We start from the raw sequence: 57,671 nt of genomic DNA, 5'->3' as shown, positions 1-57,671 counted from the left end.
AATATCAAAGAAACTGAGCATAAAATTTTGTTTCTACACTATGCTAAAAAATTGGTGCTTCAGACCGAACGGCCTGTTGACCAAAAACATTATGAAGCTTTTCAATTTGAGTATGACCAAGATCGCCGAAGGTTTAACCCAGCCTCGTGGATAAATGCAGAGCTAGAATTCTTAAAAGTTTTGCACGAGTTTAATAGTTCAAAGAATCAATCAACAAGCTATGATAAACAACAAAATGTTAATGCGCCAATGCCGTTGTTGAGGCATGAAGACATGGAAAAGATGTACCGCTGGAGCAGGTCGACACTGAACAGAAGAATCGCTTTGGGCCTACCTTATCATTTAGATCCGGCTGGCGCAAAATTCTTTGATGTTAATGAGGTCAACGAATGGATCAAGGAAAACGCCAATTTAATGAATTAATAACCCCAAAAAACTTAGCCTGATTCTGAAATAAAGAATTAGGCTTTTTTGATGCTTTTCCTTGCCTTAGGCAAAAGAAGCCAGCGACTAATGGTTATCGAGCTGACTAAAAATAAAAAATAGCTCTCGGACAAAATTTTCATGTTAAAACCACCCGACTAAAGAATGAATAGAAAAAAAGAATACCCAAAACAACAACACTGTCCGGCCTGCAATAGATATGTTAAACATTCAACCCGCTATCCAGATTATGCTTGTGATAAATGTGTTTTAAAAGCGGTTGACAGCAAAGGAAGAGCATTGCACTTTATCAATACTACGTCCACTAGTCATGGTTGCCAACCAGTTTTAAAAGAAACAAATGAACTGACAAAACCAAAAATCTGCTTTATCAAAGGAATTAAGTTTAAAGCTCAAGAGGCTTACTTTGGAGGGGTCATTCTTTTGCCCAAGGCTAAATAATTTGAAGACAGCTTTACCAAAAAAGAGATTATTTTAACCCCAGTTAGAGAGGAAAGAGGGGTGAGGGGGTGAAAGGAGTTGGATGTTGGTGTATGATGAACTGATATCTCTCCTCGTGTTTCGCTTCCTTGTGTTCAATTAAACATCAGGTTATCTGAATAAGGATAATTGCTGTATCTTGCTCAAAACATCTTATGAGCGAGAAGAAAACAACCCCCGAATACCAAAGCTTCAAAGAATTCTATCTTCAACAGGTAATTCCTTACAAGAAAGCTTTCCCAACTCATATAAGACTAGACGGTAAGATCAATGAATCATCACAACGCATAAGCGCTTACTTTTGGTATCTGGGCCAGAAGTGGAAAATAGATTTTGATACGCACATTGATCGACTAAAAACTGCCTTTGATGAATTCGAGAAGTCTGAGACTCCGTTCATTATCAGACCAACAAAGAATAATAAAAACAAATGTTTGATCATCAGAGATCAACCTTTGAGGAACAAGAAATTTTATGTTTATCAGGTTGGGAAATAACTTGATTATCCCAAAGAAGTTTGTTTTCATCAAATGCATTTTTGCTTAATCAAAGTAATTCCTGCTTGCCCAAAGAAAACTTTTTTCTGTACGAATAAAAATATTTTTCTCTTGGGGTTTGATGAAAAAGTTCAAGTTATGTAGAATTTATTTTCAGATTATACAAGCAGTGTTCGAATTTTAAGACCAAAGTTACTGTACTTTACCCGCCGGAGGGTAAAGAACTAATATTAATTGGAATAAGGAAAGTAATAACCTCTGAGTGACGAATGAGAACAGAGTAGTCAATGATCAACAGTAAAGTTTAGGATAAGGGGTTAGCTGATATATATGTAACCTGTCCAAAAGCAATAGGTAAAGCATATTGTTGCTCAAAGCAATAAAGGCTGACCTCAAGAGGTGATTTGATAACGGAGATTGTTCTCTGCAATGATAATCAGTTGTGATTGCCAATAGACATCATCAAGCCAAATTAGAAGACATTTTCTCGGATTTAACCATTAAGTTCCTCGTTTCGAAAATTAGATTGTCGTTTAACTGACTTTTTCGTGCCTTAGTTTGTCGCTAATGGCTCGGGCCAGGGTAAGCTTCAAGTTTAAAATTATCGTTGCGCTCGGGCAATAATTTTGTTTGATCATTTACTTTGAGATAATTTCAGGTAAAAAAACATTAGTTAACAACGCATTATACTCATAAATGAGTAATTATATTGTTGCTTCTTATTTTTAAACGTTTTATTGTTAAGTTCGCCTTGAATCATTAGTTAAATGCTGCGACCTCCACTCGAATAATCAGGGGGACTATTGTTTGTTAAGATATGGTTCTTTGATTTACTATAAATGAACCAAGAAATTCAAATTTTTGAGGAAATATTAAAAGAGTTTGGCAAACAACCCAAATTTATTCCTGAGCCAACATATCTTGAGCTCTGTCGATATCCAACGAGCCGTTTCGAAGAAATTTGTACGCGTTTATTATGTTTTTATTTTGATCCAAATAATGAACATTGTTTTCATGACCTTTTCCTGGAGTCGCTATTGCAGCTAATATCCCCCTTGACTACGATTTCTTATAGAAATGACCAAGTTCAAGTGATTAATGAGCTAAATTCTGAGGGTAAAAGGCTCGACATGTTAATCAAAAGTCCTGATATGGTCATAGGTGTTGAAAATAAGATTTATGCATCAGTTTATAATCCATTACCTATTTATAGTAATCAAATTGCACTTTATGGAAAGAAAAATGTTTTTAAAGTCATCCTGACTGTTAGAAACATCAACGATATTGCAGAAAAAACATTCATTTCAGACAACGGTTTTATTGTAATTACATATTCTGAATTATTAAACCGTGTAAAATTGAATATCGGCAGTTACATTCCAAGAGCAAATCAGAAGTATCTGGTTTTTATTTACGATTTTATTCAAACCATTGAAAATATGACAGGTGAAACCTATGACAATAATAAACTTTCGCATTTCTTTTCCAATAATTCTGAGAAAATAGATAATTTGATTGCACTTTACTCAAAGTATAATGAACGAGTACTTAAGGTGCAAATTGAAGCTATAAGAGAATTAATGAAACTTGTTCAGGTTCGCACAAATGATGACCGCTGGTGGGCTTGGGAAGGTTGGGATTTAGGATATGATGCTTTTAATAAAGATTTAGGTAGTGCTCCAAGAATTGGAATTGAAGCTTCTTATGAGGTGTTGCATAATAATCCACTTGGACGCTTTAGAATCTATATTACCACTTGGAATATTAAGCACTTTGCGCCCTATGAAGATAGATTAGTTGGACTATTTCCTGATAATTATCTCGATAAAACAAACGACAATCGAGTTTATTTACACTTAGATATTATTGAGGACAACGATATAGACTTAATTCTAGATAAGTTAATTTATTATTACCAGATTATGCATAATATAGTTAAGGAGATAGCTATAGATTAAGTATCACTTTTTGAAAACTTAGCTTAGTTGTCGGTTCAGCAAAACTAGTTTCACTTTATTTCTTAATTCTAATACATTAAAGAAAATATCAAATAAATTAAGCTTTCAAATCAATATTGTAAGTAAAATCCTATTACCATTCTAAAATAAATAAATGTCAACTAACCAACCAGTAACACTAAACGAAGAGAATAGAAATAAAATATTTGGAACATTTGATGGAGAAGGTGAAAATATTGATAGACTTAAAGAATATTATTTCAAAAATGACATCTACGAATCACTTATCTCAGATCAACCGCTTAAGATTTTAGTTGGTAATAAAGGGGTAGGTAAATCAGCTCTATTTCGTGTTGCATACGCTGAAGCGAGAGAAAATAATGTCATGGCTGTAAATTTAGAGCCGGATGATGTAGCCGAAATTTGGGAAAAGCAGGAAGAAATAGATATAATTAAAGTTAGAAAATGGAAACATGCACTAACGGAAAATATTGCAAATAAAGTTCTTCAGGAACTTGAGCTTTTCGATCCAAATATTGGTTCCACAATAATTCCTTTGGGGCACAAAATTTTCACCATTTTGTCTCAATCCTTAACAGCAATAAAAAAATTAACATCAACATCAACAGAACAGATAAGCAAAATTGATAATTTCTTACGGGCAAAAAAAATAGTCGTTTTCTTAGATGATATTGATAGGAATTGGCAAAATAGGAAAGAGAGTATTAAAATAATAGTTACTCTTATAGCCGCAATGAGAAGTCTCTCCTTCGACAATCCTGGGCTAAGCTTTAAATTGGCACTTAGATTAGATGTATATCGGGCGGTTAGGACTAATGATGAGTCTGCAGATAAATGGGAAGGGGCAAAAATTAATTTATCCTACAAAGTACATGACATATTTGTTTTTCTAATCAAGAGAATATTAACTTTTTATGGACACAAAATAGATGACAAGCGAATATTAGAAACTCCTCAAGGCATATTGGCGAAAAATTTAGCTCCAATTTTCGAAGAGGTATTTAGAGGCAAGGGTAAGTGGAAGAATGTTGATATGAAAACTGTATTGACATCTCTGATTAGAAATAGACCAAGAGACTTGGTTAAACTGTGTATTGCAGCAGCAAAAGAGGCCTACCAAAATGGAGATAATACAATTCGGACAGAACATATATTAACTATACTCCCTAATTATTCAGAGAGCATAATTGATGATACTATTGGAGAATACGGTTCGGAGCTTCCGCAACTTGACAAGTTACTTTATGGAATGAAGCCAACTAAGAGAGGGAAATCTGCTGAGGATTCATTTAAGTATACCACAAAACAATTACATGATAAGTTGTTTCAAATAATGCAAAATACAAATTTTAAGTTTGCGTCAGGCGGCCCCATGACAGCTAAAGCCCTTAAGGATTTCCTTTATAAAATAAACTTTATAACAGCAAGGAAATATGCTGAGGATGGCAGAATAGAAAGATTTAACTATGAGGAAAATCAAAAGCTTTCACTTGCATTTTTGGAGGATAGTTTTGAATGGGAAGTGCATTTAGCATATAGATGGGTATTACAACCTGATTCAATCGACGATATATTTGAGAAAATATCAATCCAATAATAATTATGAGCTCTAAACTTATCATTCTTACTATCGCGTTCCTTTTGATGTTTACACATTTACAGTGTTCCGCATCTCAAAAGGTGTCTAAGGTCAAATCAGATAGCTCTAGTCTGTCATCCATCCCGCCCCATGAAAACGAATCTCAAGAGACCAATAAAGATCTATCATCAATGCCTTGGATAATCGCCCTTGTAATAGGATGTTTAACAGTTATCACAAACATTTTTGTAAGCTATAACGCCAGAAAAACAAGTTTGGAAATTAATAAAAGAGATTTCAACAAAACTGTTCTTTCAGGGAATAGGCAAGTATGGATCACTGAATTTCGTTCTTTAATGAGTGAAATAATTTCAAAGCTTTCCTATTATATTTCTAAAGATAATTTGTCAGAAGAAGAGTACATTGCGTTAAATCTATTGCTAACAAAGGCTGAGCTAATGATATCAAATGGTACAACTACTACATTGATAGATACAATCTCTAAAATCCAAGACACATGTTCAGAAGTATTGCGTAGTAATGAAGCAACCTACGATTGGACTATGCTTTTGAAGCAAATCAAATCAGAAACTATACTCGCAATCCAAAATGAATGGGAATTGGTTAAAAAGGGAGAATAAGTATCCGTCCGATTTATGTTTAATAATTTTGAGCACGATGATGTTAACGGTAAATTAAAGGGAAAGTAATTTGACTAAAATTACTTTTATGATTAGCCATAATTTATTTTAAATATGCAACCCCAAGATTTTCACCTTAGGAGTCTCTAAATCTTGTTCTATATGATTTTTAAAAAGCCTGCACTTAGAAATACCTCATCAAATCAAAATTCTTCACCAAAAGTAACGAAGAACCCTTAAAACGAAACAGGGTATCAGCTTAAACGTGGAACGCTCGGCGAGCTTCGCCGAAATTCCAATAATAGTTATAATTAAAGATATTCGGATTTCGGCAAACCTCTATTATTCTGTTTCGAACAAACGCAGTTGATTGATGTCTTCGAAAAATCTAATCCCTCCTTTGGTGTCTGCAATCATGGTGTGGACGGTATCGTAGCGGTCAGAATTTTGGTTCTTTTCCATTCTTTCGATCACGCAGTTTTTAAAAGTATAATCTCCCCAGTTCCCTTTCATGTCTGAAACTGCATATTCTGTGAAACTGCAGTCCTCAAAAAGGAAGTCTACGCCATTATCTGATACAAGGGCCATGCGGTCGGTGAAATGGCATTTGTGAAAGTGGATCTGGTTTCCTTCGTTTGCATAAATGTTACAGTAGATAAACTCACAGCCCTCAAAGCTGATTGTCCCATCGCTATCGCTGATGATTAGATTCGAGAACTGAGAATTACGAAAGCTTACATTGGTCATCGTGGTCTCTGCAATCGTGATATGGCCGCTGTAGCACTCAAGGAATTTCGTATTGTCTAAGATATCGCTATGGATCCGTAGATATGATAGCTGGACATCTTCGATGGTTTGGTTGGAAAGGCCTTTTGGACTGTAAAGGTTTATTTCCAGGCTTTGCATGGCCAAATGTGTGGCAAAGAATTTATTCACCCATGGTTTCGAACGCATGTAATCGATGAGTGGGTTGCAAGTGGTCAAGAAACGCCAGTAAAAGTTTAGCGTAAGGATGATCTTGGCCTGGGTATTTATGTCACCTATCTGAACCTCGCTTATGAAATCTTTTTCGAAAAAATAGTCAATGTGCAGTACGAGTCTCTTTGCGAGCTCTAGCTTGGCCTCGAACCCCTTTTTTTTGATAAGGTCACTTATGAAATCCCAGATTTCCGAGGTAATTTCCTGTTCTCCCAATATGCTATTTAGATAGCTGAGCATGAGTGGGCCTTTCTTGAGGATGTATTGCTTATTCTGATCTTTGTTCAGAAAGGTGTGGAACATATTCTCGGTGATGCGCTCTGCGGTAAGGTATTCTTGAAGTGACTTGTGGAAGAATTCGATACCGGCTGCTTGGTTAGACGCAGGGTCCCTGACTTCCTTGAAATAAAAAGAAATCAAGATTCCCTTTAAGCTATTGGAAAGATGACTATCTCCTATTTTCTTCAAGATGTCCTCCAACGCTTCGGCTTTTAATACCTCATCGCTGGTCAGATAACCTTTACCAGATTTGAAAATCAGATAAGCAATCTCCTGTAACATGAACCTGAGGTCTTCACGGCTTAGTTGTTTTAGGTTTTCGATCTGTCCATCCTTGCTGTATTTACGGTCAATGATCTGATCGAAAAGCAGGTTATAGATTTCCGTACGGTTGGCGGATGCGTCTACTGGTTTTTCCAGTGAGGCAATAATGTAAAGCAAAAGGGGTTGGTTAACTAATTCGGAGAGGAAGTGCTTACCATATGAGTAGGTATTGTAGCTATTAATGCCCTTTAAAAATTCTTTGTCGAGCCATGATTCGGGGTGAAACTTGCGGTACTTTTCATTCCATTCAAGCTGTTTACCAACATTAAGTGGCTTTAAAGTGAGTGCAATATAATTTTCACGGAAAAGTTTTTGAAAATTAATGTACCCATGCCTAGTGGTGATCAATACTTCCCATTGTGTATATTTCGAGGTTTCGGTGATCAAGCCTTTAACAAAGGTCTCAATATGTTCTGCATTCAGGTCATCTTTCATATAAAGCTCATCGAGGCCATCAAGTATGACGATGCTGTTTTTGAGCATTTCCTTGGTGAAGTTCTCGTCCAGCTCGGTTTCAAGCTCTGAAAGAATGACGTTGAATGGATTATCGATGAGTGAACGGGTGTCGGTGATGTTCCGAAGTTTCAAGTAAAAAACGTTCTTCTCAAAAGGTGAAGTCAGGATATCAAAAAGGAGTTTATTGCACATGGAGGTCTTTCCCTGACCTGGATAGCCCATCACTATGGTTACCCGTGCATTGGGGTGACTGAACATTTGGTTGTGTTCGGTTTGGCCGGAGAATCGTTTGTTGAGTAGTTCGTGAATGTTAAGATCAATTTTTGGGCTATGTTGTTGCTCACGGCTTGCAGACAACAGTTCGGAAGACTTGTTGGCACTTTGAGAGAGGATACTAAAATGCGGTTCGACATAAATGCTGTTTAGTGTCATTCCAGTCTGGTCATCCATGACGGTCTGGAAAAACTGTTCTTTCAGCTTGTCGTAATATTTTGTGAGTTGTTTCTGACCTACATATTCATCAAAATAACGCCTCATTAAACTAGCGACCTTAATGGTTTGCTCGATATCGAGCTGGTTACAGATTAGTCCATACAGGCCACTTAGGTCAATTAGGTCGTTTGACGTATCGAAATTAAAGTTTTTAGAAAGTGCTTTATAAATCGTTTTAAGCTTGTTTGCTAACTTTGTTTTGTCATATTTCTTATTGGCGAGTATGACAATGATCAACCTGTCGTAATCCTTTTCCAGATCGTTTTTTAGAAAGGTATCCAAGGTATGTGTAACCTTATCTGCTCCATCACTACTACTGACTTGAATCGCCAAGCGGCTGGTTTCAGAATGCAGGTCGATGGCCGGAAAGTTGGCGATCTTTAGATTGGTGTTGGTTATTTGGGTTTGGTAGAGCTGGGAAAAAATTTCGCTGACTAGGTTTTCTGCGACTTTTGTCAAGGTGAACTGTCCGTTGGAATTGGACATGATGACCATATCGTTCAATCTGGTCAAGTATCCGAGTATTTTATTTTGAGCGTTAATAAGTTCTGTCATTACGTTATTTGATCCAGGGAAAATGCGTACCTGAAAGGCGTTTCGAAATTAGTCTTTTTGATGAATTTTGTATAAAAAATCGATTGATATCTTTGGTTTATCGTAGTGATATTTGTCAAACTGTTACTAGGCCCCGTTTTGGCTGTATATTCATTGAAAGTGGTTCTTCGTCACTTTCCATGAAACTCCGGGATTTATCACCGTAGGAGTTTCTAAATCTTGTTCTATATAGTTTTTAGAAAAGCCTGCACTTAGAAATACCTCATCAAAACCATAATTCTTCACCAAAAGTGATGAAAACCGTTATATTCGTTACTACATTTCGCTTGAAGGTGACCAATCATCTCATTTTAAGTGGTTTTAAGCTTCTGAAAAGTAGGGTTGGGCTCATTCACTCTTCCAGAGAAATCGAGATGAAAGTGTTCTAATAGCCTTAAAATCAAAAATTAATTTCTTATTCTTATGTGTTTTATAGAGTAAGCTGATTTGTTTGTAAATCGTACCCTGAAGGCCGTTTTTCTTGCAAAACCATCTTCTGCGGAGGGTTGACAAATCAATATAGGAAATTGCGTAGAACAAGGTTTTGCTTCTTTGCGCTATCTGCAAGAAATAATAATTACAAAATGGTTCCAGAGTTTTTTTGCATAACATAAGTTCATGCTATTTCATTCTAATAATAAGGGTAAATAAAAGGGAAATTAATTTGATTCAGAATAATCAATTTTGAATAGAATTGATTCACTTTAAAGATGCTATACGGACGATTTTTTTATCGTCGGGACCACTAAATAAAATCGTGCGCCCTTGTCAGCTAGCCGCTTGCAAGGGTTTTATATTTCGTGACTTACAGTTTTACTTACACTTTTTTAGAACTATATATCGTTAAAGACTATACAAATTTCTAAAAGCTGTATTAAATAAATTATAATCAGATCATATTATTTGTCGCTATACCGCTCCATTGTACTTTAATTGTTTTACTTAATAAAGATCCTGCCTGCTTTTGCCTAATGTCAAGTTTCCTAAAATAAAGTCGAACATATAATTTTCTGCTTCTTCCTCTTTGCATGCTATATTTGGTGCTAGTTCGGGGTGCAACAAACTGATTTCATAGGAAGTCAATATTTTGTCGTCTTGTATTATTGCCCACTTCCAAAGCGGTGTATCATTAAATATCAATCGAAATTCGCGATTTTGGTATTTAAATTTCTGGTTAAAACCAAGTTTTATATCTACAATCGTTTCGCCGCGATCATCCGATATCAGGTTACTATTTTTACGGAATAGCCCGGAACGATTTTCAATTTTGTAATGTTCTGAATATATATTAAAAGTTGTGGGTTGCTTAGCCCAATCGTCTCCTCTAATTAAAGTTCCAATTTTCTTTTCGTTGTGGTAGAGTGCGAAAGAAATTTTGTCAAGTTGTATCCATATTTTGTTCATAAGGGCATCGATTATTTATACAATTTATGAATTCTCTTTACTTAATGTCTGTTCAAATGTAGCAACTCCATTCTGCCAATTATTAGGATCCGTTATTGGATGAATTTCTCGATATAAGTTGCATAGATTTCATCATCTTTAATTTTTCTATTATCTAAGATAAGGGTTTTCTTTCACCCAACTTTCATGCTTTTTTTCAGATTCATGCAGTCTTTCAACGGAATATTCATGTCCCTGATCATCAATATTTTTATAATAAATGCTACATAGTAAAATTAGATTATCGTATTTATCTCGCTTGTCAATAAATAAAATACTTTTTGTAGCTGCGCCTTACACCCAGCCCTGTTCTACTCCGACTGGTATCTGGAAAGCTTTCTGATCTGGTAAAAAAAACGCTCAATTAACCGTAAGTCCTGTGTTACAATTTCGGCATTTCCCTTCAACTCATTATCGAAAGGAAGTGTTTTCTGATAAGAAGTTTTCAGGCCCCTGGGAAGCACAACATCTACATAATAATTGCCTTTTTCGTCGGGCGTGAAAGATATGTTTTGCACCCTCCCTTCTATAATGCCATATTCCTGGTAGCGGTAATTGTCGAGTTTGATTAAAACTTTTTCTCCCCTGGCAATTTTTCCCGAATTGGTTGCAGCCACAAACATTCTACCGATAAGCGCCTTTTTCTGGTTGGGTAAAATAGATAAAACAGCATCGCCACGTTTTACAAATTGATTCTCGCCCCAAAACTGCTGAAAACTGATTATACCATCTGTAGAAGAAACCACGAGGTAGTTTTGTTCCCATGCCCTTAGCGAACGCCTTAACTGCTCTAGCAGCTGTAAGGTTTGCGAGGCGAAATTGATTTTATCTTTCTCTGCATTTATGGTTGCACCGCTTTTTGTTTTATTGAGGTTAAAAATGGCTTCATCTGTTTGCGATAAAGAGATATCGAGGTTTTCTAAGTTCTGTTGCGCCTGTAAAAATTTAATTTTTTCGTTTTCAAATTCCAAAGCCGAAATTACCTTTTGGTTTAGCAGCAGCTGTGCGCGCTGGTAATTTTTCTTTACCAGTTCAAATTTTAAACCTTCAATTTTTTTTTGCCTTTTTAATGCAATTATCCTGCTTTTATTGGTCTGAATATTTTGAGCTGTCGCTACATTTTCTGGCGCATAAGGTTTAAGCCTGGCAAACAGCTGCTCATCCTGAAATGCTTTGGCAAAATTATTATAATCGCCCTGTAGCTCACCTAATTTAAACCGCGAAACTTTATCAACCGGAAACGAAAACAGCCGATCGGGAGAAATGGAATCTATAATGCTTTTAAGCTGTAAAATGTCTTTATAATTTGCAGTAGATTGTAGAACCATTAATATTTCGTCTTTTTTTATCTTTTGATGATCGCTGATGAATATTTTTTCAATTTTAGAATCGGTTCTGATCTGTAATTTTTCTGGTGGATTCTGCGACGTAACCACAATTGTTGCGGGTACAAACTCCGGATATTTAATGAAATAACTCATTAGCAAAATCATTAAAAGGATGGCCAGGATAACCATACTCCCCCAGCGGAACATCCAGTGTGGCGGTTCTGATAAAATATCCTGCACACCTTCCGAGCGCAGTTGTACCTCGTCCAGTTTATCTTTTTTAGTTTCCAAGTTCGAGCTGGTTTTTTATTAATCTGTAATATTCTCCTTTTTTTGCCACCAGTTGGTTGTGGTTGCCTTCTTCTACAACCATTCCCTTATCCAGCACAATAATTTTATCTGCATGTTTAACAGTAGACAACCTGTGGGCAATTACAATGGCCGTTTTACCCTTAAAAAACTGGTTCAGGTTTTCGATAATTATCTTTTCGTTATTGGCATCTAAGGCACTTGTGGCCTCATCAAAAAAGATGTATTCGGGCGATTTATACACCGCCCGGGCAATAAACAGCCTTTGCTTCTGTCCGCCGCTAACACCCATACCTTCGTTACCAATTTTGGTGTTGTAACTTAAAGGCAGGCTTTCTATAAAATCCTGTATGTTGGCAATTTCTATTGCTTTTCTTAGTTTTTGTTTATCAATCGCATCTTCGCCAATGGCGATATTATTGGCAATGGTGTCATTAAACACATAACTTTCCTGCATCACTACACCACAATGGTCGCGCCAGTACCTGGGTGAAATATTTTTCATATCGGTGCTGCCAATTTTTATTTCGCCTCGATCGGGTTCGTAAAATTTGGTCAACAGCTTTAAAAGCGTTGTTTTTCCGCTACCACTGGCCCCAACTATAGCCGTGGTTTTTTGAAAGGGGATAACAAGGTTTAAATCCTCAAAAACAGGCGAATCGGCTCCTGTATACCTGAACGATACAGACTTTAGTTCGATGTCTTTCTGCGCAATTTCGGTGGCATATTGTTCTTCGCTGCCTTCTTCGTTGTCTTTATCATGAATTTCCTGTAACCTTTCGAGCGAAATTCTGGCATCCTGTGTTTGTTTGATAAATTCTATGAGCTGCATTAGGGGGCTGTTTAGCTGACCGATGATATATTGTACCGAAAGCATCATGCCCAGGGTGAGGTTGCCACTCAAAACCAGTTTTGCGGCAAGGAAGCTAACCAGAATATCTTTTATCTGATTAATAAAACCACCCCCTACCGATTGCCACTGCTCTAGCGAGAGTGCCTTTATCTTTATCTTAAACAACTTTACCTGTAAAAATTCCCAGCCCCAGCGTTTCTGTTTTTCGGCATTATGCATTTTTATTTCCTGCATACCATTAATCAGTTCTATCACCGTGCTCTGCTCTTGCGCAACCTGAGCAAACATTTTATAATCGAGTTCTTTTCTTCTTTTAAGGAAAAAAACAATCCACCCTACGTACAAAATCGCGCCGAGCAGGTATACGATAAATAACCGGTAATCGTAAATGAAGAGTATAATGCTAAAAATAAGCAGGTTTACCATCGAGAAGAGGGTATTGAGCGAGGAGCTGGTTAGCAATTGTTCTATCCTGTGGTGATCGTTTATCCGCTGCATAATATCACCTGTCATCCGCGTATCAAAGAAACTGATCGGAAGTTTCATCAGCTTGATAAAAAAGTCGGAAATGATCGAAATGTTAATTCGGGTAGAAAGGTGTAGCAAGATCCAGCTCCTAATTATTTCGATGCCCATTTTACCCATAAAAAGCATTACCTGGGCCAGCAAAACCAGGTAAATAAAGTTAATGTCCTGGTTTTGTATGCCTACATCAACAATACTTTGGGTAAGGAAAGGAAAAATAAGCGATAATAAACTTCCGGCTAGTAAACCAATGGCCAGCTGGATAACGAGCGATTTATATTTTAGTAAATACCTGGAGAGGAAAGAGAAGCTTGTTTTCTTTTCTGTGTCTTCGAAATCGCTGGTGTAAAATGCAGGGCTTGTTTCTAAAATAAGGGCAATGCCTTCTTCTGTATTTTCGTGGGCATTTTCACCGATCCAGTATTTTATAAATTCTGCTTTAGTATAGGTAATTAAACCATAACCTGGATCTGAAACATAAACCTTACCGGCCTTATCAATTTTATAAACTACAACATAGTGGTTTTTGTTCCAGTGTACAATGCAAGGCAATGGTGCATCGGCCAACAGGGTATTAAAATTTATTTTAACACCTAGTGTTCTAAAGCCCAAAGCCTCTGCTGCATTACTAAGGCCAAGTAAACCACTTCCTTCCCTGGTGGTTTCGGCGAGGGTTCTGATTTGCTGCAACGCAATGCTCTTCTTATAGTGTTTAGCTACAATACGCAGGCACGTTGGTCCGCAATCCTTATTGTCGGGTTGTTTATAAAAGGGGAAAGATTTCATGCTAAACAGACCAGGCTATATTAAAATGATTTGATAATTTTTGCTGATCTATAACGCATCCCGTTGCGGAGATGGCCACACCAGAATCCTTTAGGTTAATATAATTTTCTTCATCATCCCATTTTGATAAATAAGGATTGTAAGCACATTCAGCTTGATGATACCATTTTTCATCACCTTTAACAGGTACCCGGCTATCAACACACATGTACCTAAATTCACAATCGCTGCAAACAAGTGTGTTGTTTTTATTGATATTTCCTAATTCGCGAAATTTATCCGAACGGATGGTATTTAAAAACAGTTCTTTGGTTAACAGTTTTACATTGCCAAAGCTATCCGTATTATTTAAACCATTTTTAACGTTCCCTTCCCGATCTATATATACCTTTCCATAGTAATAAGAATGAACGTTGTAGGCCTCTAAAAAATGTTCGTTATTTAACGACAGTTTATCTGTTGTTAGCTTGGTTTTATAGGTCGCAAATTCTTCTTCAAAAAAATTGAAATAAATATTTTGATAGCGTTGTGTAGTTTTTGTTTGGCTGGTTGTATTGAAGAAATTAACCGAAAAAATTAAGCGGTGATTACAGATCAGCTGACGTGTTGTTTCATAACTTTCCTGATCAAAGTTTTCAATGTACAGGTAAACACTATCTATTTCGAGGGTATCTATTTTTGCTAAAAGCGCGAACAGATGATCATCTATCTGAGGCGCTATAACTGATACGTTTAAAATGTATTCATCTTTTATGAAATCAAAAAAAACAGGGTCTGTATCCGAATGCACAATTGCATTAGTGAGCAGGTTTGGTTGCTCAAAATTTCTGTTGAAGCTTTTGAAACGGTTTTTCTGATTACGGTCAGCTATTTCGAATATGATTTCTTCCTTAAGTAAAAAATCTACCAACTCCTCTTTTTCCTCCTGGTTGGTGATTTTATTAAAATTAATCACATCGTTGGTATCCAAAATAGCATAATGCGCGTTCGGGATAAAAAAATAATCTTTCCGGATAATATCATAAATAATGGCCCTATTGTAACCCATAACAGGAATACACAATTGATTTCTTAAAAATAATTTATTCATATCGGAGATTTATAAAGTAGGTCTAACTGTAAACTTTTGGTGCAGAATAGTTTAGATTCTCTGGTTTTGATTAAATACTTCGGTTTTTCTTTTTTAACCAAAGATTTTAAATGAATGGGCGCGTTTCCACTTTGAATTTCCAGGCTGATTTTTTTCATGTGATTATAGATTTAAAGCAATTTCCTTTTCCAGGTTGTAGTTGCAAGGGCTGGAAACCATTCCGAACTGACCAATAGGATTGAGGTCTAAAAAGTAATACTGCTGATCTTCTTTGGATAAAACGACATCAAAAGAAGCGCAATTCAAACCCATGTTATCCAACAAGCCTTTAATTTTCCGCTCGTAATATTCTGGAAACTGGTAAGGTGTTATTCTATTGGGTTTCGATCTGTCGTAATTTCTAAAGTCGACCTTGGTTTTACTATTACTTTGAGAAAAAATTGCCATGGCGTAAAAATTACCATTGAGGTAGAAACACCTTATTTCATAGCTTTTTAAAATGTTTTTCTGGAAAAATGTAGGGACAAATTCATTTGGCAATGCTTCAATATCAGCTGCTGTTATTTCGGTTGTATAGGTTAGATGAATAAAATCATCGGTATCAAAAATAGAAAGAGGTGCGTTTAAGGGTTTAGAAATGATATTTTTTTCCCGCTTATAAAATTCAAGTAAGGCTTCTTTATTTCCGGTAACAATAAAGTTTGGCGCCGGTAGTTTAAGTTTACTGCATAAATCCAACAAATGAAGTTTGTTTATATCTCTTGTTTTAAAATTATTTATGCCGTCTTTTTTATCGAAAGTGAAATGAATGTATTCCATTAAACTTGCATTTTCTGCCGATAGGTAATTACTGATATGTTGACTGTTAAAGTTTTTTACAAAGTCTATATCCCCTCGCCTGTACCATATTTTGGTTATTTCGTTACTATGAATTGTTTTTCCATTAATGTTGATTATAAAATCCTTTTCTGAAATCGAAATCAGTTTTGCATCTGTATCCTCATTAATGCGGATAAATTTCTTTTTCAGATGTAATAACCAGTTAATAACCATAGCGGTAGAGTAATCATCAGTAATGGAGAAAATCAGGATCATGCTTAATTGGAGTTAACTTTATGGGTTGTTTAATTTGGTAAAAAAATGGAGGCTGTTAATCCTCCATTTTTTAATCAGAGCAGCTTTAATCAGTAGAGCTGGAAAGGCCTTGTACCGTTCTTACGCTTCTCACACTTCCATCGTCATTGTAATAGGTATACTGGCCATCAGGCGAATTGGTTGTGCCGGTTCTTACCCAACATTCACTCATGCAGCCTGCGAGTTTGCCGCCATTGATTTGACTATTTTTTAAATCAATTCGTTTTTCAAATAAACTTTTCATGTTATTTATTTTATTGGTTAACGGATATTGTAATTTTTGTTTTTGGTATGATTAGCAATTGTAATCAGTACAAACCTGTATGGTTTTATAACTATCGTCTTTAACTGTGTATCTTACATCTGAACAGCCGCCCGAGCAAGTTTCGGTACGGATAGTCGCTTGCGATTCAGCTAACCTTCCTCCATTGATCTGACTATTTTTTAAATCAATTCGTTTTTCAAATAAACCTTTCATATTATTTATTTTATTGGTTAACAGCTATTGTAATTTTTGTTTTTGGGGTTATTAGCAATTGTACTCAGTACAAACCTGTATGGTTGTTTTATTGTCGTCTTTAACGGTATAACGTACATCGGAACAGCCTTGCGTACAGGTTTCTGTGCGAACTGTAGTGTTAGATTCGGCTAATCTTCCTCCATTGATTTGACAGCTTTTTAAGTCAATCCTTTTCTCGAATAACTTGTTGTTTGTTTTCATAATAAAATAATTTAGTGTAATAGATAAACTTCGCCATCTTAACCCTGGCGTTTGGGGTTTTGCTGATCAGCTATTCATGATCACATTTCTTGCACGTCTACAAAAAACATCGTGATATAAATTTTAATAGGCAGTTTATATTGGCTATTTAGTGATTGCAGCTGGTTAATTAATTTTAAAATTGGAAAGAAACTAAAGGCAATGCAAGGAGTAGTTGATATGTGACAGGGTTGAGCCAATATTCGTAAAAGTTTGATGTTTATGCGTTAAACGCCTGCTACCGCTTAGCACTTAATCGTTAGTTTTACCATATATTATAAATACAGCTTTGATGGATAGAATGGGCTTTTTAGCTTAGATAGGCTGATATTTTAGACCATTAAGCAAGTTTTTAGTTGCTGAGGTTGAGCTTTAAACAGAAAAATTTGATTAGCTGTTCCCCAGATAATTGTTTAATTGATACAAATATGGAGCGAAAGCCTGCATATATTTACCAGTAGTTTTTTTTGAAACCGACTATTCATAAATTTAACCATTAAATAATTCACGCTTAAAGGGAATAAAATACATATAATTCAATTTCTATTAATGAATACTATTGCGAAAACCCTGATTACCCTTTGTACCATTTGCTTTCTTATTATTCCCGCTTGCAGAAATAAGGAAAATCCCACTAAGGCTGAGCCTCAGTCTGTTAAAAAAACTGCTTTCTCGGATAATTTGCCGCTTATCTTGTCTTTCGATACCTTATCAGTTGCGGCGATAAAAAAAATTGTTTACCAGCAAGACAGCCTGTTGGGCAAGGACCCTAATAAAGAATCAAACCCCTATTATCATTATTTCCATGCCAGAAAATATGTTTTTCAAAAGCAAAGGGACAGTGGCCTAATGGCTTACCAGAAAATGAAAGGGCTAAACCCGAATGATGATATTGAGCTATTGAAAACCAGTCGTATTTTAACCCATAAAATGGTCGACGGATCGATGGTAGAGCCTGCTTTAATGGGGCAGATTTTTGCGGCTTTGAAAATTTCTGAACAGCGGCATAGCCGGTTAACCCATTATTTTTATGATCTGCTGGCACGGGCCTATTTTCAGAACGGTAACGAAAAAAAATCAATTGAGTACGCTGCTATTTACTTTAAGCATAATCCGTTTAACACGCACCTGGCGGTTAAACAGCGTTATTTTGATATTTCATTCCTGCTGGCATCACGTTTGGGCGATTTTAAAAAAATGGCACATTATAACGTCCAGGCCCGGCGTTTGGCAGAACAGGTTGGCGATAGCCTGGCCATGGCCCGCACTTACGATAACGAAGCACAGATTTACAGCCTGCAACAGCAAAGTGCCAAAGCCCTGGCCTGCAGTAAAATTTATTTCAACTACCTTAAAAAAAATAATGACCTGAATGGTATTGCCTACAACAACCTGGCTACCGCATTTTCTCAAAATAAACAGCCCGATTCGGCCATTAAGTATTATAAAGCAGGTATAGCTTTCGAAAAACGCGACACATCAGTCAGGCAAAAGGAAATCTATTACAACGGCCTCATCGAAGCCTATAAAATGAAGGGCGATTTTGCCCATGCACTTCAGGCTGCAGATTCTGCCTATTCTATCGAACTGCGTAACTATAAAGCCATCGAAGCTGTTAAGGTTGCCGAAATTCATGAAAAATATCAGACAGAAAAAAAAGACCAGAATATAGCAGCGTTAAATAGCCGCAATAAACTGAACGAAACCATTATTAAACAGCAGCGCTGGACACTTTTTTTAGCCCTGATCATCTTTATCAGTGTAGTTTCTTTCTTTTATAGTTTCTACCGCCAGCAGCGTTTAAGAGAAAAGAATAAATTATTAAAGTCAGAAAACCAGCGCTTAAGTGTAGAACAGAAAATGTTACAGGCGCAACTAAACCCACATTTTATCTTCAATGCCATCGCCAATTTACAAAGCCTGATTGCTTCGGGGCATGCTGACGAGTCTGTGTGCTACCTCAGGTCTTTTTCGGAGTTATTGCGCAGTACGCTGGAGCAGAACAGAAAAGATTTTATCGAAATTGAAGAAGAAATTGCTTCGCTAAACAATTATCTCCGGTTGCAGCAAATGCGTTATGCCGATGTTTTCGATTATAAAATTATAGTTGATGATCAATTGAACCTAAACGAAACGTTAATTCCCCCCATGCTTGTTCAGCCTTTTGTAGAAAATGCAATTGAACATGGTTTTAGAAATATAGGGTATAAGGGTTTGCTAGCCATATCTTTCAAAATTAAAGATGGTTTGCTGGCAATCGAAATAGATGATAACGGAAGTGGACTAGGCCCAAAGCCTATCGAAAACCCAAAGAAACAATCGCTTGCCCAGGTGATTTTAAAAGAAAGAATCGATTTGCTTTTTACTGCCAACGGGCAGCAGGCTCAATTTAAAGTAAGCAATAAGCAGACAAGTGCTGTAACAGGCGTATTTGTTGAAATACTGATCCCAATAGTTAATGATTAAATAAGATGTTATGAAAATTTATATTTTAGAAGATGAGATCCGGATTTTACAGCACATCTTACAAATTGTTAAAAAAATCGACTACCTCGACGTTGTAGGCTTTGCCGGAGAAATTGCAATCGCAAAACAAGAAATTCTGACATTAAAACCTGATATTATTCTGGCCGATATACGTTTAAAGGACGGCGATAGTTTCCACCTGTTTGATGAAATCGGTGTTACCGATTTTCAGGTTATTTTTCTCACCGCCTACGATCAGTATGCCATACAGGCACTTAATTTAGGTGCCTTTGGGTATTTACTTAAACCGATTGATGAGGTAACATTAACCATGCATTTAAACAAATGTTATCATCACCGTGAGCAGGAAACTTTAGGGCAGCAACAGCTTGCCATTGCTAAAGAACATTACCTTGCCCAGGGCGTAGCTGCCGCTAAACGAATTGCCTTAAAAAGCCTTGAATATATCGAGGTAGTAGCTATTGAAGATATTATGTACTGTAAAAGTGATAAGGGTTACACCACATTTTATTTAAATGGCGGCAGCGAAATACTGGTTTCGAAGGGCCTAAAGGAATATGAAAGTTTACTAACACCCTTTGGTTTTTTAAGGTGCCACCAATCGTTTCTGGTTAATTTTAAATACGTTAAAAAATATTACCGCGAAGGGTATTTACAAATGGAAAACAAAGAAAACATATTGGTTTCGAGCAGAAAAAAAGAAGAGGTATTACGGTACCTTGAAAATATTGCATAGTACTTAATGCGGCCGTAAGCAATGGGCATATAACCCCTAATTAAATTCTTGGATTGTTAATGTTATTGGATGGTAATGTTAATTTCTCCACTTAGAACATTTCCTGAAACTTTTGTTGTCTTATTTCTTTCAATTGGAATGAAAACGGGGATTGGAAGTGACCCTGGTGGATTAATATCTATAAAAAGCGTTCTTCCGGTTGTTAGCAGCTTAAGTTTAAATGGCCCATCGGCTGATGTATTGACCTGAAAAGTAGGCCTTCTGGTTATGCCATTAAAAGGATTATAAGTATCAAAACTTATAGCGGTAGATTCAAGGAATAGCTCTGCATTAAAAGTATGAACATCAGCAAAAGAAATTTCGACTTCGCCGATTACACGCTGCATCATCAGATCAACAGTTTTATTTCCCGTAATGTTAACGGTGTCTTTTGCCAGAAATGTATCAGTGGTTTTATATTTTTTTTCGCCCTCGAAAGGATCTGGATAAAGATACTGCATATAAGCCTGTGCAATTTGTAGTTTTACTGGCGTTGTAGCAGGCGTTTGATAAAAAAGATTAATGCCAAAAGGTGTATTTGATCCTGCTGCAACAAAAATGTAATTTGTTGATGGTAGGTTAAAGGCAATTTGTCCAAAATTTAAATCAGTTGAGCTTTGCGTTTGCCTTGCTACTTCTTCACCGCTAGAAGCATCGTAAGCAATAATGCTGAGTTGCGTAATATAGTTTTTTATCGGTTCGTTTTGGAATCCAACATTAGGCTCCCCAATAGTGTGATTTAGCCCACCAATACGAAAATTGACAGTATATTTTTTTTGATTTGAACCATTACCTATTAAATCAATAAGATCCATTTTACAGCTCATTAGTAAAATCAACTGTAACAAAGCCCATAACAAAAATAACTTTCTCATACTACGAATTTAATATTATTTAAATGTATCTCGTTGTAAAACAGATTTTTGTAAAAGTTATTTACAGGTGTAAATAAACTGTTAGAAAGGATAATTGGTTGGTTTCCTACATGATTTTGATCTTCCTGTTGGGTTAAAAATGGTCAATAAGTGTGTAACACTGTACACCTCCCCAAATTCACACCAATTAAATTAGAATTTTAAAATGTTGGTGCTGGATTATTATCGATTATACCCTATAGGGTAAGTTTAATCTACTTACGCTAAATTGTACCTTATCGGGTATACTATTTTGGTGCGTTCAAAAAATCATCCTGTTCATAATACATGAACACACAAATAAACATCAACTTCTTTCCCAATAAAGGCAAAAATAAGAAGCAGCAAACACTGGGTTTGGCAAATCTGGCTATAGAATTCGCAACGGTTCGTCTATAAATTATAGGCGTTGGTCTAGTGCTTACCAACGCTGGTATAATACCGGGTTTTTGCCTGCAACGTTTGGGGGGCAGCTGCGTCTTAATAACAAACAACAGCAAAAACCTAAAATATAAACGATATGAAAACTTTAGCAAAAACAATATTCGCAGCAGCATTAACAGCCGTATTATTTACTTCATCAGCCATGGCAACTTTTGCCGCTGAGCCAGTTAAATCAGAAACAAAAACTTCTTCTTTATCAAAGTTTGATCGGATCTGGGTAAGTGGTAACGTGAAGCTTATTTTAACGCAAGGCGATAAACAGAACGTAGCAGGTATGAGCAACTATGATGCTTCAAAAACCTCGGTATCTACTGATGGAAAAACCTTGTTCATCAATTCAATGGAAACCAGTCAGGTTACACTGAACATTACCGTAAAAGATTTGGAAAGAATCGAAGCTTATGGCCAATCGGTTGTGGTTACCAGCAATAATTTCGATGTAAAAAACCTTCAGTTATTTTTGAGCCAAAGCGCTACCGCTAAAATCAAAACCACAGCAAGCAGTTTATATACGATCGTTAAAGATGATGCGGTATTAAAATTAAATGGCACTGCTGGTGAAAGTACTATGATTGCAGGCAACATGAAAAATGTAAAATTAGCTGATTTTGCCAGTCTTAAATCTGCCTCGTATGCTTCTGAAGCGATTATGGATGCGGAACAAAATGCAATGAATTTAGCAAAATAATAAATAACGATCAGATAAGTTAAAGCTGCCCATTGGGCGGCTTTTTTGTTTAAGGGGGGATGCTATTAAATTATATTTTCAAGATTTGCCTTCGACTTTTTTTAACATAGAAATTAAAATGAAAAGGCCAATTCCAAGTGAAAATACAGGAAGCACCAATACTAAGACTTGAATAGAAGGTTTAAGTTCGATAAGAACCCAAAGACTGCACGCAATCAATATGCCTATGATCCATTTTCCGAATCTTTCCTGCTTACGATATTTTTTACTGTAACTCAGCTTATAGCTTGTAAGTACTGCATTTGTCAGTCTAAGAGAAAATCCTGCTGAAGGTCTTGCTATACCATGTTCCTTTAGTAATTCCTTTATTTGATCAAAGTCCTTATTTTCTATTTTCATAGCTCATTAATTTCATTATTTAACAACCTCGCCAACTCTCTTTCTAATTTTTCCCGGCTTCGGAGTAACCGCATTTTAATCGCAGAAGATTTCATTTTCATGATTTCAGTGATTTCGCTAATGCTTTTGCCTGCAATATAATGAAGGGTAATGATCAGTTGGTCCTGCTGTTTTAGTTTAGAGATGGCTAATGTTATATATTTTTTTCGGTCAGCTTCAGCCAGGCTATTTAGTCCGTCATTCTCATCGCTTACAAATTCACCGTATTCATCATCATCCTCCCATCGCTGGGTTAAAGGATTCTTCGATCCTCTTTTTGTCAGTGCGGTATTATAAACTATCCGGTATAACCATGTTGAAAATTTAGAGGCACGTTTGAACTGATCCAGGTACTTAAAGGCTTTGAGAAAACTATCCTGAACAACTTCCTCGGCGTCTTCTGCATTAGAGACAATCCTGATCGCTATGGTATAAGCCATATCCCGATAAGCGTTTACCATATACTCCAGCCCGGCCCGCTCTCCCCGAAGGGCGCTGTCTAGGTAATAATCGTCTGGGTTTCGGTCCTTTTTAAATAGCATCTGTTTCTTAGACCAATATACATCCCATCAGGTCACAAAATATTTTCCAAGGCCGTATTAAAAAAAATAAATGTGACCAGAAGCAGCTAACCAAAGTCTTATGGGCAAATAAAAAAGATAAACATGGAAGTTACATCAGCTGCACTATTTATTTCTATATCGCTCGTCGTGTTTGGGATCGCATATTACTTTTTTACTACGCGCCATAAAGAGCGGATGGCAATTATTGAAACTGGTCAATCTCCTGATCTTTTTAAAAAACAAGGGCAATGGCTGTATTTCCTGCTAACCCTGGGAATTATCAGCATAGGTATTGCGCTTGGTATACTTACCGGCGCCGTATTGGAACATTTGTTTAACCTGCATGGCTTTTGGATCATGTCAATCAGCATATTTTTGTTTTTAGGTCTCAGTCTGATATGTTGCTATTTCATTTTAAAATCAAAATTCAGAAAAGAAGATAATTAAATAGCCTAATAATTCTTTCAACTTATCTAACCCATCAATCGAATAATGAAAACATTATTAAGGATATTGCTATGCCTGTTTTTTAGTGCGGCAATACAATCTACAACTTACGGTCAAGCTAAGGAAGCAACATACGACTCAATAATGAATATTGTTTTCCCAGAACACGGGCCTGGTGGAGTAGTACTGGTATCGAAAGCGGGAAAGATAAGTTATCAAAAAGCTTATGGAATGGCAAATCTAGAGCTGAATGTTCCCATGACTACCAATAAGATCTTCAGGCTGGGTTCGCTCACCAAACAATTTACAGCGGTCTGTATTTTAAAACTTGCCGAAGAAGGAAAGTTAACACTTCAGGATAACCTCACTAAATTTATCCCTGATTATCCGCTAAACGGCAGGATAATAACAATCGCCAACCTGCTTAACCATAGCTCCGGGATAAAAAACTATACAAGTCTGTCAAAGTTTAATGAATCTTTGAAACGCCAGGATCTCTCTCCAAAAGAACTCATTACCTTATTTAAGGATTTACCATTGGATTTTGAGCCTGGTAGTGATTATCGGTACAGCAATTCAGGCTATATTCTTTTGGGCTATATAATAGAAGTTTTAAGTGGGAAAGCTTATAGAGAGTATGTGAGGGATAATATTTTTTTACCGTTAAAAATGGATGATTCCTATTATGACCAAGCCGCCACGCTTATCCCTGGAAGAACCTCCGGGTACCGTAAAAAAAATAATGGTTACGAAAATTCAGATTTCCTGAGCATGACTCTACCTTATGCGGCTGGCTCGCTGATGTCAACTTCCGGAGATCTTTTAAAATGGTACAACGGACTCACAACAGGTAAACTGATCAGTCAGGCCAGTCTTGAACTGGCCTTTACTTCAGGTCGTCTCAATAGCGGAAAAGAAACAGCCTATGGTTTTGGTTGGGAGATTGGAAATGTACAGGGAAGCAAAGCCGTTAAGCATAATGGCGTGGTAAACGGTTATTTTACCGACATCGTTTACTTACCTCGTGAAAAAATCCTGGTAACGATATTATCCAACTATGAAAATATAGGAAACCTGGATATTCCTGCGTCGAAATTAGCTGCAATGGCCTTAGGAAAACCTTATGCTTTCAAGGAAATAACACTTGCTCCTAAAGTATTGCAAAAGTATCAGGCCGTATACAGTAATCCCAACGATGAAGAGCACTACATAACAAATCAAAAAGGCGTGTTGATGTACTATTATAGAGGCGGTGGAAAGACGCGCCTGATCCCTTATGATCATGATATTTTCTTATTGGAAAATACACTCAACTCCATGCATTTTCAACAGGACATCAATGGGCTCGTCAAGGGGTATAGCATAAAAGGTACTGGTATAACTTCGGTTTGGACAAAAAGCAAGGAAATACCCGAGATAAGAAAAATCCGCTTGTCGGAAAAAAAATTAAAGGCTTTCACGGGCAAATATCTTTTTGCAGCTAATATGTTGTTCGAGGTCATTTTGAAAAGTGGTAAACTCTTTGGCCTGGTTGGCAAAGATCAAAAAGAGCTCATTCCGTATGAAGAGAATAGTTTTTATGCAGATGATATTGATGCGAAGATTATTTTTAAAATGAACCACCATGGTAAGGTTACCGGCCTGACTAAAATACAGAATAGTGAAATGGAAGCCAGAAAAATCGAGTGATATATAACCGCATGGTAGTTTGACAAGGCCTTTAACAGGGCGCAAAAATTATTGGTTTCTTTTCTGGGCAAAAAGCCAGTCCCATAAACCTTGAGTTTACCTACGATGTGCCAAATGCTATATGCTTAATGTATTCGTAATCAAAATTAGCCATTGTATGGCTCCCATCCACCTAGTACGATAGTGATTGAAGTAAAATGGTGGCAATTATAACAGACATATCGGGTAGTAAAATTCAGGAGAGATTGGAATGCTTACATGAAGTAATATTCAACCAATATCTCCATAATAATTATCTTTTAAAGTATCTTGGTTTAAAACGCTCAGTAAAACAAGTGAATTTCTCTTTGAGTTTATTAAGATTTAGATTACCGCGCCACTGTAAAGCTAAATTGGACTTTTATCTTTTGAATACTTTTGGTGCTCACAGAAATTTTAATCTGAAGGCTTTTCTTTTTTTATGACCTGCTATCTCTTCGTTTTTTGCAAGGCCAGTAGAATAGATATTGTTTTTAGTGCCATAGGTTGTCACCATGGCTGGAAACAACGCTTTATAGATATTTCTGAAACCTTCCCAACAACAGGTACTCCATTGTGGTGATCTCCATATGGTCTGCCTTTTCAATAGAATGGCTCATGTTTTGGTTTTTATTACTGATAATCAACTGTTTGTGGTCTATGTAGGCGATCTTATTTCGAGAGATGCTGATTTCTCTTTTACCAGAGAAAAGTTTAATGTATGAGATTTTCGATATACTGTTTTTACTAGGTATGCTACCCTGAGTTGTTATACGGTAGTTTTGTCCGGCGATATTAACTTTGCAGGCTATTTGGATTTTCCTCTGTGTCCTTAAGCTGAAGATTACGGCGAATATCAATATTATCGCCAAAATTATCGAGAGAACGGTAAGCAGGTAGACTCGGGTTGGCGTTTTGCCTAAAACTTCGATCATTTCCAGACTATGGATATTTTGATTTTTCATTTATGCAATTCTTTCGATTTCTAATTGGTTGTATACAAGCGTATGGTAAAACCCTTGTTGGCTGATGAGGGACTCATGTGTGCCGCGTTCTACAATTTCGCCTTTGTCTATGACCAATATTTGGTCTGCATGCCGAACTGTACTGAGTCTGTGGGCGACTATAATAACTGTTTTGTGTTCAAAAAGCTTTGAAAGGTTTTCGGTGATCTGGCTTTCGTTGTTTGCGTCAAGCGAATTGGTGGCCTCATCCAGAAATATGTACTCGGGGTTTTTATAGGCTGCCCTGGCAATCAGTATCCTTTGTTTCTGTCCCTGGCTAAGCCCCATACCATCTCCCCCTATTCTGGTTTCGTATGCTAAGGGGAGCGACTCAACAAATTCACTGATATTGGCCGTTATAGCTGCTTTTTTTAGTCTTTCCTTATCAACTTCATCTGTGCTTATACTAATGTTTCTGGCGATAGTGTCTGAGAAAATAAAGCCATCCTGCAGCACTGTGCCGCAGTTGTCCCTCCAGAAGGAGTGGTCCAGGTCTTTAATATTGGTATTGCCAACATAGATGTTCCCTCCATAATCTTCGTAAAACTTAAGCAGGAGTTTAAGAAGAGTGGTTTTTCCGCTTCCGCTTGATCCAACGATAGCGGTTACCTTACCCTGAGGGATCTCCAGGTTAATATTTTTAAGTATTTGACCATAGGTTGCCGGATAGCTGAAAGTCAAACCTTTAATATGTATAGACCTGGAAACGTTAAAAGTATCTTTGTAGTGTTTTTCCGATTGAATCTCCTCGGTAATTTTATGAATCTCGTTTAATCTTTCGATACTTAACTTGGTATCGTAAAAGTTTTGAAAAAGGTTTATAAGTGTAGATATTGGTGAATTTAGCTGACCGATAATAGCTTGTATAGCTAGCATAACCCCGAGTGTAAAATGCCCATGGATTACACTTGTGGCGGCTAGGTAAGTAATCATGATGTTTTTTCCCTCATTAATCAGAAATGAGCCAGATTGCTGTGTCTGTGCTACTTTTAACGAAGAAATGTTAATTCCAAAGAGTTTGGCCTGAATTTTCTCCCATGAAAGCCTTTTTCGGGTTTCAGCGTTATTGAGCTTAACCTCTTGTATTCCAGAAATAAGCTGAAGAATTGCATTGTGGTTTTGTCCGCTGTATTCAAACCGTTTGTAATCCAGCACCCGCCTGGATTTTAGCAACAGCAAGGACCAGCTTATGTAAAGCAGGGTGGAAACCAAAAACACCGAAAAAATTTTGGGGCTGTAAAAAAAGAGTGTTGTAGAAAGTACCATTATAGTCACCGTCGAAAAAAGGAGATCAAGTGCAGGTCCGGTCAAAAAGTCCTGGATCCGTCGTTGATCGTTCAGACGCTGCAGAATGTCGCCTGACATCTTAGTGTCGAAAAAAGAGATAGGTAGCTTTAGCAGTTTTATCAAAAACTCTGATAGAATGGTAACATTGATTTTACTGCCAATATACAGCAGCATCCAGCTGCGCATATACTCAATGAAAAGTCTTCCTACCAGGAGGGAAAACTGGGCAAAGAGTACCATGCCTACTATCCCAATATCTTTAGTTGAGATTCCCCTGTCTACAATAAGCTGGGTAAGAAACGGGAACATGAACTGAAGTCCACTGCTCAGGCCTATTGCAGCGAGCACGAAATAAATGTCCTTTTTGTATTGCGCATACAATGATACCAGATGCATGATACCCATTGAATTGCCAAACTCACGTTCATTTGTTAGTTGGTAGAAACGCTCGGTGGGCTCAAAAGTAAGCACTACCCCCTGTGGTACTCCATCAAGGTTATAGCTCGACCACGACCGGATGAATTCTTCCCTTGTGTAAATTCGATTACCTTTGGCCGGGTCGGAAACATAGACTTTGTTCTTTTTGATTTTGTAAACGACAAGGAAGTGGTTTTGTTGCCAGTGTGCCATAACCGGGAGCATGGTTTCCTCAAGCTGGTCCAGGGAAAGCGATAGGCCCTCTGTTTCCAATCCCAAAGATATTGCAACCTCTTTTACCCCAAATAACGACACTCCGTGTTTGCTAACTTTGATTTTTTCCCTAAGCGTATCCAGTGAAATGCTCCTACCATGGAACCTGGCAATCATTTTCAAGCACGTTGGCCCGCAATCCATGATGTAATGTTGAATATAGTTCTTGAATGCCATAAGGATGTAGCGTGTAAGTGATCTAATTTTTGGCTATGTGACTAAACTGTCTGTTTACTCATGCCTGTAATTCTCAAGACTTTGATTAAAAAATCGATCATTTCAATCTCATAGAGTTCGGCGAGTGTGCTCAGTTGCTTTAAATTAAGATTCACCCCGTCTTTCTCCCATTTCATATAAGCATTCCTGGTAATGCCCAGGTAAAAAGCGACATATTCCTGTGAATAGTGATTTTGTACACGGAGCTTGCGTATTTCTATTCCTATACCCATAATTTTGATTGCTGTTAACTTAAATAACTATGGTTAAGGTTAAGGGAAAATTTTGGCTTTATGTATTTTGATATACTAAATGGTGGGTTTGAAGGATAGAAATGTTTCAAGTGAGGATTTAGGGCTTAAATGCCTGTGAAACGAGACGAGTTTTTAGGCATTAACTTGAAAAAATTGTAAAAATGCCAATTTCTAGTTGGCAGTCGCCACCGATCGATCACTTAATTTCGATCTGTATTCACTTGGATTCAACAGCTTCGGATTTAATAAAATCACAATAATTCACAACCTTAATCAATTAAATGTTATGGAAAACAAAACAACTCCAAAACTTTCTCTAAAGAAAGAAACCATTACCAGGTTAAATGACGACCAACTTGCAAAGTTTGTAGGTGGAACTGCTGCTGAAGGCGACCGTTCATGTGAAAACGCTTCTTGTAATTCACAGGCAAATTCAGGATCATGTTCAACTGAATCATGCAACTGTGAAACTAAAACTGAAGAAGTTGGTTTAGCTTAATTTTTTGAAGACCGGCCAACCTATAAATTGGCCGGTCTATTATTTTGTTTTTATGGTTAAGGAAGATTTGTTCCCGATTGTGATGGACCTGCTTGAAGCGGTCGAAAAAAATAAGCATCACTTCTCAACGATCGGAGTATCCAATGGGATATCCGGAATAGCCTTACTTTATATTTGCCTTTACCATTCTACGGGTGAGGTATCTTATGCTGATAAAGCACGCGAAATAATTTTTGATTCTATTGAGAAGCTAAACAACGACTATGGCTCCAGGATTATTTTTCGCGAAATCGCTGAGATGGGAATCATGCTGGAACTATCGCGGAATGTGGCTTTGATCGGCGAAGACCTTGATGGCCTTCTTGCTGATTTCGATGATGTCCTTTTTAACGAGATGAAAGAGCAAATTCATCAGGGGAACTACGATCCTGTAACAGGTGCTATGGCCCAGGGTAATTATTTTTTATCCCGTAAAAATTCTGCAATTGCCACAGCGGCATTGGCACTCTTAGATGAATTTCTAATGCACTCTGCAATATGGGAGGGAAATATGGCATACTGGAAATCTAAGCTCAAAGAGAAAGAAACAGTTTATCTTGGCCTTTCTCACGGGTCTGCAGCTATCATCAATTATTTGATTACCAGATCAAAGAACGGATTTTTTAGTAAGGATAAAGAACAACTGATCTCAGCTGCTACTAATTATATTCTATCTAAAGAAATTAAGAATAATCCTGTTTTTTTTCCTGTACAAGTTGGCGAACGTTATAAGGATGACCAAGTCTATTCAAATAACCTTTGTTATGGCGACCCAGGAACGCTTTATGGGCTTTTGACTGCTTTACAATTTTTGAATCGTGCCGATGAGATGGAAATGTTGAGCAAAATGACTTGTCTTGCGGCAAAAAGAGACCTTAGCTTTCCTTACCTTTCCTCTGGCTATTCCCTTTTGTATGGTAAGGCCGGTTTATATTCGCTATATGCACATCTTTCTGAAAAGTTAGACTCTCCTGAACTCGGTAGATCTGCAGCGCGGATTTTTGCAGATTTGGTAGCTGCTTATGATGCGAAAGACGATTTCCGCGGTTACCGCGGTCACTGGAACCAACAAATCGAAACGACTAACTTTTCTTTTATTGAAGGTATTGCCGGTATTGCCGTTACACTATTATCTGGTATATCACCTATCATCGGGCAATATCACAGGGCCTATTTCAATTTGAATTAGCTCATGAAAGAGGATATCAAAAAACTCGCGTCAGCGATGATTTCCGCCCTTGAGTGGGATAAGGAAAACAATGGTTTGGGCAGTGGGCGCATGGGTATAGCATATGCTAGAATGTATTTTGGGCAATGTTTTGACGATCCGTACCAAAAGCAACTTTCTCTAACTTTACTTGAAGAGATTTTTAATGACCTTACCCGCCCAAACTATCGGATAACCGATATGAGTTTGCTCGATGGTCTGGTAGGGATACTATCTGCTACAGCTGACCTGGTTAATCATGACTTGCTCGATTTTGAACTCGAATATTTTGCGGAAATGGATAAACTTGTTTATGAGCATGCCCTTAACCAGATCATTGAAAATAATATTGATTTTCTATACGGCCCAATGGGTGCTTTAAGTTATTTTCTTTCCAGAAGCTGTAATAAAAAGGTGGCTGAATATGCTACACATATAGGCGAGCGGGTTTGTGAGCGATTGGTTTCCCCGGGTGCTCAGGGTTATCTGCTCAACAACAGTTATAACTTAAGAGATAAACGCTCAGAAAAGGAAATCAATTATACAATGGCCCATGGCATGACGGCAGTATGGCTGAACCTTTTGCAGTTATATAAACACAACGGAGATCAAAAGCTGGGATCGGCGATAAAGGAAAGTATCAATTTATTTATTAAGGAAAATGAAGGGCGAAGTTCAAATCGGGTGTGCCAGCGTTTTTTTAATGCTCAAAACAGAGAGGAAAAAAAAGCGTTCTATGTAGGCCGATTAGGTTGGTGCTCTGGCGATCTCAATATTTTACAGGTACTTTACACTGGAGCTAATGTTCTTAATGAACCTGCCTGGTCGCAACTTGCAAACTCCGAGGCCGTAAATATTGTTTCCAGATTAGATTATACTTCCAGTCTGGTTAACGATCCCTTTCTTTGTCATGGTTACCTTGGGGTATCGCATTACTACAGTCTTTTAAATTCAATATCCCAGAACCCAATATTTTATTCTGCTTCGCAAAGCTGGCTTAAAAAGGGGCTTGAGCACTTTAAACCAGTTTCTAGCGGAGATTTCACTATCCCAACAGTTAAGTCATTTCTGTATGGCAACACTGGGGCTTTGCTGTCACTCATATCTGCATATCAGCCCAGCCTTGCACACTGGGGCAAAATTATTTTACTATAGATGAAAAAAGTCAGATTCTTCAAAACTGTGGTGGTTAGAACGCCAGCTTTTGGTGTGCAAACGCTCGATACGCTGGATATCCTGGACGCCATCAGAAATAACCAGGCTTTTATTGAAGCGCTTTGTGTAGCCAATCCAGAAATATATGGCCTTTGTATCTCCTTGCTGAATGGTGAGATCACAGATCCCGGAAAAAAAAGTGCCATTACAGTTGCGTTAACAAATTATTATTTAAGGATGTCAACAAATCCTACTCCTTTTGGGCTTTTTGCAAAGCTGGGGACGGTTAGCTGGGCGGATGGGTTATCAGATTTACCGCATTCCCGCGTTATTGCCAAAACGCGTCTGGATATGTCTGCATTGCATGCGCTTCTGTCTTATCTTCACCGCGATAGCATATTTATGGCTGCCTTTAAATATTTCCCTAATAATACCATTTACGTATTTGATGGCCAATATCGCTATATCGAGAAAATTGAAGACCGATATAAATCAACATTTAACATCAGTGCAATTGCATGTTCGGATATTGTAAAAAGCATCATTGAATATTCTGCTTTGGGAAAGACTTTAGCAGAGGTGATTTTGTTTTTAAGATCAGGTGATTATTCTGATTATAGTGCAGAAGAACTCAACTCATTTTTACAGGAGATGATCTCCTCTCAGGTGTTATGCTCCGAACTTCAGCTCAATGTAACAGGCGATGATCCCATTTCTTATATTTCTGCTCTTATCTTAAATAGAACCGGAAAAGATCATCCACTCCTAACTGAAATTTCTTTGCTTTTGATGGAGGCGAACAAAGGGAGTGAACAAATCCTGGCAGCGAGGGCTAAAATCTATAATGTTTTTGAGCGGCTTGGAATTAAAGTAGAAGAAAAGTTTTTACTTCAGACTGATCTGTTCGATTCTGAAGAAGCTGAACCCGGTTTTCTGGATATGGGGATACAAAGAGAGTTGGAAAACGCCATCCAGATATTAAACTATTTTGAGCAGCCTGAATACGTACCCAAGCTAGAAACTTTCAAGAAATTGTTTTATGAGCGTTATGAGGATAACCCTGTGCCGCTTTTAGAAGCATTAGATACTGATGCAGGTATAGGCTTTGGTCACTTTACTCACCGTTCAGATAACGTACTTTTAGATGAATCTGTCGTGTTAAGAACAAAACCAAAAACGGGGAACACGAGTCTGGGACATAGATCTGCAAAGCTGTTATTAACTTCCCGGTTTATTTCCACCTTGAGTAAAGGAGAGTATAGCATGAATCTTAATATTGAGGATTTTGAACATATCAAGCCGGCAAGCAACAGGATGGCAAAGACTTTTCAGGTCATGTTCAATTTATGGGGTTCTCAGGGTGGGCTGATAAATTTTCATACAGCGGGACATGCGAGTGCAGGGAATTTGCTAGGGCGTTTTGGGTATGGCAATGAAATGATTCAGAAAACACTAAAGGAGATTGCCAACTGCGAGGATCGCTCCTATCCTGGAGCCGCAGTTGCAGAAATTGTTCACCTTCCGGAGGCGAGAATAGGAAACTTATCTTACCGGCCAAAAATCAGGGACTTGGAAATCCCCATCATTAACCATTCTACTACCAGCTGTGAGCAACAGATAGCGCTAGGAGACCTCCATCTGGTGCTTAGATCTGGAAGACTAATTTTACTTTCCAAAAGCAGGGCTTGCGAGGTTGTTCCGAAACTAACTTCCGCACATAATTATAACCGGCATACCAGTCCTGTTTATCAGTTACTTTCTGAACTACAGTACCAGGATATGATTCCCAGTATTTCGCTGAATTTAGGCGACTTAAATTACATGGGCAACTTTATTCCCCGGGTTCAATGTGGCCGGGTAATTCTAAGCCGCGCAAAGTGGGTCTTTGGGCCTAAGGAGATTGCCTTCTGGCGCAAAAATGAGCAGCATTCAGAAACAATGTCTGCATTCAGGGCAAAATGGCGGATACCCCGGTTTGTACATTTTATCGACGGGAAAACGGAGACTTTCCTAGACTGGGAGAATCCGATATTGGTGTCGCATTTTCTTGATGCAATATCAAATTTAAAGGAAGTCGTTTTTTTTGAGTTTTGTCTGGATATGGACAATAACGTATTAACCAACAAAAACGGAGAAGTTGTGCTCAATCAATTTATCGCCTTTGGCGAGAACCTGGAACGGGAGCATATCATTATGAAGCCAGAAACAGTTGGAAGTATATTAAATGGCAGCCTTGTTCCCGCTAAAATCTTCCCCGGAAATGAATGGTTATACCTTAAAGTATATTGTAGTGTTTCCTATAGTGACAAAATTCTATCATCGTTTATCGCTACAGAGCTTGTTAAACTCCGAAGGGAAGGCTTGGTCAAAAAGTTCTTTTTCATCCGGTATACCGACCCTCTTTACCATCTGCGCTTAAGATTTGAGTGCCTGGATGCTAAAGCCACCGCTGAGGTGATGGAACGGATCAGTAAATTGCTACAAGATTATCAACAGATGAATATTGTTTACCGGATAGCTCTGGATACATATTCAAGGGAAATGGAGCGGTATGGTCAGAAAAATATTCTTTTCTGCGAATCAATTTTTGAGGCTTCCAGTAATTTCTGGTTGAGTTATCTTTCGGTAGATTCCCGCTCATCTGATTATTACCTTCCAATGATTTTTTTGTATTCTCTGGATAGTTTGCTCAAAGGGATGGGGCTCACTGCAAGGGAGCAGATGCAGGTTTTGGGCGAAATGGCAAAGGGCTATGAGCGTGAATTCGGCGTTACAGACAATAAAGAACTTCAAAAGCTGGTAAACGGCAAAGAGAAGGCTCACCGAAAGATTTTGGAGGATATGCTGGAAGAAAGGGAAGGAAATATCCTTAAAGAGCCGGCCTTCAACGCAATCTCTTCAATGAAGACCAAACTTTTTGATCAGGTTTTGAAGATAACTACATCTTACGCGGTCGATAAGCAAACCTTGTTGGGTATTCTGCCCAATCTAATGCACATGCATGCAATTAGAGGTTTCAAAACCAAGCCCAGAGAAAATGAACTGTTTGCGTATAGCTTGCTATATGCTTATTATAAAAAAAAATCCTTTAAGGTAAATGTCTAATTTGGCTCTTGGAATACTTGATTTTGGTTACTTGAAAACCCCTGAGCTCTATGCTCATCAGGTAATCAACAGCCTGTTCAATGAAATCGGAGAATATGAAAGGATGAGTTACAAACGCCTGTGGCTAAGTGAACATTATTCTCCAGAATTTGCATGGTTTAATCCAAGGATGCTATTGCCGCTTCTGGCGGGCTATAGCGAACGTATCCGGGTTGGGATAGCCGGCGTGCTGTTGAACTACCACTCTTCCCTCCAGACGGCGCATGACTTTAGGTTACTCAGTGCTTTGTATCCCGAACGTATTGACCTCGGAATTGCCAGAGCTGGCGTCCCCGATGATATATCCAGATACCTCTACCGCCACCCCCACGCAGGCCAGGCTATTCAATGGGAGGCGCATGTGAATGATCTATTTGCTTTTTTAAAAGAGGATGATTCCACTAAAACCATTGTTCCTAACCTGCTTATACCGCCACATGGAACTACCTTGCCAGAAACCTGGTTTTTAGGAACGAGCGGAAGCGGTATTGAATTGGCCCTTAAGCATCGGTCCAATTTTTGTCTTTCCTTAATGCACCCTGGTGCAGATATCGAAAGAAATGCATCCGTGATCAAGGAATTTAAGAAGCTTTTTTTTGAGAGGTATGGCGTATTTCCCTTAACCTCAATACTTATCTGTGCCAGCGATACCACTGATAAGGAACAGCTAGAGCGGCTTAATGTGAATTATAACAAACTTCACCAGGCTAATCCTTTCGGCCCGATGGAGTTTATTGTAGAGTATATAATTCGTTTAAGCAGCCAGCTTGGAAGTGATGAGGTAGTGGTATTTTATCCTGAACATCGCCGCGAACTTAGAGTCGATTTTTATAATCGCCTTAGCGTGGCGATGAATTGTTAAAATGTGTTTTAGTTGCTTCTGTTTTGTTCTTCTGTTGAGCCAGCTACCCTTTTGCGTATCTTTACCTGGCTATTTCCAAAACTATAGCTGAAATTCAAGCGTACGTTCCGGCTGTCATATTTGCTGTAGGTATCGTAGTTAACATTGCCGTAGCGGGTTTCGCTGCGCGTAATGCTGCCGTAGTAAATATCGTTGATGGATAGACTTAGGCTCCCTTTGCCTTTTAATATGTTTTTTCCTGCGCCTAAATTTAGGAAGGAATATGGCAGATTAATCTGGTTGCCATAGGTTACCCTGGTCTGGCCGTATAGGAAAGCACTAATCCACCATGATTTTTTGAGCGTAAACCTGTTGTCCATGGAATAGGTGAAGGAACTTTGTGCTATTGTTACCAATTGGTTCTGGTAAGGGAACCGGTAATGGCTGTTTGAAAATCCAAAGGATACTCCAAGGTCCCAGAGTTTGAAAAACTTGTTATAGTAGCCAAAGTTGGCGCCGTAGTTTTGGTTTTCTGAAAGATTGGCTTTGGTATCGGTAATCACTTTGCTCTGGTCATCAACAGTACTCAGGTCAGTAATCACGTCCTGCGCGTTCCTGTAGGTTACTGAAAAGGTGTACTTACCCTTATAGGAATATCCGAGGCGAAAATTATCGGTATAAGAAGGAGAGAGGTAAGGATTACCCTGTAGAATGGAGTAAGCACTTCTCACAATCCTGAATGGATTTAGGTAACTGTAGTTAGGTCTGCCGATCCTCCTGGAATAGGTTGCTGATAGGGAGTGGCTTTTAATTTTATAGCCTATTGCCAGGTTAGGAAAAAGGCTTAAATAGTTCCTTTTTATAGTGCTGTCTATTGTAGGGGAATAACTATGTGTAAAGGTTTGTTCAGCACGCAGTCCTGGCTGAATGGTCAATTTTGCCACATCAAATTTCATACTAACGTAGGCTGCTGCTATAGTTTCTTTATAGTCGAAGTCATTACTTCCATTATCAAAACTGTTTCCTGCATCATTTCGCCGGAGGGAATTAAAACCATTTTCGATTTTAACATTGCTAACCTTGAGGCCTGATTCGAGTGTGGCCTTTTTTATTTTTTGACTATAATCGGCCTTGTAGCTAAGTATCCTGGTCATGGTATTACCGTCCTGGATCAGGCTATAAGGATCTCCAATCAGGATTCCGCCCGGATTGTTGAGGCGTAGCGTCAAAAAGTTATCGTCCCGGTAACTAAATAGCCCACCATCCGCATCCATTGTAATTTCCTGCTGTTTCGCCGAATCAAGTGTAAGCTTATAGTTTAGGTTAATATTAAAGCCCTTGCTCAATCGGTTGCTATTGTTCGATGATATCCTTGTCGAGTCGATTGCGTTGGCAAACGTGGCGTAGATATCAGTAGTAGATTCCCTTGATGGATTGGTGATATTATAGTAACCTGTTAGCAATACCCCAAAAACATTTTTTTTATTGAAGTAATGATCATATCCAACACGAGTATTTTGATTGGTATAAGGAGAGTTATATACGCCCAAATCTTGTAAAGACTGGCCAATGCCGGTAATACGCGTATCGGTTTTGATTTCCTGGTACTGTTTACCTTTGCTAACGCTATGGCTCATGTAAAAGTAATCATTGTTGCTGCGGTAGTTAAGCGATAGAGCGGCGTTATTGCCTGTGAGGTATTTCCATCCATGTCCTCCCGTTAGGCTTAGGCTACCGTCATATCCTGGTTTGGTCCGTTTAAGTGTTTTAATGTTAAGGATTCCCCCCTCTCCCTGTGCGTCATATTTGGCAGAGGGATTATATAACACCTCTACTTTTGCTATGTTGCGTGTAGCGGTCGAATTTAGTAGATTTATGAGGTCAGCGCCGGTCAAGCGCGTTGGTTTATCATCAATATTAACGGTAATGCCCTTTCCCTCGAAACGGATTTCGTTTCCGTTCAGCACCACTAGTCCCGGAACTTTGCGCAGCACATCTGTGGCGTTTATTCCCGCTTTTGAGTCGCCTTCAACATTAACAACAGTCCTGTCGAATTGCTGCTCAACCAATGGTTTTTCGCCCTTTACCATAATTTCGCCCAGATTAAGTTCGTCTAACTTAAGTATGATAGGTGGCAAAGCATTCCCTGTCAGGCTAGTTCGAAAGCTAAGGTAACCCAGATGGCTAACTTGCAGAATATCATTTACTTTAGCCGTGATGTTAAATTTTCCGGCTCCGTCTGTTGAAGTTTTAGCATAGGGTTTCGTATCGGAAGGTCTGTAAATGCTGATAGTGGCATTAACAATAGGACTCGAAGAAGCGTCTGAAACTATTCCGCTCAGGTTGTTGTCCTGCGCCTGGAGGGCAAGGCTTAAAAGGACTAGAATCAGCACGAAGAAGTTTTTTTTCATTTTGCTTATTTTGGTAGATTTTAAAGATATAATTTAGAATAGGTATTTGTAAATTCAATCCAAGATTGCCAACTTTTAGTATACATGCCATTCTTAACTGTATTTTTCTCAGGTAATTACAGCAACAATTGAGTGCTTAAACGACAGTTGTAAAAAATCAATGTTGCACAATGCATTTTATTTACTGCGCAAATTATACACAAAGGCAGGGAGGCTATATATAAGTGTCATTTTAAGGGATAGAAGTGATTGGTGAGAAATCGATTTGAGTACAGGCTATGCTCTGGTTAGATGAGTTCCTTTAAAGAACTTGAGCGCTTGTTTTTATATTTTGCAATGGGGATGTTAAAGTGTGGCGGAAATAGCATGAAGTTGTTTTATGCATTCCTTTGGTCAGCGGTATACAATCTTCTATTTTAGCGTTACTAATTTGACTTATTCATATGTACACGTGTATAATAATTGATGATGAGCAACATGCCGTTGACGCACTTAAAAAATATGTGGGAAAGTTGCCTAACTTTCAACTCATCGCTTGCTTCACAGATCCGATCGAAGCATTCAATTCAATACCTACATTTGGTAATATTGATCTTATCTTATTGGATATAGACATGCCTGAAATTAATGGGCTCGAACTTTCCGGTGCACTGCGCGGTAAAACGAGCAGGCTGATTTTTACAACCGGCCATAGCCGTTACGGTTATGAGGCCTTTAAGGCAGATGCTAATGATTTTTTACTCAAGCCTTATACATTCGGAGAATTTTTTTTATCCATTAGTAAGCTCTTTCCGGTCTTGAATGTAAATGATGAGCAAAAAGTGCCTGTAGGTTCTTTCTTTGTAAAAAGTAAAGAAGAAAATTCAACCATTCTAAATATTCGTTTTGAGGATATTATTGCTGTGGAGAGCAAAATGAATTACGTCATGATCCATACCATCCACAGGAAGGTCACAGCATACATGACCCTTTCAGAAATGGCGCAAATTCTTTCCAGACACGCTGGCTTTCAGCGCTTTCAACGGAGTTTTATCATTGCCGAACGCTATATCGATTCGATTACGGGCAACTGTATCCAAATGTCTACTGGTCTGCAAATGACAGTTGGAGAATACTACCGCAAGGATTTTTCCCAATTTGTCTCTAAAAAATTAATCAAGACCGGAAGGCGTTAAGCCTCCGGCCATGGTTTTTACAAAATGCCACTAACCGAAGTGGTCATCATTGTCAATGTAGGTTCTGTTGGTGTGGTTGATGGGGCTGTATCTTTTGCTTTTTTGAAGAAGAAGACCGTGCGGGCGGTAATCTTGGTTGTTGTTTTTATTGCTTTCATTGCTTTTTTTCGGCAACTTAGCCACTGAAAAAAGTGCTTAGAAAAAGTGTACATGGAAAGCGGTATTCCCTACATACACAGGTATAAAACCATGATAAAGATTACATCAAAATGGCTTCGGGAATATAAGATCCACATCATTGTATGGGCAATATTCATTGCCTACGAAACGGTTGTAATTGGATTGGTATATGGGGTATTTGGAAATCCTTTAACCTATCTTCTACACTACATCGTAATCGTAATTTTTTTCTATGCATGGTCTAACATGGGGCTTCCCTGGGCTTTCGAAAAAAAAATGGTAATTTGGTGGAGGCTTCCACTTCTTTTTCTCCTTGCACAAGCCATATATATAATTCTCCATTACCTTGCAGATCTGGCACTGATCGGACTTGGGGTAATTACCAGTGATGGCCCCTACAAGCTTTCCTATCAATTTATACTCAAAAACCTGTACCGTGGAAGTTACTTTTTGGGCTTCTCCACCGGTTATTATCTATTGAAAATGCGGGATCTGGAGAGAGCAGAGCGAGAGCGGCTGAAGACACTCAATTTTGAGACCCTTTTAAAGCAGCAGCAAACCGAAAAAGAGCTTTCTATAACTCAGAATGCATTTTTAAAAGCGCAGATTAATCCCCACTTTCTTTTTAATACGCTAGATTTCGTATACCATAATATTCATCCCAATCCTGATGAAGCGGCTGATGCAGTTATCTATCTTTCCAGGATGATGCGTTTCGCGATCGATTCCAATGATCAGGGAGAATTTATCCGCATAGCAGAGGAGATCAGGCACGTTCAAACCTTAGTGGATCTTTATAGCTTAAGAAAAAAAGACATCAATCTACCACAAATCACTTACGGTCAGGAGGTCGCTTCGCTGAATTTTATTCCACTGGTGATTCTCACCCTTGCAGAGAATATGATTAAGCATGGCCGTTTCAATGTGCAATCTGATTCTTCTTACATGAAACTGGAAATTGCTGATGGGCTTTTTGTGATTAAGACTAAGAATATGATTGATCGTCATCATAAAAAAATACAGTCTGGTGCAGGTTTAAAGAATGTAGAGAACAGGCTAAAATTTGCCTACGGAGAATCTATAAGTTTCAAATATTATGAGGATGATGATAACCATTTCCTGCTCAGTATTACCATTCCCGAGGTGCTCCTTCATACCAATACCGGATAATACCTGGTTGGTGTTACAGATGTCTTTATATATTTAAGTTAAAAAATCGTCTATTTTTCTTTTCCCTGGAAATTTCATTTCCATATCAGCCAACGGCCTTTCCATATAAATAAATCTCGAAGTAAGCAAGTATCCCTGCAGATTTGTGTGTCCCAGGTCAATAGCCAGCTTGTTCAGCTCCCGACGGTTTTTTCCGCTCTACCTTTAACAAGCCGGATGCTACTGGTTATCTGTGATTGACTATTAATCGTTAACGGTTTATGAAAAAAGAAATAAAGACTTTCCGGGAGAAAATCCTCAGAAATGCGATTATCGTAGTTGAAGACAATGATTATCTCGGGCTGCTCATCGAAAAGGCTAAAGTTGTTGTCAAAAGTGGTGGTGAGCCTTATAACACGCAAACACCCGATATGCTTGTTACCGAGATTACCCAAGCATTGAGAGAATTTGAAAGTTACAGAATCCTAAACCTGGCAACCGGAAGCGTAATTGTGCAAGATGAATTATACGACTACAGGTATTTTGAGCGTTATTTCAAATCAAGAACTATAGCTGGTAAAAAAGTACTTTCGAAGCTCGAAAAATTCATTCCCGAGGCCGCATTTATATTGGGGTCCAAAAATCAGGATATAGAAGATCCCTGTTAATTTTACAGGTGTTATCCTAACCCTAGTTTGGAAATACCTGGCCTATACCATAATTAAATACATCATTGCCCTTATCAATTTATAAATCCTAATCGACAGGCCCACACCAATATTTCCGTTCGGAAAAAGGTGGCCCAAATACGTTTTCACTTTCGAATAGTAAAAATATTATTTTACCTTTAAAACAATATTTTTCCCTATGTACAGATGTATAATTATTGACGACGAGGAACATGCTATTCAGGGGCTGAAAAAGTACCTGGAGGCAGTGCCAATACTCGAATTAGTTGCCTGCTTTTCCGATGCTGTAGTGGCGCTGACTGAACTCAAGAAACTCGACCCAGTTAACCTTATTCTTCTGGATGTAGATATGCCAGGGATTTCGGGTATTGAACTTTCCAGAGAAATCAAGGGAAAAACAGACAAACTTGTTTTTACCACCGGGCATACCAAGTATGGTTACGATGCATTTAAGGTTGGTGCCGATGACTATTTACTGAAGCCTTATACCTTAGGAGAGTTCATCCTTTGTATAGAGAAAATGTTTGGGGCGATCACAAACAAAGAGATAGGTTTTAACCAACATGCATTTCTTGTCAAGAGTAAAGAAGACAACAATAAAATTGTAAGTATAAAGTTCGATTCAATAATTGCGGTCGAAAGTAAGTTAAATTATGTAAAGATTTACACCACAGAAAGAAAAGTTACCACTTATATGTCGCTGACAGAAATGTTTGTTATCCTCAACCAGTCAAAAGGGTTTCTGCAATTCCACCGAAGTTTTATCATCGCCTATAACTACATTGAGCACATCAATGGGAATACAATTAGGATGGCAAACGGGGTAGAGATTACGGTCAGAGACCATTACAAAAAAGGTTTTTCGGAATTTGTATCCAGGTACCTCATCAAGCCAACGCGTGCACGTAAGATTGCAAACAACTAAGCTGGCTCAACCAATTTTCTTGCCTAACTATCCGAAAAACGAAGTTCATTACCGCCCTTCACGCCAATTCTCTTTAGCGCGTTTAGCCAGCGCACAATTTTTTTAAATGTTAATGGTAAATTGTACCTTATCGGGTATACTATTTTAGTGCGTTCAAAAAATCATCCTGTTCATAATACATGAACACACAAATAAACATCACTCCTTTCCCAATAAAGGCAAAATAAGAAGCAACAAACACCGGGTTTGGCAAATCTGGCTGTTGAATTGACAACGGTTCGTCTATAAATTACAGGCGTTGGTCTGGTGCTTACCAACGCTGGTATAATACCAGGTTTTTGCCTGCAACGTTTGGGGGGCAGCTGCGTCTTAATAACAAAACAATAGCAAAAACCTAAAATATAAAAGATATGAAAACTTTAGCAAAAACAATATTCGCAGCAGCATTAACAGCCGTATTATTTACTTCATCAGCCACGGCAACTTTTGCCGCTGAGCCAGTTAAAACAGAAACAAAAACTTCTTCTTTATCAAAGTTTGATCGGATCTGGGTGAGTGGTAACGTGAAGCTTATTTTAACGCAAGGCGATAAACAAAACGTAGCAGGTATGAGCAACTATGATGCTTCAAAAACCTCGGTATCTACTGATGGAAAAACCTTGTTCATCAATTCAATGGAAACCAGTCAGGTTACACTGAACATTACCGTAAAAGATTTAGAAAGAATCGAAGCTTATGGGCAATCGGTTGTGGTTACCAGCAATAATTTCGATGTAAAAAACCTTCAGTTATTTTTGAGCCAAAGTGCTACAGCAAAAATCAAAACCACAGCAAGCAGTTTATATACGATCGTTAAAGATGATGCGGTATTAAAACTAAATGGCACTGCTGGCGAAAGTACTCTGATTGCAGGCAACATGAAAAATGTAAAATTAGCCGATTTTGCCAGCCTTAAATCTGCATCGTATGCTTCTGAAGCGATTATGGATGCCGAACAAAATGCAATGAATTTAGCAAAATAACAATTTAGCTTTCTAGATTAATAGCTCGGTAAAGAAGAGCATACCAATCATTAAATCCACAGTCAAAACACATTAAAAATGTACAATTTGGCTGTGGATAAATTGCATCTTATCTTTTGGTCTAGGAAATTTCAATCCCTGTCGCAGTAGGCCTAAACCCAATTTCCCCTGTTTTTGAAATATGCTTCCTTTTTTTGATATTGCAGCATGTATACATACGCCCTCAGCTCCCTGGTTACATTCAGGTCATTATGCCTTTTTATGCGCTTTTTAACTATTGGCCTAATTATTAGCGTCCTATTAACAGGGGCAACTTCCTGTAATAAAACCAGAGATTATGCCATGGAGGGCCAGTTTTATTTTGTAAACAGCAGTTCGCATTCAATCACCTTCAGCGCGGGTTTTGAGCAGTACAACCTGGAAGCACATTCGACCAGTAAGCCATTTATGATAACCGACATATCAGACAGGGAAATTCCTGCTGATTCTTACCATCCCCCTTTTTCAAAAGAATCTGCTTTTAAGATTCGCATTGAGCCTATTGGGATAAAGTTTGATAACAGCCGCTGCATAACATTGTTGGATGATAGCGGAACGCATAACATACTCAATATTGCCAGTTACTCCAGCGAAAAACTTGGTGAACGTAAGTACAAATTTGTTTACACCTTTACCGAGTCAGATTATAACCTGGCGGTTTCTTGCAAATAACGGTGCTGGTAAGAACAGCGCGCCGTTCATGCAACCACTAAAAAAATCAAGAAATTAATTTCGGCTACCCAAAAGGAATGCAGTGTGCTTTTAGGTAAAAGAAACCCTGCCGCAGGCATGCGCCTTCATAAGCCTGTACGGAAATCAGGAATCTGCCAGGCGAAGGCCGCAATGGGCTTCGGGCTTTAAAATTGCCCAATATTTTCAGCTATCAAAACCGGTTAAAATGAGTGGAAAATTATATCTTTAGCCCATCAAATTAATGCTCATGAAACCTCTTCGCTTTGCAATGCTTTTTGTATCGATTGCTTTTGCCCTGCTTTATTATGGCTGCAAAAAAGATGAACCCCTGCCCGGTCCCGTTAAAGAAGTGATAATAGCAGATATCGAAACGGTTTCTGCTACGGCTTTCCAAGATGGGGGCGTTACTTTTGTTGGGAAAGTGAATAAAATTCCTGCAAATGTACGAACATACGGTTTCATCATTTCCAGAGACAGTCTTTTCACAAAAAATCCCCAGTTTTATCCCCTAAACAGGCCTATTGCAGTGGGAGAATTCAAAACGGATGTTAATAATTTTGGCATCCAGAAAGATTCGGTTTATTACCTTACCACCTACATCGTTGCCGAGAGTGGTTATAAACTTTTTAACGTCAAAAAGTTTGTGTCAAACGGCGCCAAGCAGATTAAAATCGACTCCATTTACCCTTCAAAAGCTTTAATTGGAGACACCCTTACGTTAAAAGGAAAGTATTTTACGGGCCATAACCTTTCTGTAAAGTTCGGCGACCGGCCTGGCGGGTGGGTTTCTGTGAGCGACAGTATAATTAAAATTACCGTTCCACCGGATCTCGGCAGTTTTAATCCCGTTATTACTTTAAACGAAGGCGTAAAAACCGATACCCTTAGTCAGGTTTTCGCACTTTATACACCAAGGATCGACGAATATACAACGCTGGGCACCTTTCGGGATACGGTGGTGATCAAAGGAAATTATTTCAGCAGATTTTTGAATGGCAACCAGGTTAGCTTTGGAAATATCAAAGCAACGGTGGTGAGTTATTCCAAACAACAGCTTAAGGTCATTGTGCCTGATGATATCGAATTCAGTAAAACGCTTATTTCTTTAAAAGCGCAGGTACAAACAGTAGCTACAAGCACGCCCTTTGTAATCAGGAAACCCGAGCTGCTCATTGTGCCGCAATCGGGCAATGTTAACGATGTGGTGATGGTAGAGGGTAAAAACTTCCATCCGGTATTAAATAAAAACCAGTTGAGTTTCGAAGGCAATGCCGCAACATTGAACACCGGTAATACCGCAAAATTTACTTTGAATATCCCTAACGGCCCTTACCCCAAGCGCACAGCAAGGGTGGTGCTTAAACTGTTGGATTACGAAATTGTTTATCCAATAAATTTCCAGGTATTGAACAAATGGATTATGGTAAGCAACCAGGTGCCGTTTGATGGCTATACCAATTCCGGTAGCTTTACCATTAATGGTACCTCCTACGTAATTGCCTCTGCAAAAGGCGTTTTTAATGTAAAGAAATATGTCTGGAAATTTAATCCTAGCGATTTTTCGTGGGAAAAATCGGAAATACCATTTGCCTTCACATCAGGGCAGGTAACTGTTGCCGGAAACAAAGCTTATCTGTATTGCGCTCAAGACCTTAATAATTTTTGGGAGTATGATCCTGCCAGTAACCATTGGGCCCAAAAGGCAACCTATATGGCCGGAATCAGGCAAAGCGGTGTAATAGTATCTGCCGGGCAGTATATTTATTTCGGGATGGGCCTGGCCCCACAGCCCTTTAGCAATTTCTTGCCAAACAGTAATTTTTACCGGTATAGTATTGCCAGCAATACCTGGGAGAAAGAAACCGATTACCCAACAGAGTTTGGCAACAATGAACGGGTGTTCCCTTCTGCATTTGTAGTTGATGAAAAAATATACTTTGGATGCGGGGCCACCAATACCGGGATGTTCCAGTTTCACAGTTATACCCCCGCAACTAAAACCTGGGCCAAGCTGGCCAATTTTCCCGATGCAAGGTTGTATGCCACCACTTTTGTATATCAAAACCAAGGTTATATTGCCAAAGGTCATACCGTTCAGGGCGCTTTAACTGCCGATGTGTATAAGTACGACATTGCCGCGAATGCATGGATAAAAATGCCAGACAAGATTGGCACCCCAGCCCTTGACCGGGGTATTGAAAGGGGATATTCCTTTGTAAACAACGGCAAAGCCTATGTTGGAGGCTCAAACGGTTCTGAAGATACTTACCAGCTTTTTATGGCCGAGGGCAGTAGCCTGTAATAGCTGGGGTAAGCAGCGTGGTTAAATGGCCCCATGCCTCAATTTAAAAAGATTACCTGTAGCCAAAACCCATTGCCAGAACAGCTTTAAAAGAAAACGGGAACCATCTTATAGACGGTCCCCGTTTTAATCTAAATTAACGCTCTCGGTATATAATACGTGTATTGGGATAAATTATTGCCTTACAGGAATAATATTTAAAAAAAAATCCATGTATCAGGGTATTCTTTTTCCAAATTAGCAAAATAAAGCCGAGTGGAAGAAGTATGCAAAGAAGATATCCGCTTTAACTTCTAATTTCCCTGCGCATAAAAAGGTAATAGGCAATGGCAAAACAGCCGGCACTGGCGGCAATCATCCCGCTTAACTGGGGCCATACAATCATCAGGCTCTCCTTTACCGGCAACGGGTTTGGAATGGCACCTGCCATTTGCTCCATGCTCATTGGGCCGAGGCTCCGTACCGATGGCATCAGCAGTGTGGTGGCCGCATCGGTATAAAGCTGGTTGGGTGCAATCCGCAGTATATCTAAAATAAATTCATTGTAACCCATTACCTGTGCCTGCGTAAGGTAGGCAGGGTCGGGTAAAAAGGCCCTTATAACCAGGTTAACCATAATCGGGTAAAAAACGGTAAAAAACAGCCATAGCCCCAGGGCGCTCAGTGCAGCAGTTGCCGGTTGCCTAAAAACAATAGAAAGCAGTATAGATAAACTTAAATAGAAAGCAACGTATAAAAGGGTTACAAAAACAAAGCCCATTATTCTAACCAGCTCCTGCGCTTCCAGCCTAACGCCCGTTAACAGCAGCCCACCACCAATCATCAGTAGAGTAAGCGAAATAAAAAGCATGCCCACTATCAGTATTGCACTACTAAATTTAGCCAGCAGCAGGTTGTCCCTGTAAATCGGCTGTGCCAAAAGCCGGGTTAAAGTTCCGTTGTTCTGCTCCGAGTTAATGGCATCAAAACCCATGCTAATGCCAAGCAACGGGGCCAGAAAACTGAGCAGCACATGGAATGGCGGCATAGAATTATCTGTCGATGTAAGCAGCTTCAGGTACATAAAAGCATGGTCGGGATCGTTTGTATTGGTAAAGGCCGTTCTAATATTGCTTACCGATACATATAAACAGGCCACAAAGGTTAACAGCACCAAGCCAACCAATACCAAAAAGCGCCAGCTTCTTATATGATCGGCAATCTCTTTTCTGATGATTACGCCAAAAGCCCGGTTTGGTTGCGATGGGCCTGTATGTTTTTTATCTTTTGTGCTGCCCAAAGAAAGCGCGCTTAAAGATACCGCTTGATTTTCCATGATTTAGATTTTCATTAAAACTACTTTCAAAATATTTCTGATAGATCTCATCCAGGCCATATTCCTTACGGCTTACCTGTAAAATGCTGTAACCCTTTTCTACCAAATGGCGAACAATGCGGGGGGTAACATCATGCCGGGTGGTAAACTCCAGCGTATCGCCCAAAATGCCAATGTCTGTAACTTCTCCCCATTGCCTCATTTCGGCCGCCAATGGCCAGGGCTGCTCAATTAAGTGTGCTGTTTTAATCGTGGTAACTGCTCCTTCTTTGCCAAATAGGTGGGCAGAAAGCGAGGCAATATCGCCCTGGGCCAGCAGTTTCCCGCCAACAAATATGCCCACCCGGTCGCACACCTGTTGTACATGGTGCAGGTGGTGCGAAGAGAGCAGCACGGTTAAGCCCTGCTGCTGGCTCAGGGTTTTAATCAGGCTTAAAAAATCCTTTACCCCTGCAGGGTCTATGCCCAGTGTTGGCTCATCTAGAATAATTACCTCAGGGTCTTTAATCAATACATCTGCCAGGCCCAGCCGCTGTTTCATGCCACGCGAAAAAATGCCGGCTTTTTTATCCATGCTGCCGCCAAGCCCCACTATATTAAGCACTGCCTTGGCGCGGTCTTTTAGCGTACTTTCGTCCAGGTTGTTCAGCCTGCCCAAATAAATTAAATTTTCGAGGGCCGTCATGTGGTTATAAAAACCCACATTATCGGGCATATAACCTACCTTTTGTTTTACTGCAATGGGGTTTTTGGTGGCATCGTATCCGCAAACATGCGCCGTGCCGCTATTGGGTTCGGTTAGCCCAAGCATCATCAATATCGAGGTGGTTTTGCCTGCGCCGTTTGGCCCTAACAATCCAAAAATCTCACCTGGGTATACGTCCAGGTTCAGCTCATCAACCGCCTTAAAGGTTCCATAGCTTTTGCTCAGGTTCCTGAGTTGTATAATAGGTTCCATCTTATTGTGCTGTTAAAGGATGGATTATCTTCTGCCGTACTTGCGTATAAGGTAGTATACACTGCCAATGGCGAGCACAATCACCAAAATACCAATCCAGCCAGAAAGCAGCGAAGTTTTAACAAACATGCGGAACGCCAGCTGTGTGTTCGCATTGGCACCAGAAAGGCTAAAGGTTGCAGCATAATCTCCGGCTATGGTTTTATCGGGCACTTTTAAAAAGGCAGTAACGGCTATACTTTTTCCGGGCTCGAGTTTACTTATCTTGGCTGGCTCAAAACGCACCTCCCAGCCGCTGGGCAGCTGGCTGCTCAGGTCCAGATCGTTCAGGGCCAGTGTGCCAGAGTTTTTAACCTCCAGTTGTATGTCTTTATGCCCGCCCGAGCTTACCTCCTCACTCAGCCTTCCACTCGGTGTACTCATGGTAACACCATACGAGCCTTTTACTACCGCTTCGAGCTTAAGTAAAAGCGTATCATTGGCCGCAACAGCTTTAAGGGGAATACTGTATTTTTTAGGTGATGCATTTGCACTGGCATTAATCTCTACTGCAATTTCCTGGCTTTTGCCCGCATCCATATTAAGCGAGGTAACCTGGCTGCCCTCTACTTTGTAACTCACCGCCCAGCCTTCGGGCAGCGCTGCCTTCAGCTCGTAAATGGCCTGCTTGTTGGTGCCATTGTGCAGGGTGGTGCTGTACCTAAAAACCTCATTTGTGGCCGCCTCAATATTAATCAGCTTCGCCGTAAAAGCCGATGGGCCAGCCTTGGCTTCGTTTAACGGTTGGGCAATAACGGCCACTGATGGCGCAAAAAAGATGATGAAAAAAAACGCAAATCTTCCTGATAAGCGAAAACGGTTAAATGGTAATGCTGATAACATGATCTAAAATCAAAAAATAAATAATTGCTCTAAAAAATGCTTTCCTGTTTGTTTATCTGATTGGAGGCTCAAAAAAAAACAACAAAATAATATTTTCAAATTCCTTTAACATTTTTTAACAATTGGCGGGGTTAAGGCAGGCCAGCGCTGTGGTTTTTACCGCAGCTATCCGGTTTGTTCCAAAGATTATACTATCAATAATTTATACCACTATTAAACTAAATGTAGCCTTAACTGTTTAGTTTTTACCATGCAAAAAATAGATCAATCTCAACCAAACACCTGGTCGGCTGCGCAGTACAGTAAATTCGAAAAAGAGCGTAACCGCCCTATTGTAGATCTGTTATCGCATGTTCCCACAAGAGAAATCAATACAGTTATCGATCTCGGCTGCGGGCCGGGCAATTCTACCGCGTTTCTGCAGCAATACTTTCCAGATGCTGTAATTACCGGGATAGACAGTTCTACGGATATGATCGGGGCTGCCCGTAAACGTTTACCCAATCTGCGGTTCGAAGTGGCCGATATTAACCAATGGGAAGGTGATGGGCTTTACGATCTCATTTTTGCCAATGCCTCATTGCAGTGGGTGCCTAATCATGCAACCTTATTTCCTGCCTTAATTAAAAAACTAACCAGGGGAGGTGTTTTGGCGGTTCAAATGCCTGATAACCTGGATGAACACACGCACCGTTTAATGCGTGTAACGGCTGCCAAAGCACCTTGGGCAGAAAAGCTGGCCGTTCCTTCAAAACGTTTGCCCCGCGAAGGTGCCGAGTGGTATTATCAAAACCTGCACAGTAGCGTAGAAACATTAGATATCTGGCGTACCACCTATTACCACCCGCTTTTTGGCGGTGTAGCAGCCATAGTAGAGTGGTTAAAGGGCACAGGACTACGTCCATTCCTTGATCCTTTAACGGCCGATGAAAAAGAAGCTTTCCTTGCACAGTATATACAAGAAATTAGCAAGGTGTATCCTGTATTTTCCGACGGAAGCGTGTTATTGCCTTTCCCACGTTTGTTTATGGTAGCGACTAATTTTAAGTAAAAAATAAATTTGAGTCTGTATCATAAATATAGAATTGTCATCGTAAGGGACATTTATTTTTGAATGTTTACAGGGCGTTTGGACAGGCCCTCCGTAGGAGTCCTTTGGGCAATCCGACAAATTCAAAGAGCATTTCAAATTATGCTGTATGCTGCCAGGCAGGAGAAATAAATAAACCCCTCAATTAAGGCATGTTAAAAAAGAGAAGCAAATACTTCCTTTTAAATCACTACAATTTTGCCATTACACAGTTACAAAGCTGCGTTTTAAGTTAATACGGTATTGCGGGGAACTATTGCCTCAAACCGTTCATGATCAATAACCGTTCGTCTAGAAATTACAGGCGTTGGTCTGGTGCTTACCAACGCTGGTATAATACCGGGTTTTTGCCTGCAACGTTTGGCGGGCAGCTGCGTCTTAATAACAAAACAACAGCAAAAACCTAAAATATAAACGATATGAAAACTTTAGCAAAAACAATATTCGCAGCAGCATTAACAGCCGTATTATTTACTTCATCAGCCATGGCAACTTTTGCTGCTGAGCCGGTTAAATCAGAAACAAAAACTTCTTCTTTATCAAAGTTTGATCGGATCTGGGTGAGTGGTAACGTGAAGCTTATTTTAACGCAAGGCGATAAACAGAACGTAGCGGGCATGAGCAACTATGATGCTTCAAAAACCTCGGTATCTACTGATGGAAAAACCTTGTTCATCAATTCAATGGAAACCAGTCAGGTTACACTGAACATTACCGTAAAAGATTTAGAAAGAATCGAAGCTTATGGGCAATCGGTTGTGGTTACCAGCAATAATTTCGATGTAAAAAACCTTCAGTTATTTTTGAGCCAAAGCGCTACCGCGAAAATCAAAACCACAGCAAGCAGTTTATATACGATCGTTAAAGATGATGCGGTATTAAAATTAAATGGTACTGCTGGCGAAAGTATTATGATTGCAGGCAACATGAAAAATGTAAAATTAGCCGATTTTGCCAGCCTTAAATCTGCATCGTATGCTTCTGAAGCGATTATGGATGCCGAACAAAATGCAATGAATTTAGCAAAATAATAAATAACGATCAGATAAGTTAAAGCTGCCCATTGGGCGGCTTTTTTGTTTAAGGGAGTAATTTAAAGAATATTCCGTATAATGCTAAACCATCAGATTGTAAGTTTTAAAAATGGGCATAGCTTGTTGATATATCCAGCCATTAACCTTGGTTTTAAACGGGTAATTATTATTTTTGACCTGCAGCGTTATATGACAAAAAATCTCTACTGCCTGAGAACACCATCAGAAAACCGAGATTAAGTTTATTCATTATAAAACCAATAATCCTGAGCTGTTCCGGACTACACCATAATATGCTATGAAAAATACAGAAACAACCCATTTGGGTAGCCTTAAGGAGGCCAGCCAGGAATCCTATAAATTGACCGCCGCTCTGGTCTTGTTTTTTTCGGTTTTCATTTTTAGCACTACCCTTGCGCAATCTACAGTGGAGGACCGGATCAGGCAGGTTGAGAACGGCCTCACCGAAAACATCCAGACCGGTGATTCTGCTCCTTTTAATTTGCTCGAGCGGATGAAACATTTTAAAGTACAGGGGCTCAGCATCGCGGTAATTAAAGATTATAAGGTCGATTTTGCAAAAGGCTATGGCTTTGCAGATAAAGAAAAGAAAATTCGGGTAAGCGATAAAACGCTATTTCAGGCAGCGTCCATCAGTAAATCGCTAAACAGCGTGGCCATATTGAAGCTTTTTAAAGACCGGAATCTGGATTTATATGCAGATATCAATACTTATCTCAAAAGCTGGAAATTCCCTTACGATTCGATTTCGAAAGGCAAAAAAATCAATATGGCAAATCTGCTCAGCCATACCGCCGGGTTGAATGTGCATGGCTTTGGAGGCTATGAGGCTGGTAAGCCGCTACCTTCGGTCATCCAGATTTTAAACGGACAATCTCCGGCCAATTCTGATGCGGTACACTCACTTTTCGTTCCTGGAACCCGCCAGGAATATTCTGGAGGAGGAACAACAATTTCCCAGCTTATACTCACAGATATTACCGGGCAACGGTACGAAAACTATTTAATGGAGCAGGTACTAAAGCCGCTGGGTATGCTCAGCAGTACTTTTGCGCAGCCGCCATTGGGCATCAGGCAGGAACTGCTATCTGCAGGATACGATGGCGATGGAAAAGAGGTGAAGGGGAAATATCATATTTACCCGGAGCAGGCTGCTGCCGGTTTATGGACAAACCCCAGAGATCTGGCCAAATATATCATCGAAACCCAGCTTGCCTACCAGGGTAAATCGGCAAAGGTTCTTGATCAGCAGCATACAAAATTACGCCTTAGCCCATACATGAATAAAAATGGCGCTGCATTAGGTGTTTTTGTGGAGGATTATGATGGAATAAAGTACTTTGGCCACGGTGCAGGGAACGCAGGATTTACTGGCGGATACTATGGTAGTTTTGAGGGGGGAAATGGTTTGGTCGTTATGGTTAATTCAGATAACGGAGAAATTGTTCAGGAGCTGATCAACAGCATTTCCACCGTATATAACTTCAAAGGCTTAAGCAAAACCAAAAAGGTTACCCTCGCTGATGTTCCTGATGAGGATCTGGATCGTTATCTTGGTAATTACCAGCTTACTCCCGAACTGGTATTAACTGTAAGCCGCGAGGGTAAAAAGGTTTTCGTACAGGCAACCGGGCAGCCCAAAATAGAAGCCTTTGCAGAAAGTGGTAACAAATTTTTCTTTAAAACCATTCAGGCAAGTATGGAGTTCGTAAAAGATCAGAATGGATTAATAAAAGAGATGATCTTTATACAAGGCCGAACCATTCATGCAAAGAAATTATAAATTCCTTGCCCGGATATTTAGGCAAGGAATTTATAACATTCAGGCGAAGGGCCATTTTCTTATTAGCCCCAGTACAACTGTCAGCCCTATGCATATCGCGGCCCAACGTGGCTTTCTGCTTTTATCAATGTGCTGCAACTTCTTTTTTACTTGTTTGCTTTCCAGGTTGCGCTTTTGGTGCTGCAGCTGATGGCCCGTTTGCCGTTGCCGATCTACCGGCATTGACCTTATTGTGGAGTGATGAACTGCATATTAGTCTGCACAGAATAAACGATCGCAGTTTCGCGAGGAAGTGAACAAGGAAACTAAAGATGCTTTTCATGCTGGGAGGAATTTTAAGTAGATTCGCAGGTTTATTCACAACACAATTAACATGTATAGAAAGGGGGACTCTACTATCTACTTTGCCAAAGCATGCTTCGTTTCCCGCCATTCCCAGGGTGCTACAGCATCTTTCTCTTGCCATAAGCCTACCTTACTTTTCCTAGCTCTTATTTCTAACTGGGCATAAAGCAAATCGCTTGAATATTTTTTATAATGCCAGGCCATGCCCTGTTTAATCATTTCCTGGTTGAGTACCTGTTTTTTGCTGTTAATCACTACAGCAATTAACCTTTTATAACGGTCGTATTTTTGGCCTTGTACGCTAACCATTTGCCCGAAACACAAATCGGAAAGTGCTTTTTTGGCACGATTACCAAAAGGTTGCGAACCACGTTTCTCAGGGCAATCGATATGTGCCAGGCGGACTTTAACGGGCTGGTTGTGGTATAATACTTCCATGGTATCGCCATCCATAATGCGGATCACTTTGGCGGTAAAAACAAGATGGTTGTAATTTATTAGTGGCTTGCTTTCGCCTGGTGGGATGAAACAAGCCTGGAGTGTTAACAATAAAACCAATAAACTTATTTTTCCCAACCGCATAATGTTTTTCCGTCTTTTTTGGCTTTTTCTATATCCACCTTTATAATTTTATACGTGCAATTGCTTAAACCGCGGCAACCGGAGGTATAGTGGTATTTTTTAGCGCCGGAACTGTTGCAAATGTACACGCTTGTATTTTCTTTACAAGTAATGTTAATAAAGGAAAAGAGGAGCAGGGAGAGCGTTTTCATGATTATGGGATTAATACAATAACTAATTTAGTTTTGACTGCTTATCAATATTGTTGATTCTAGGATTTATATAAATTGAAATTATTAATCCGAGGGCCACAATCACATCTACCACATTCCATAAGAAGCGCCCCAATGCTATTTTAAATATTGGTTGAAACAGTATTGCCAATGTTATATAAGTAATAGCCATGGTTAGATTGCCGTTTTTATTTACGTGGTAAGCCCAACATTCCAAAACCTACCATGGCTAAAAATCTAATTAATTGATAGTAGCCATAAGGCATGTTTGCCAAACAGATAATCAGTAGGCCTGCTAATAAAATTTTTATTAATGTTACCATTTGTAAAATGATGGTTATGCACTGTGAAAAATTAATTGTTATCTAATTAAAGTGTTCTAAAGCTAATCTGAGCGCCATAAGAAATCCCCGCTGAATTTATAGCATAAGCTCTAACGTAATAAGTGGTAGCAGTTTGTAATCCTGAGATTGAATAAGAAACAGTACCCGTTCCAGTCCCGTTATTATTGTACATGCTACTTGTTATTGTAGGATTTATATTAGTGCTATAACATATTCCTCTGGAGCTAATTGCCCCTCCACCATCGGCCGTTATGCTTCCACTTGCAAAGGCTCCGCTCTTCGTTATAGATGTTATGCTTATTGAACCTACTGTTGCAAGTTTTACACTTACGGTGGTAAAACTGATTTGGTTGCCATAAGCTGTACCGGCTTGATTTGTTGCGAAAGTACGAAGGTAATAAGTTGTTCCAGGGTTTAAATTGGGTATATCGGCATTGAAAGTCCCTAAACCACTTGCCACATTAATATGGCTATTTGCAGTTGTAGGTGTTGGGCTGGTATTCCAACAAAATCCTCTTGTACTTATCATTCCACCTCCTGTTGCAGTAACAGCACCAACCGCCGAAACACTGGTTAAAGTAATATTGGTTACACTATTCGTGGCTACACTAGCAAATTGATAATCAACCGTTTTAAACTGCATTTGTTCGCTATAGATAATTTCATTTTTGCTTTGAAAATAGGCACGTACAAAATAACTGGTTCCTGGAATCAGATTTGGTAAATTGACAATAAACGGCCCTTCGCCTAATCCACCACTCAGCTTTTGCGAATTGCTAACAGTCGGATTAATCGTTGTAGACCAACATATTCCCTTATCAATAATATCACCATTTAATCCCCCATCAGCTTTTGCTGTGGCAGTGGCACCAACCTGGGTAATAGCTGATAGCGTAGGTTTGCTTATTTCAATCTTGGTGCTGCTATTTATTGGAATTGATGGGTCTTTTGTACAGCTGAAGATCAAGCCGATAGCTATAAATAATAGTATATTTATTTTATTGAATACATTCATTTTTTTAAAAATTAAATCCGACACCTGCATTAAAATCTGTGTATTTAAACTGTATTGAACTAACACCTCCCATTATGTTTATAAACCCATATCTTAGTATTATTCCCGCCTCAATTTCTGCTCCTTTAAAACTGTTGTTAATATTTTCTGCATAACTAGCCGAAAGTGGGATTATGCTATCATATTGGTACTTATTAATCCCCCACAAAAGCTTTCGGTTACCATAGCCGCCACCAATGTAGCCCGAAACTATATTATTGCCAAAGAATAGGCCGGCAGTGTATGCTGTTCTTTCACTAACTGTATTTCCGTTATAACTATAATAACCTGGAACACCGTAAGCGGTTAAAGAAGTATTATTTGTTTTGAATGGGGCATCAGTAGATTTGCTACTGATTTTTACCTTTGCAAACCAGCCAACTTTTCCACCACCTCCCAAGGTAATATTAAAATTATTTGTTTTAGTTGCTGAAGAAACATCGTTAAAAACAATACCTCCGTTTATAAAGAATCGATTTTTACTATTTGTTGTATTTATATTACCTGATTTAGGTGCATTTTTAATATTTATAACTTTACTTAAAAATTCTGTATTGTTACAGTCGCCTTCTGCACGAACCGAAAAAGTATCTGGAGAATAAATTCGACCTGTATTGATGCTATAGCCAGTTCCAATCATTGTTCTGTTTGGACTACTTCCTTTGTACCATACCCATTTGGCATTAGCTGCCAGATAGCCTCCACTTACTGTTAAAGTTATTTCGTTACCATACAGGGTATTTACATCACCAATAATAGCATTTGGTATAATTGATTTATTGGTTACACTGAGTAGAAAAGATTTACAGGCTGTTTTATCGGAACCATCTTCGGCCCGTACAAAATAGGTAGTTGTTTTTATTGGCGATACATTAATGGATGCTCCTTCTCCAATCTTTTCTCCATCACAGCTGTTAGCGTACCATACCCACTTAGCAACACCTGATAATTTACCTCCCTCTACACTTAAGGTAATATTCTGTTCTCCTTCACAAATCACTGCCCGACCACGGATTACTTTGGCGGCAATACTCTTTTTATTAACATTAATTTTTGTAGAAGTACAACTTGTAATGTTTTTACCTTCGCCGCGCACAAAAATGGTGAAAGTATGATCAGGGCTTAAGGTTAAACTAGGGCCTGTGCCGATTAGTTTTGTACCACAATTCTCCTCGTACCACATCCAGGTAGCGCCTTGAGCCAAATTTCCACCTTCTAGTGTTAGTGTGGTTGATTCGCCCGAATTAAGTTCGGTACTTCCCTTTATGGCGATTGGCTCCATAGAAAGCGGAGAGCTTGGTTTGTAAAAACCTATTTCGGGTAAACTCTTCGATATTCTAATATCATTTGAAAAATTGGCCATTTTCTTAGCAAAAAAAGCGTTGTTTGGCGGCATAATAATACCCAGTTTTGTATTACTATTAATTAATACACTATTTAACTGGGTCTTTAATTCATTACTACAGTTAAAGAAATCGAACCGCCAATTGATATAATAGTTTCTTGCCTTGCCAATCTTCGTAATTCGGTACCGATAATAAGACTGATTATTATCATTATTACAGGAATTAGGTGAGAGTAAGTACTCGATTTCTACCGTGATATTTTTATCGGTATAAAGAATCCCTTTGGGTTGCCACTTTGATTGTGCGATTAATGATTTGCTAAACACGAGGCAAATCATAACGATAAATAC

At 38.9% G+C, this 57,671-nt stretch carries 52 protein-coding genes (2 of these 52 running past the window's edge); 26 read left to right on the top strand and 26 right to left on the bottom strand.

Annotated features, from left to right (window positions below; all coding sequences use genetic code 11):
* The 6 genes from ACTJKN_RS20970 to ACTJKN_RS20945 form a co-directional block, all read left to right on the top strand.
* A protein-coding gene (locus ACTJKN_RS20970; protein WP_440827693.1) for a helix-turn-helix transcriptional regulator crosses the window boundary here: on the top strand, window positions 1–423 show its 3' portion. 87 nt of this gene lie to the left of the window's left edge; only the last 423 of its 510 coding nucleotides appear in the window; the start codon falls outside the window, past its left edge; its stop codon occupies window positions 421–423.
* Window positions 424–588: 165 nt separating this feature from the next.
* The gene (locus ACTJKN_RS20965; protein ID WP_440827692.1) at window positions 589–885 is read left to right on the top strand and encodes a hypothetical protein; all 297 of its coding nucleotides are present in this window, start codon (window positions 589–591) and stop codon (window positions 883–885) included.
* Between the two features lie 194 nt (window positions 886–1,079).
* Window positions 1,080–1,421 (top strand): hypothetical protein, encoded by a 342-nt coding sequence (locus ACTJKN_RS20960; protein WP_440827691.1) that lies wholly within the window; start codon window positions 1,080–1,082, stop codon window positions 1,419–1,421.
* 839 nt (window positions 1,422–2,260) lie between these two features.
* Complete coding sequence (locus ACTJKN_RS20955; RefSeq protein WP_440827690.1) at window positions 2,261–3,379, top strand: PD-(D/E)XK nuclease family protein; 1,119 nt, start codon at window positions 2,261–2,263, stop codon at window positions 3,377–3,379.
* A gap of 154 nt (window positions 3,380–3,533) precedes the next feature.
* A complete protein-coding gene (locus ACTJKN_RS20950; RefSeq protein WP_440827689.1) occupies window positions 3,534–4,997 on the top strand; it encodes a P-loop ATPase, Sll1717 family in 1,464 nt (487 codons plus the stop codon).
* A 173-nt stretch (window positions 4,998–5,170) separates the two neighbouring features.
* The gene (locus tag ACTJKN_RS20945; RefSeq protein ID WP_440827688.1) at window positions 5,171–5,620 is read left to right on the top strand and encodes a hypothetical protein; all 450 of its coding nucleotides are present in this window, start codon (window positions 5,171–5,173) and stop codon (window positions 5,618–5,620) included.
* Between the two features lie 342 nt (window positions 5,621–5,962).
* Here ACTJKN_RS20945 and ACTJKN_RS20940 read toward each other — a convergent pair whose 3' ends face one another.
* The 9 genes from ACTJKN_RS20940 to ACTJKN_RS20900 form a co-directional block, all read right to left on the bottom strand.
* Window positions 5,963–8,704 (bottom strand): SMEK domain-containing protein, encoded by a 2,742-nt coding sequence (locus tag ACTJKN_RS20940; RefSeq protein WP_440827687.1) that lies wholly within the window; start codon window positions 8,702–8,704, stop codon window positions 5,963–5,965.
* Between the two features lie 981 nt (window positions 8,705–9,685).
* Window positions 9,686–10,147 carry a hypothetical protein gene (locus tag ACTJKN_RS20935; RefSeq protein WP_440827686.1) on the bottom strand — a complete coding sequence of 154 codons (462 nt, stop codon included), beginning with the start codon at window positions 10,145–10,147 and terminating at the stop codon, window positions 9,686–9,688.
* Between the two features lie 350 nt (window positions 10,148–10,497).
* Window positions 10,498–11,805: an HlyD family secretion protein gene (locus ACTJKN_RS20930; RefSeq protein ID WP_440827685.1), complete on the bottom strand. Its 1,308-nt coding sequence runs from the start codon at window positions 11,803–11,805 to the stop codon at window positions 10,498–10,500.
* Complete coding sequence (locus tag ACTJKN_RS20925) at window positions 11,795–13,987, bottom strand: peptidase domain-containing ABC transporter (protein ID WP_440827684.1); 2,193 nt, start codon at window positions 13,985–13,987, stop codon at window positions 11,795–11,797. Before ACTJKN_RS20925 ends, ACTJKN_RS20930 begins: the two co-directional genes overlap by 11 nt.
* 1 nt (window position 13,988) lies before the next feature.
* Window positions 13,989–15,077 carry a hypothetical protein gene (locus ACTJKN_RS20920; RefSeq protein ID WP_440827683.1) on the bottom strand — a complete coding sequence of 363 codons (1,089 nt, stop codon included), beginning with the start codon at window positions 15,075–15,077 and terminating at the stop codon, window positions 13,989–13,991.
* 162 nt (window positions 15,078–15,239) lie between these two features.
* The gene (gene gwsG / locus ACTJKN_RS20915) at window positions 15,240–16,172 is read right to left on the bottom strand and encodes a grasp-with-spasm system ATP-grasp peptide maturase (protein ID WP_440827682.1); all 933 of its coding nucleotides are present in this window, start codon (window positions 16,170–16,172) and stop codon (window positions 15,240–15,242) included.
* 85 nt (window positions 16,173–16,257) lie between these two features.
* Window positions 16,258–16,455 (bottom strand): hypothetical protein, encoded by a 198-nt coding sequence (locus ACTJKN_RS20910; protein ID WP_440827681.1) that lies wholly within the window; start codon window positions 16,453–16,455, stop codon window positions 16,258–16,260.
* Window positions 16,456–16,506: 51 nt separating this feature from the next.
* Entirely contained in the window at window positions 16,507–16,689 is a 183-nt protein-coding gene (locus ACTJKN_RS20905) for a hypothetical protein (RefSeq protein ID WP_440827680.1), read from the bottom strand.
* 51 nt (window positions 16,690–16,740) lie between these two features.
* On the bottom strand, window positions 16,741–16,932 hold the full coding sequence (locus ACTJKN_RS20900) for a hypothetical protein (RefSeq protein WP_440827679.1): 192 nt from the start codon (window positions 16,930–16,932) through the stop codon (window positions 16,741–16,743).
* Window positions 16,933–17,520: 588 nt separating this feature from the next.
* On the opposite strand from ACTJKN_RS20900, the gene ACTJKN_RS20895 reads away from it, so the two are divergent.
* On the top strand, window positions 17,521–19,437 hold the full coding sequence (locus ACTJKN_RS20895; protein WP_440827678.1) for a tetratricopeptide repeat-containing sensor histidine kinase: 1,917 nt from the start codon (window positions 17,521–17,523) through the stop codon (window positions 19,435–19,437).
* Window positions 19,438–19,447: 10 nt separating this feature from the next.
* Window positions 19,448–20,194 carry a LytR/AlgR family response regulator transcription factor gene (locus ACTJKN_RS20890; RefSeq protein WP_440827677.1) on the top strand — a complete coding sequence of 249 codons (747 nt, stop codon included), beginning with the start codon at window positions 19,448–19,450 and terminating at the stop codon, window positions 20,192–20,194.
* Between the two features lie 62 nt (window positions 20,195–20,256).
* On the opposite strand, the gene ACTJKN_RS20885 is transcribed toward ACTJKN_RS20890, so the two are convergent.
* Complete coding sequence (locus tag ACTJKN_RS20885; RefSeq protein WP_440827676.1) at window positions 20,257–21,108, bottom strand: hypothetical protein; 852 nt, start codon at window positions 21,106–21,108, stop codon at window positions 20,257–20,259.
* A gap of 559 nt (window positions 21,109–21,667) precedes the next feature.
* On the opposite strand from ACTJKN_RS20885, the gene ACTJKN_RS20880 reads away from it, so the two are divergent.
* The gene (locus tag ACTJKN_RS20880; protein ID WP_440827675.1) at window positions 21,668–22,279 is read left to right on the top strand and encodes a GIN domain-containing protein; all 612 of its coding nucleotides are present in this window, start codon (window positions 21,668–21,670) and stop codon (window positions 22,277–22,279) included.
* 78 nt (window positions 22,280–22,357) lie between these two features.
* Here ACTJKN_RS20880 and ACTJKN_RS20875 read toward each other — a convergent pair whose 3' ends face one another.
* Window positions 22,358–22,678: a hypothetical protein gene (locus ACTJKN_RS20875; RefSeq protein WP_440827674.1), complete on the bottom strand. Its 321-nt coding sequence runs from the start codon at window positions 22,676–22,678 to the stop codon at window positions 22,358–22,360.
* On the bottom strand, window positions 22,675–23,259 hold the full coding sequence (locus ACTJKN_RS20870) for an RNA polymerase sigma factor (RefSeq protein WP_440827673.1): 585 nt from the start codon (window positions 23,257–23,259) through the stop codon (window positions 22,675–22,677). Before ACTJKN_RS20870 ends, ACTJKN_RS20875 begins: the two co-directional genes overlap by 4 nt.
* Before the next feature lie 123 nt (window positions 23,260–23,382).
* Between ACTJKN_RS20870 and ACTJKN_RS20865 the strand changes: the two genes are divergently transcribed.
* Both ACTJKN_RS20865 and ACTJKN_RS20860 read left to right on the top strand, forming a co-directional pair.
* Window positions 23,383–23,727: a DUF6249 domain-containing protein gene (locus ACTJKN_RS20865; protein ID WP_440827672.1), complete on the top strand. Its 345-nt coding sequence runs from the start codon at window positions 23,383–23,385 to the stop codon at window positions 23,725–23,727.
* 45 nt (window positions 23,728–23,772) lie between these two features.
* The gene (locus tag ACTJKN_RS20860) at window positions 23,773–25,416 is read left to right on the top strand and encodes a serine hydrolase (RefSeq protein ID WP_440827671.1); all 1,644 of its coding nucleotides are present in this window, start codon (window positions 23,773–23,775) and stop codon (window positions 25,414–25,416) included.
* A 551-nt stretch (window positions 25,417–25,967) separates the two neighbouring features.
* Here the strand turns inward: ACTJKN_RS20860 and ACTJKN_RS20855 are convergent.
* The 3 genes from ACTJKN_RS20855 to ACTJKN_RS20845 are packed head-to-tail and all read right to left on the bottom strand — an operon-like array spanning window position 25,968 to window position 28,864.
* Complete coding sequence (locus ACTJKN_RS20855; protein WP_440827670.1) at window positions 25,968–26,399, bottom strand: hypothetical protein; 432 nt, start codon at window positions 26,397–26,399, stop codon at window positions 25,968–25,970.
* Complete coding sequence (locus ACTJKN_RS20850; protein ID WP_440827669.1) at window positions 26,400–28,592, bottom strand: peptidase domain-containing ABC transporter; 2,193 nt, start codon at window positions 28,590–28,592, stop codon at window positions 26,400–26,402.
* 41 nt (window positions 28,593–28,633) lie between these two features.
* On the bottom strand, window positions 28,634–28,864 hold the full coding sequence (locus tag ACTJKN_RS20845) for a helix-turn-helix domain-containing protein (RefSeq protein ID WP_440827668.1): 231 nt from the start codon (window positions 28,862–28,864) through the stop codon (window positions 28,634–28,636).
* A 307-nt stretch (window positions 28,865–29,171) separates the two neighbouring features.
* Here ACTJKN_RS20845 and ACTJKN_RS20840 point away from each other — a divergent pair, with 307 nt between their 5' ends.
* The 5 genes from ACTJKN_RS20840 to ACTJKN_RS20820 are packed head-to-tail and all read left to right on the top strand — an operon-like array spanning window position 29,172 to window position 35,791.
* On the top strand, window positions 29,172–29,384 hold the full coding sequence (locus ACTJKN_RS20840; protein WP_440827667.1) for a class I lanthipeptide: 213 nt from the start codon (window positions 29,172–29,174) through the stop codon (window positions 29,382–29,384).
* A 52-nt stretch (window positions 29,385–29,436) separates the two neighbouring features.
* Window positions 29,437–30,612 (top strand): lanthionine synthetase LanC family protein, encoded by a 1,176-nt coding sequence (locus ACTJKN_RS20835; protein WP_440827666.1) that lies wholly within the window; start codon window positions 29,437–29,439, stop codon window positions 30,610–30,612.
* 3 nt (window positions 30,613–30,615) lie between these two features.
* Window positions 30,616–31,785 (top strand): lanthionine synthetase LanC family protein, encoded by a 1,170-nt coding sequence (locus ACTJKN_RS20830; RefSeq protein ID WP_440827665.1) that lies wholly within the window; start codon window positions 30,616–30,618, stop codon window positions 31,783–31,785.
* A complete protein-coding gene (locus tag ACTJKN_RS20825) occupies window positions 31,786–34,890 on the top strand; it encodes a lantibiotic dehydratase (RefSeq protein ID WP_440827664.1) in 3,105 nt (1,034 codons plus the stop codon).
* Window positions 34,883–35,791 (top strand): LLM class flavin-dependent oxidoreductase, encoded by a 909-nt coding sequence (locus ACTJKN_RS20820; RefSeq protein ID WP_440827663.1) that lies wholly within the window; start codon window positions 34,883–34,885, stop codon window positions 35,789–35,791. The genes ACTJKN_RS20825 and ACTJKN_RS20820 overlap by 8 nt, the downstream gene beginning before the upstream one ends.
* An 8-nt stretch (window positions 35,792–35,799) precedes the next feature.
* Here ACTJKN_RS20820 and ACTJKN_RS20815 read toward each other — a convergent pair whose 3' ends face one another.
* The gene (locus ACTJKN_RS20815) at window positions 35,800–38,181 is read right to left on the bottom strand and encodes a TonB-dependent receptor domain-containing protein (RefSeq protein ID WP_440827662.1); all 2,382 of its coding nucleotides are present in this window, start codon (window positions 38,179–38,181) and stop codon (window positions 35,800–35,802) included.
* 443 nt (window positions 38,182–38,624) lie between these two features.
* Between ACTJKN_RS20815 and ACTJKN_RS20810 the strand changes: the two genes are divergently transcribed.
* On the top strand, window positions 38,625–39,356 hold the full coding sequence (locus ACTJKN_RS20810) for a LytR/AlgR family response regulator transcription factor (protein WP_440827661.1): 732 nt from the start codon (window positions 38,625–38,627) through the stop codon (window positions 39,354–39,356).
* A gap of 17 nt (window positions 39,357–39,373) precedes the next feature.
* On the opposite strand, the gene ACTJKN_RS20805 is transcribed toward ACTJKN_RS20810, so the two are convergent.
* Window positions 39,374–39,514 carry a hypothetical protein gene (locus ACTJKN_RS20805; RefSeq protein WP_440827660.1) on the bottom strand — a complete coding sequence of 47 codons (141 nt, stop codon included), beginning with the start codon at window positions 39,512–39,514 and terminating at the stop codon, window positions 39,374–39,376.
* A gap of 91 nt (window positions 39,515–39,605) precedes the next feature.
* Here ACTJKN_RS20805 and ACTJKN_RS20800 point away from each other — a divergent pair, with 91 nt between their 5' ends.
* From ACTJKN_RS20800 to ACTJKN_RS20775, 6 genes are all read left to right on the top strand, one after another.
* Complete coding sequence (locus ACTJKN_RS20800) at window positions 39,606–40,706, top strand: sensor histidine kinase (RefSeq protein WP_440827659.1); 1,101 nt, start codon at window positions 39,606–39,608, stop codon at window positions 40,704–40,706.
* A gap of 260 nt (window positions 40,707–40,966) precedes the next feature.
* Window positions 40,967–41,353: a hypothetical protein gene (locus ACTJKN_RS20795; RefSeq protein ID WP_440827658.1), complete on the top strand. Its 387-nt coding sequence runs from the start codon at window positions 40,967–40,969 to the stop codon at window positions 41,351–41,353.
* A gap of 199 nt (window positions 41,354–41,552) precedes the next feature.
* On the top strand, window positions 41,553–42,299 hold the full coding sequence (locus ACTJKN_RS20790) for a LytR/AlgR family response regulator transcription factor (protein WP_440827657.1): 747 nt from the start codon (window positions 41,553–41,555) through the stop codon (window positions 42,297–42,299).
* A gap of 410 nt (window positions 42,300–42,709) precedes the next feature.
* The gene (locus tag ACTJKN_RS20785; RefSeq protein WP_440827656.1) at window positions 42,710–43,321 is read left to right on the top strand and encodes a GIN domain-containing protein; all 612 of its coding nucleotides are present in this window, start codon (window positions 42,710–42,712) and stop codon (window positions 43,319–43,321) included.
* Window positions 43,322–43,528: 207 nt separating this feature from the next.
* Window positions 43,529–44,032, top strand: a complete 504-nt coding sequence (locus ACTJKN_RS20780) for a hypothetical protein (protein ID WP_440827655.1) — start codon at window positions 43,529–43,531, stop codon at window positions 44,030–44,032.
* 268 nt (window positions 44,033–44,300) lie between these two features.
* Window positions 44,301–46,355, top strand: a complete 2,055-nt coding sequence (locus ACTJKN_RS20775) for an IPT/TIG domain-containing protein (protein WP_440827654.1) — start codon at window positions 44,301–44,303, stop codon at window positions 46,353–46,355.
* Between the two features lie 286 nt (window positions 46,356–46,641).
* Here ACTJKN_RS20775 and ACTJKN_RS20770 read toward each other — a convergent pair whose 3' ends face one another.
* Genes ACTJKN_RS20770 through ACTJKN_RS20760 form a run of 3 tightly spaced genes read right to left on the bottom strand, consistent with a single transcriptional unit; the run spans window position 46,642 to window position 49,510 of the window.
* A complete protein-coding gene (locus tag ACTJKN_RS20770) occupies window positions 46,642–47,670 on the bottom strand; it encodes an ABC transporter permease (RefSeq protein WP_440827653.1) in 1,029 nt (342 codons plus the stop codon).
* Entirely contained in the window at window positions 47,615–48,628 is a 1,014-nt protein-coding gene (locus tag ACTJKN_RS20765; RefSeq protein WP_440827652.1) for an ABC transporter ATP-binding protein, read from the bottom strand. Before ACTJKN_RS20765 ends, ACTJKN_RS20770 begins: the two co-directional genes overlap by 56 nt.
* Before the next feature lie 24 nt (window positions 48,629–48,652).
* The gene (locus tag ACTJKN_RS20760; protein WP_440827651.1) at window positions 48,653–49,510 is read right to left on the bottom strand and encodes a COG1470 family protein; all 858 of its coding nucleotides are present in this window, start codon (window positions 49,508–49,510) and stop codon (window positions 48,653–48,655) included.
* Between the two features lie 250 nt (window positions 49,511–49,760).
* On the opposite strand from ACTJKN_RS20760, the gene tam reads away from it, so the two are divergent.
* From tam to ACTJKN_RS20745, 3 genes are all read left to right on the top strand, one after another.
* Entirely contained in the window at window positions 49,761–50,561 is an 801-nt protein-coding gene (tam, locus tag ACTJKN_RS20755; protein ID WP_440827650.1) for a trans-aconitate 2-methyltransferase, read from the top strand.
* A 458-nt stretch (window positions 50,562–51,019) separates the two neighbouring features.
* Window positions 51,020–51,631: a GIN domain-containing protein gene (locus ACTJKN_RS20750; RefSeq protein ID WP_440827649.1), complete on the top strand. Its 612-nt coding sequence runs from the start codon at window positions 51,020–51,022 to the stop codon at window positions 51,629–51,631.
* A 301-nt stretch (window positions 51,632–51,932) separates the two neighbouring features.
* On the top strand, window positions 51,933–53,438 hold the full coding sequence (locus tag ACTJKN_RS20745; RefSeq protein WP_440827648.1) for a serine hydrolase: 1,506 nt from the start codon (window positions 51,933–51,935) through the stop codon (window positions 53,436–53,438).
* A gap of 124 nt (window positions 53,439–53,562) precedes the next feature.
* Here the strand turns inward: ACTJKN_RS20745 and ACTJKN_RS20740 are convergent, their stop codons facing one another.
* The 6 genes from ACTJKN_RS20740 to ACTJKN_RS20715 form a co-directional block, all read right to left on the bottom strand.
* Complete coding sequence (locus tag ACTJKN_RS20740) at window positions 53,563–53,760, bottom strand: hypothetical protein (RefSeq protein WP_440827647.1); 198 nt, start codon at window positions 53,758–53,760, stop codon at window positions 53,563–53,565.
* Between the two features lie 77 nt (window positions 53,761–53,837).
* Window positions 53,838–54,365, bottom strand: coding sequence for a thermonuclease family protein (locus tag ACTJKN_RS20735; protein WP_440827646.1), 528 nt, complete (start codon window positions 54,363–54,365; stop codon window positions 53,838–53,840).
* Window positions 54,366–54,578: 213 nt separating this feature from the next.
* Entirely contained in the window at window positions 54,579–54,749 is a 171-nt protein-coding gene (locus tag ACTJKN_RS20730; RefSeq protein ID WP_440827645.1) for a DUF6804 family protein, read from the bottom strand.
* 16 nt (window positions 54,750–54,765) lie between these two features.
* Complete coding sequence (locus ACTJKN_RS20725; RefSeq protein ID WP_440827644.1) at window positions 54,766–54,900, bottom strand: DUF6804 family protein; 135 nt, start codon at window positions 54,898–54,900, stop codon at window positions 54,766–54,768.
* 46 nt (window positions 54,901–54,946) lie between these two features.
* Window positions 54,947–55,936 carry a hypothetical protein gene (locus ACTJKN_RS20720; protein WP_440827643.1) on the bottom strand — a complete coding sequence of 330 codons (990 nt, stop codon included), beginning with the start codon at window positions 55,934–55,936 and terminating at the stop codon, window positions 54,947–54,949.
* 4 nt (window positions 55,937–55,940) lie between these two features.
* Window positions 55,941–57,671: the 3' portion of a hypothetical protein gene (locus ACTJKN_RS20715; RefSeq protein ID WP_440827642.1), read on the bottom strand. The gene runs 12 nt beyond the window's last position; only the last 1,731 of its 1,743 coding nucleotides appear in the window; its start codon lies off the right edge, out of view — the gene reads right to left on this strand; its stop codon occupies window positions 55,941–55,943.

The organism is Pedobacter sp. 22163 (genome assembly GCF_052045595.1).
Taxonomy (GTDB): Bacteria; Bacteroidota; Bacteroidia; order Sphingobacteriales; family Sphingobacteriaceae; genus Pedobacter.
The sequence above is the reverse complement of the archived record's forward strand: the minus strand, read 5'-3'. Positions and strand labels throughout refer to the sequence as shown.

Coding starts and splice junctions, on each gene's coding strand:
- ACTJKN_RS20965 (WP_440827692.1), top strand. CDS start 589: ATGAATAGAAAAAAAGAATACCCAAAACAACAACACTGTCCGGCCTGC.
- ACTJKN_RS20960 (WP_440827691.1), top strand. CDS start 1,080: ATGAGCGAGAAGAAAACAACCCCCGAATACCAAAGCTTCAAAGAATTC.
- ACTJKN_RS20955 (WP_440827690.1), top strand. CDS start 2,261: ATGAACCAAGAAATTCAAATTTTTGAGGAAATATTAAAAGAGTTTGGC.
- ACTJKN_RS20950 (WP_440827689.1), top strand. CDS start 3,534: ATGTCAACTAACCAACCAGTAACACTAAACGAAGAGAATAGAAATAAA.
- ACTJKN_RS20945 (WP_440827688.1), top strand. CDS start 5,171: ATGCCTTGGATAATCGCCCTTGTAATAGGATGTTTAACAGTTATCACA.
- ACTJKN_RS20940 (WP_440827687.1), bottom strand. CDS start 8,704: ATGACAGAACTTATTAACGCTCAAAATAAAATACTCGGATACTTGACC.
- ACTJKN_RS20935 (WP_440827686.1), bottom strand. CDS start 10,147: ATGAACAAAATATGGATACAACTTGACAAAATTTCTTTCGCACTCTAC.
- ACTJKN_RS20925 (WP_440827684.1), bottom strand. CDS start 13,987: ATGAAATCTTTCCCCTTTTATAAACAACCCGACAATAAGGATTGCGGA.
- ACTJKN_RS20920 (WP_440827683.1), bottom strand. CDS start 15,077: ATGAATAAATTATTTTTAAGAAATCAATTGTGTATTCCTGTTATGGGT.
- gwsG (WP_440827682.1), bottom strand. CDS start 16,172: ATGATCCTGATTTTCTCCATTACTGATGATTACTCTACCGCTATGGTT.
- ACTJKN_RS20910 (WP_440827681.1), bottom strand. CDS start 16,455: ATGAAAAGTTTATTTGAAAAACGAATTGATTTAAAAAATAGTCAAATC.
- ACTJKN_RS20905 (WP_440827680.1), bottom strand. CDS start 16,689: ATGAAAGGTTTATTTGAAAAACGAATTGATTTAAAAAATAGTCAGATC.
- ACTJKN_RS20900 (WP_440827679.1), bottom strand. CDS start 16,932: ATGAAAACAAACAACAAGTTATTCGAGAAAAGGATTGACTTAAAAAGC.
- ACTJKN_RS20895 (WP_440827678.1), top strand. CDS start 17,521: ATGAATACTATTGCGAAAACCCTGATTACCCTTTGTACCATTTGCTTT.
- ACTJKN_RS20890 (WP_440827677.1), top strand. CDS start 19,448: ATGAAAATTTATATTTTAGAAGATGAGATCCGGATTTTACAGCACATC.
- ACTJKN_RS20885 (WP_440827676.1), bottom strand. CDS start 21,108: ATGAGAAAGTTATTTTTGTTATGGGCTTTGTTACAGTTGATTTTACTA.
- ACTJKN_RS20880 (WP_440827675.1), top strand. CDS start 21,668: ATGAAAACTTTAGCAAAAACAATATTCGCAGCAGCATTAACAGCCGTA.
- ACTJKN_RS20875 (WP_440827674.1), bottom strand. CDS start 22,678: ATGAAAATAGAAAATAAGGACTTTGATCAAATAAAGGAATTACTAAAG.
- ACTJKN_RS20870 (WP_440827673.1), bottom strand. CDS start 23,259: ATGCTATTTAAAAAGGACCGAAACCCAGACGATTATTACCTAGACAGC.
- ACTJKN_RS20865 (WP_440827672.1), top strand. CDS start 23,383: ATGGAAGTTACATCAGCTGCACTATTTATTTCTATATCGCTCGTCGTG.
- ACTJKN_RS20860 (WP_440827671.1), top strand. CDS start 23,773: ATGAAAACATTATTAAGGATATTGCTATGCCTGTTTTTTAGTGCGGCA.
- ACTJKN_RS20855 (WP_440827670.1), bottom strand. CDS start 26,399: ATGAAAAATCAAAATATCCATAGTCTGGAAATGATCGAAGTTTTAGGC.
- ACTJKN_RS20850 (WP_440827669.1), bottom strand. CDS start 28,592: ATGGCATTCAAGAACTATATTCAACATTACATCATGGATTGCGGGCCA.
- ACTJKN_RS20845 (WP_440827668.1), bottom strand. CDS start 28,864: ATGGGTATAGGAATAGAAATACGCAAGCTCCGTGTACAAAATCACTAT.
- ACTJKN_RS20840 (WP_440827667.1), top strand. CDS start 29,172: ATGGAAAACAAAACAACTCCAAAACTTTCTCTAAAGAAAGAAACCATT.
- ACTJKN_RS20835 (WP_440827666.1), top strand. CDS start 29,437: ATGGTTAAGGAAGATTTGTTCCCGATTGTGATGGACCTGCTTGAAGCG.
- ACTJKN_RS20830 (WP_440827665.1), top strand. CDS start 30,616: ATGAAAGAGGATATCAAAAAACTCGCGTCAGCGATGATTTCCGCCCTT.
- ACTJKN_RS20825 (WP_440827664.1), top strand. CDS start 31,786: ATGAAAAAAGTCAGATTCTTCAAAACTGTGGTGGTTAGAACGCCAGCT.
- ACTJKN_RS20820 (WP_440827663.1), top strand. CDS start 34,883: ATGTCTAATTTGGCTCTTGGAATACTTGATTTTGGTTACTTGAAAACC.
- ACTJKN_RS20815 (WP_440827662.1), bottom strand. CDS start 38,181: ATGAAAAAAAACTTCTTCGTGCTGATTCTAGTCCTTTTAAGCCTTGCC.
- ACTJKN_RS20810 (WP_440827661.1), top strand. CDS start 38,625: ATGTACACGTGTATAATAATTGATGATGAGCAACATGCCGTTGACGCA.
- ACTJKN_RS20805 (WP_440827660.1), bottom strand. CDS start 39,514: ATGAAAGCAATAAAAACAACAACCAAGATTACCGCCCGCACGGTCTTC.
- ACTJKN_RS20800 (WP_440827659.1), top strand. CDS start 39,606: ATGATAAAGATTACATCAAAATGGCTTCGGGAATATAAGATCCACATC.
- ACTJKN_RS20795 (WP_440827658.1), top strand. CDS start 40,967: ATGAAAAAAGAAATAAAGACTTTCCGGGAGAAAATCCTCAGAAATGCG.
- ACTJKN_RS20790 (WP_440827657.1), top strand. CDS start 41,553: ATGTACAGATGTATAATTATTGACGACGAGGAACATGCTATTCAGGGG.
- ACTJKN_RS20785 (WP_440827656.1), top strand. CDS start 42,710: ATGAAAACTTTAGCAAAAACAATATTCGCAGCAGCATTAACAGCCGTA.
- ACTJKN_RS20780 (WP_440827655.1), top strand. CDS start 43,529: ATGTATACATACGCCCTCAGCTCCCTGGTTACATTCAGGTCATTATGC.
- ACTJKN_RS20775 (WP_440827654.1), top strand. CDS start 44,301: ATGAAACCTCTTCGCTTTGCAATGCTTTTTGTATCGATTGCTTTTGCC.
- ACTJKN_RS20770 (WP_440827653.1), bottom strand. CDS start 47,670: ATGGAAAATCAAGCGGTATCTTTAAGCGCGCTTTCTTTGGGCAGCACA.
- ACTJKN_RS20765 (WP_440827652.1), bottom strand. CDS start 48,628: ATGGAACCTATTATACAACTCAGGAACCTGAGCAAAAGCTATGGAACC.
- ACTJKN_RS20760 (WP_440827651.1), bottom strand. CDS start 49,510: ATGTTATCAGCATTACCATTTAACCGTTTTCGCTTATCAGGAAGATTT.
- tam (WP_440827650.1), top strand. CDS start 49,761: ATGCAAAAAATAGATCAATCTCAACCAAACACCTGGTCGGCTGCGCAG.
- ACTJKN_RS20750 (WP_440827649.1), top strand. CDS start 51,020: ATGAAAACTTTAGCAAAAACAATATTCGCAGCAGCATTAACAGCCGTA.
- ACTJKN_RS20745 (WP_440827648.1), top strand. CDS start 51,933: ATGAAAAATACAGAAACAACCCATTTGGGTAGCCTTAAGGAGGCCAGC.
- ACTJKN_RS20740 (WP_440827647.1), bottom strand. CDS start 53,760: ATGAAAAGCATCTTTAGTTTCCTTGTTCACTTCCTCGCGAAACTGCGA.
- ACTJKN_RS20735 (WP_440827646.1), bottom strand. CDS start 54,365: ATGCGGTTGGGAAAAATAAGTTTATTGGTTTTATTGTTAACACTCCAG.
- ACTJKN_RS20730 (WP_440827645.1), bottom strand. CDS start 54,749: ATGGCTATTACTTATATAACATTGGCAATACTGTTTCAACCAATATTT.
- ACTJKN_RS20725 (WP_440827644.1), bottom strand. CDS start 54,900: ATGGTAACATTAATAAAAATTTTATTAGCAGGCCTACTGATTATCTGT.
- ACTJKN_RS20720 (WP_440827643.1), bottom strand. CDS start 55,936: ATGAATGTATTCAATAAAATAAATATACTATTATTTATAGCTATCGGC.